This window comes from Acidovorax sp. Q11 (assembly GCF_054950075.1).
Genome location: NZ_JBUDZG010000022.1, coordinates 1 through 57,094, shown reverse-complemented (window position 1 = coordinate 57,094; position 57,094 = coordinate 1). Strand labels below are relative to the sequence as shown.

The window sequence follows — 57,094 nt, the reverse complement described above, 5'->3', positions numbered from 1 at the left end:
ATGCTGGGCTGGTGCGTGTTCACCGCCGCGCTGTGGGGCGGTGGCCTGGCCTGGTGGCGCCAGCGCATTGCGCGCCAGCGGGCCGAGGAGCTGCTGCGCCTGGGCCAGGTGGCGCGGCTGAACACGCTGGGCGAGCTGGCGGCGGGCATGGCGCACGAGCTGAACCAGCCGCTCACCGCACTGCTGTCAAGCACGCAGGCCGCCCAGCGCCTGCTGGCCGACGACCCGCCCGATCTCGACACCGCCCAGACCGCCATTGCCCGCGCGGTGGAGCAGGCACGCCGCGCATCCACCGTGGTGGGCCGCCTGCGCCGCCTGGTGGAGCGCCCTGAACTGGCGGGCCAGGCCCAGCCACTGGCGCTGGCCACCGCCGTGCAGGATGTGCTGCACCTGCTGGAGCCCGAGATGGCGCAGCGCGGCGTGGCGCCCACGGTCTCCATCGCACCCGACCTGCCCGCCGTGCTGGCCGAGCCCGTGGCCCTGCAGCAGATCGTGCACAACCTGCTGATGAACGCGCTGCAGGCGCTGGACCAGGTGCCTCAGGCCGAGCGCCAGCTGGCGCTGCGCCTGTGGATGCCGGACGCCGCGCATGTGGCCCTGTCGGTGCGCGACCACGGCCCCGGCGTGCCGCCCGAGGCGCGCGCACACCTGTTCGAGCCGTTCTACACCACGCGCACAGGTGGGCTGGGGCTGGGCCTCACGCTGTGCGAGAGCCTGGCCCAGGCCATGGGCGCCAGCCTGGCGCTCGCGCCCGCCGACCCCGCCGTGCGGGGCGCGGAATTCCTGCTCGTGCTGCCTGCGGCGCCCGACACGCCCGCGCCTTCCACCATGCCATGACCGACGCCGCCCACTCCCTCTCCCCCTTGATCCACCTGGTGGACGACGATGCCGCCGTGCGCGAGGGGCTGTCCCTGCTCATCAGCACCGTGGGCCTGCGCGTGCAGGCCTGGGCTGAGCCGCAGGCTTTCATGGCGGGCTTCGACCGCGCCAGCATCGGCGCCATCGTGCTCGATGTGCGCATGCCGGGCATCAGCGGCCTGACGGTGCTGGAGCAGCTGCTGGCACAGGGCGTGGACCAGCCCGTGATATTGCTCACCGGCCACGGCACGGTGGAGATGTGCCGCCGCGCGTTCAAGACCGGCGCGGCCGAGTTTCTGGAGAAGCCGGTGGACGACGAAGTGCTGATCGAAGCCCTGCAGAATGCCGTGCGCCAGCATGTGCGCTCGCGCGAGCGCCACCAAGCCGACCAGCAGGCGCGCGAGCGTTTTGCGCAGCTCTCGGCCCGAGAGCGCGAGGTGCTGGGCCTGATCGTCGAAGGCCTGACCAACAAGGAGATCGGCCGGGCGCTGGAGCTGTCGCCACGCACGGTGGAAACCCACCGCGCCAACCTGTTCGCCAAGCTGGGGGCGGAATCGCTGGCGCAGCTAATACGGCGGTATGCGGCGCTGGTGGATGCGGCGTCCTGACGAAGTTTTCAAGGCCTTCCGTAGTTCTACGGAGGGCCGCGCGTAGCCGTCCGAATGGCTGAAAACGGCGGCAATTTTTACAGTTCTCCCACGGCGCCACAACGGGTGGCACCGACCCAGAAACACCGGAGAACACCATGCACAACCGCCTCGCCACCGTCGCCGCCCTCACCCTGTCCCTGATCGCCACCGCTGCCAGCGCCGAAGGCGTGCGCACCGAAAAGAACATGTCGCTGGACCTGGCCAACCAGATCGCCGCGCAAACCGTGGCCACCTGCACCGCCAACGGCTACAACGTGACCGCCACCGTGGTGGACCGTGCGGGCACCGTGCGCGCCGTGCAGCGTGCCGACAACGCCGGCCCCCACACGCTGGAAGCCAGCCGCCTGAAGGCCTACACCTCGGCATCGGCCAAGAACACCACGCTGGCCATCATGGAAGGCTCGCAAAAGAACCCCGCAGCCGCCAACCTGGGCCAGATCCCCGGCTACCTGCTGCTGGGCGGCGGTGTGCCAGTGAAGGTGGGCAACGAAGTCATCGGCGCTGTGGGCGTAGGCGGCGCACCTGGCGGTCACCTGGACGAGCAGTGCGCCGTGGCGGGCATCGCCAAGGTGCAGGATCTGCTGAAGTAAGCCCGCCGAGCCAAACGCAACGCAGCATTCACCGGAGGCACCCACCATGAAGCACTGGAACCTTGTCATCGCGCTGGCCGCCGCCCTGGCCTGCGCTACCCCTGCACAGGCCCAGGTGCCTCCCACGCCCAGCGAAGCCGCCGCCTACCAGGGCCTGCATGCTGCCGCCGCGCAAGGCGATGTGGCCGCGCTCAAGCAGCTGACCGCAGCGCGGGCCGATGTGAACGCCCGCGATGCCTACGGCCGCACGCCGCTGCATGTGGCCACCTTTGCACGCCAGCACGCGGCGATCCGCCTGCTGGCGCAGGCCGGGGCTGACCTGAACATGCTGGAGAGCGACCGCTACGACGCGGTGACGATTGCCGCCGTGGCCGACGATGAGGCCACGCTGCGCCTGCTGCTGCAGCTGGGCGCCAGCGCCAAGCAGGTGACCAGCCGCTACGACGGCACGGCCCTGATCGCCGCCGCCCACCTGGGGCACGACGGGGTAGTGCGCCAGCTGATTGCCGCCGGGGCGCCGCTGGACCATGTGAACAACCTGCACTGGACGGCGCTCATCGAGTCCATCGTGCTGGGCAACGGCGGCCCGCGCCACCAGGCCACGCTGCAGGCCCTGCTGCAGGCAGGCGCCAGCCACGCGCTGACCGACCGGCAGGGCAACACGCCCCTGCAGCTGGCACGCCAGCGGGGCTACGGCGCGATGGTGCAGATGCTGCAGGCGGCGGGCGCGGTCAAGTGAGGGTGCGGGCTTGGCGAGGGCGTCGGGCCAGCCCGCAGCGGGTAACCCGACATGCCCCACGGGCCCACGGCCTGTGCACACCCCGTGACCGGCCGGGCCGCGCCGCACCACGCTGCCAAAGCAGTATCAAATCAATAGCTGCTCAGGCTTACTGGACGCGCGGTAACGGCCAATTTCATTCAAAATTTTCGTTGCCCAGCACCAGGCGCGCCTTCACGCTCTTGCCCTTGACGCGCCCGCTATTGAGCCGCTGCACGGCCTGCGCGCCAATCGCACGGTCTACGGCCACATAGGTCGAGAAGTCGTTCACGTTGATCTTGCCCACCTGCTCGCGGGTGTAGCCCATGTCACCGGTCAGCGCACCCAGCACATCGCCAGCGCGGATCTTCTCCTTGCGGCCCCCGATGATCTGGAGGGTGACCATGGGCGGCACCAGCGGACCGCTGCCCGTGGGCACGAGGTCCGCCAGCGGGAACCAGCGCGACTCGCGGCCCTGCAGTTGCTCGATCTTGCCCACGCTGCCCATCTCGTCCAGGCTGGCCAGGTTCAGCGCCAGGCCCTCGGCATCGCCCCGGCCGGTGCGGCCGATGCGGTGGATGTGCACCTCGGAGTCGGGCGTCACGTCCACGTTGATCACGGCAGCCAGGTTGGCAATATCGAGCCCGCGCGCCGCCACGTCGGTGGCCACGAGCACCGAGCAGCTCCTGTTGGCAAACTGCACCAGCACCTGGTCGCGCTCGCGCTGCTCCAGCTCGCCAAACAGCGCCAGCGCGCTGAAACCCTGCGCCTGCAGCACGCCCACCAGGTCACGGCACTGCTGCTTGGTGTTGCAGAACGCAATGGACGAATCCGGCCGGAAGTGGTTGAGCAGCTGCGACACGGCGTGCAGGCGCTCGCTGTTCTTCACCTCGTACCAGCGTTGCTCGATCTTGCCTTCGGCATGCTGCGCCTGCACAGTGATCTGCTGCGGGTTCTTCATGAACTGCGCGCTGAGCTTGGCAATGCCTTCGGGGTAGGTGGCCGAGAACAGCAGGGTCTGGCGCTCCTTCGGGCACTGCTTGGCCACCACGACGATGTCGTCGAAGAAGCCCATGTCGAGCATGCGGTCGGCTTCGTCCAGCACCAGGGTGTTCAGCGCCTCCAGCGTCAGGTGCTGGCGCTCCAGGTGGTCCATCACGCGGCCGGGGGTGCCCACCACGATGTGCGCGCCATGCTCCAGGCTCAGCATCTGGCCGCGCAGCGGCACGCCGCCGCACAGGGTCACGACCTTGATGTTCTCTTCGGCCCGCGCCAGGCGGCGGATTTCGGTGGTCACCTGGTCGGCCAGCTCGCGCGTGGGGCACAGCACCAGGGACTGCACCGCAAAGCGGCGGGGGTTGAGGTTGGCCAGCAGCGCCAGCGCAAACGCGGCCGTCTTGCCACTGCCGGTGCTGGCCTGGGCGATCAGGTCCTTGCCGAGCAGCGCGGGCGGCAGGCTGGCGGCCTGGATGGGGGTCATGGTGGTGTAGCCCAGCTGCTGCAGGTTGGCCTGCGTGGCGGGGCTCAGGGCCAGCGTGCTGAAATCGGTGCTGGCGGGTGTTTCTTTGGAGGTCATGGCCCGATTATCCGGCCCGGGGTATCCGGGCAACTACCTTACGCCCCCGTCAGGGGTATCGGCTATAACCATCAGACACGTACCGAGTGGGACATGCCAGATTCATCCAACGCAGCCAACGCCCCGGGCCAGGGAGGCTCCAGCGACTCGCTGCTGCGCCTGATTGCCGACTCGGTGCCAGCGCTGATGGCCTATTTCGACCTGCCCGGCCTGCGCTGCCAGTTTGCCAACCAGGGCTACGCCGCCTACAACGGCCACAGCACCGAATCCATCCTGGGCCTCACCGTGCAGCAGGCCATTGGCGACAAGGCCTGGCAGGCCATCCGGCCGCATGTAGAGCGCTGCACGCAGGGCGAGCGCGTGAAATACACCCGCGAACAGACCCTGCCCAACGGAGAGACCCGGATGATCGAGGTCAACCTGATCCCGCATTTTGGCGACACGGGGCAGCAGCTGGGCTCCTTTGTGCTCATCACCGACATCACCGAGCGCTGGCGCGCCGAGCGCGAGGTGCGCCAGAGCGAAGAGCGCATGCGCAAGTTCACCGAGGCCACGGACGAAGCCATCGTGTTCCATCGCGACGGCCTCATCACCGACGGCAACGAGGCGCTGTACCGGCTCACCGGCTATGCCCTGCACGAGGTGCTGGGCCTGTCGATCTTCAGCTTCATCAGCCCCGAATGGCGCGCTACGGCACTCGAATACACCCGCAGCGGCCGGGAGGACCCCTACGAAGTCACCATCTGCCACAAGGACGGGCACGCCATTCCCGTCGAAGTGGTGGGCAAAACCATGCCGCTGCACCACGCCGACTACCGCATCGTGGTGGTGCGCGACATCACCGCACGCAAGCAGGCGCAGGAGCGCGAAGCCTTCATCGCGCTGCACGACACCCTCACGCAGCTGCCCAACCGTCACTTCCTCATGGAGCAGCTGTCGCAGGTGCTGTCGCTGGCGCGCAGGCGCCATGGCCGTGCGGCCGTGCTGTTTGTGAACCTGGACCACTTCAAGACCGTGAACGACTCGCTGGGCCACCACGCGGGCGACCAGCTGCTGCGCAACGTGGCCGAGCGCCTGCGCCAGGGCGTGCGCGATGCCGACGTGGTGGCGCGGCTGGGCGGCGACGAGTTTGTGGTGGTGCTGACCGACGTACAAAACCAGGACGACGTGGCCATGGTGGCCGACAAGCTGCTGGCCTCGATGCACGGCGTGTTCACGGTGGACCAGCTGCCGCTCACCATCTCGCCCTCCATCGGCATCAGCCTGTTCCCGGACCATGGCGGCAGCGCCGATGTGCTGCTGCGCTGCGCCGATGCGGCCATGCACCACGCCAAGGAAAGCGGGCGCGGCAACCGCCAGTTCTATGTCTCCAGCATGGACGCCAGCGCGCTGGACGTTCTGCAGCAAGAGCGCCAGCTGCGCGAGGCCATCGCCCACAACCACTTTGTTCTGCACTACCAGCCCCAGATCTGCCTGGCCGACGGCTCGCTGCAGGGCATTGAGGCGCTGGTGCGCTGGCGCCACCCCGAACGGGGACTGGTGGGCCCGGACGAATTCATCACCTTCTCGGAATCGCGCGGCCTCATCACCCCCATCGGCCGCTGGGTGATGCGCGAGGCCTGCCGCCAGCTCAAGGCCTGGCAGAACCAGGGCTTGGCCCTGGTGCCCATGGCTGTGAACTTCTCGGCCCTCGAATTCCGCCAGCGCGACGTGGCCGCTGAAATCGCCGCCGTCCTGCTCGAAACCGGCCTCGCCCCGCAGTACCTGGAGATCGAGCTGACAGAGTCCGTGCTCATGCACCAGACCGGCCAGGTGCTGGGCACCCTCAACGCCCTCAAAGCGCTGGGCGTGGGCATCTCCATCGACGATTTCGGCACGGGATATTCGTCGCTGGCCTACCTCAAGCGGTACCCCATCGACAAACTCAAGATCGACCGCTCCTTCGTGGCCGACACCCCCGGCAACTCCGACGACGTGGCCATCGTCACAGCCATCATCCAGATGGGCCGCAGCCTGCAGCTCAAAACCGTGGCCGAAGGGGTGGAGACTCAGGCACAGATCGATCTGCTGGCGGGGCTGGGGTGTGATTTGATCCAGGGGTTTGTGGTGTCCGCCCCCCTGGACGCCGAGGCCACGGAGCGCTGGTTGCGCCGGTAAACGCCCTTTTCGCCCGTTTTGTCTTCTGGCTTGTGGACAATAGGGGAATGCCCCTTATCCCCGACTTCATCGCCCCCACCCGCCACACCGACCCCGCCGACGCCCTGGCCCAGGTGCAGCGCATCTACCAGCAACAGATTGGCCACCTGCGCGAGGCCATGCAGCGTTTTGTGGCGGGCGAAACGCCCGAAGGCGCGGTGCGCGCCTTCTACCCGTTTGTGCGGGTGCACACCACCACCGTGGCACGGGCCGACACCAAGCTGGCCTATGGGTTTGTGGAAGGCCCCGGTCGTTATGAGACCACCCTGACCCGGCCCGACCTGTTTGCCAATTACTACGCCGAGCAGTTCCGCCTGCTGCGCGCCAGCCACAACGTGGAGCTGGAGGTGGGCACCAGCACGCACCCGATTCCCATCCATTTCTCGTTTGCCGAACACGACCACATCGAGGGCACGCTGACCCCGGCGCGCCGCATGCTGATGCGCGACGTGTTCGACCTGCCCGACCTGGCCGCCATGGACGACGGCATTGCCAACGGCACCTGGCAGGCCGCACCGGGCGAAGCGCAGCCCCTGTCACTGTTCACGGCGCCGCGTGTGGACTACTCGCTGCACCGCCTGCGCCACTACACGGGCACGGCGCCCGAGTGGTTCCAGAACTTCGTGCTGTTCACCAACTACCAGTTCTACATCGACGAATTCGTGCGCCTGGGCCACGCCGAGATGGCCAAGCCCGACAGCGAATACATCGCCTTCATCGAACCCGGCAACGTGGTCACGCGCCGTGTGGGCCTGAGCGCCGAGGCTGGCGACGACCTGGGCGCCGCGCCGCCCCGCCTGCCGCAGATGCCCGCCTACCACCTGGTGCGCAAGGATGCGAGCGGCATCACCATGGTCAACATCGGCGTGGGCCCGGCCAACGCCAAGACCATCACCGACCACATCGCCGTGCTGCGCCCCCATGCCTGGATGATGCTGGGCCACTGCGCGGGCCTGCGCAACAGCCAGCAGCTGGGCGACTATGTGCTGGCCCATGCCTATGTGCGCGAGGACCATGTGCTAGACGAAGACCTGCCGCTGTGGGTGCCCATCCCGGCGCTGGCCGAGATCCAGCTCGCGCTGCAGCAGGCCGTGGCCGATGTCACGCAGATCGGCGGCGCCGACCTGAAGCGCGTGATGCGCACGGGCACTGTGGCCAGCACCGACAACCGCAACTGGGAGCTGCTGCCCGACAACACGCCGCAACGCCGCTTCAGCCAGAGCCGCGCCGTGGCGCTGGACATGGAAAGCGCCACCATCGCCGCCAATGGCTTCCGCTTCCGCGTGCCCTATGGCACCCTGCTGTGCGTGAGCGACAAGCCCCTGCACGGCGAGATCAAGCTGCCCGGCATGGCCAACCACTTCTACCGCGAGCGCGTGGACCAGCACCTGCGCATCGGCATGCGCGCCATCGAGATCCTGCGCAACGGCGGCGTGGACCGCCTGCACAGCCGCAAGCTGCGCAGCTTTGCTGAAGTGGCCTTCCAGTAAAGAGAAAACGCCACGGACACCGGGCCACACCGACCCATGCCACTGGACTTCCTCACCCTGATGGCCGTCATGGCCACCAACCTGGTCATGATCTCGGCCGCCCTGCCGCTGATCATGGGCCGGGGCGTGAGCCGTGCGGCGCGCCATGTGCAGGCCAGCCTGCTGCTGCAGGCCGTGGCCTGGGCGGCCATCATTGCCTCGTCCTCGTTGTGGGACCAGGCCCTATCCACCCTGTCGATCGCCTGCAATGCGGCGGCGCAGTGGATGCTGTACCGCGCGCTGGAGGAGTGGCTGGGCCCGCGCCCGTTGTCCCGCATGCTGCTGGTGCTGGTGATTGCCGCCCCGCTGGGCTACACGCTGGGCTTTGGTCACTACGCCTGGCGTGTGGGCTGGGCCAACTTCTTGATGGCCGCCATCCTGTGCATCGTGGCACGCGCCACCCTGGCGCCCGTGGTCGAGTCCAGCCTGCGCTGGCGCAGCCTGCTGCTGGGCTGCCTGCCCACTTCTGCGGCCTTCACACTGGCGCGCGGCATGCTGGGCGCGTTTACCGACCAGTACCCCAGCTTTCGCACGCCCCACCCGGTGAACCTGGCTGCGGCCGTGGCCACCAACGTGAGCCTGGTGCTGGGCACCGTGGCCCTGCTGGTGGCCTGGCGCGCAGAGGCCGAGCAGAAACTGCACACCCTGGCCATGACCGATGGCCTCACGGGCCTACTCAACCAGCGCAGCTTCGCTCAGCAGGGCACCAGCCTGCTGGCCCACGCCGCCCGCCACCAGCTGCCCGTGACGGCCTTGATGCTGGACGTGGACCACTTCAAGCAGATCAACGACACCCGGGGCCACGAGGCGGGCGACCGCGCACTGCAGCTGTTCGCGCGGCTGCTGGGCGACACCTGCCGCAGCGGCGACCTGATCGGGCGGCTGGGCGGTGAGGAGTTTGGCGTGCTGCTGCTGCACAACAGCGCCGGCCGGCATGGCATTTGACCGGCGGCTGCGGCGGCGGCTGCATGCCGCGAGCGTGGCCGAACTGGGCTTTGCGCTGGACTACAGCGCCGGGCTGGCAACACCAGCGCCTGGTGAAACCGACCTGGCTGCGCTGATGGCGCGGGCCGACCGTGCACTGTACGAAGCCAAGGCGGCGGGCCGGGGGCGGCTGGTGGCTGCCAGCTGAACGCGCCGCGCCTCACACACAATCAAACCATGACCGCACTTTTTGAAGCCCTCCACCTGCGCAAACGCTATGGCGAGACCACGGTGGTGGATGACGTGTCGTTTGCCATTGCCCCCGGCGAATGCCTGGGCGTCATCGGCCCCAACGGCGCGGGCAAGACCACCACCATCCGCATGTGCCTGGGCCTTACGGCGCCCGATGGCGGGGCCGTGCATTTCACGCCCACCCCTGGCGCGGCACCCTTGCACATGCCACGCGATGCGCTGGCCATCAAGGCGCAGCTGGGGGTGGTCACGCAGTTCGACACGCTGGACCCGGACTTCACCTGCGCCGAGAACCTGCGCGTGTTTGGCCGCTACTTCGGGCTCAAGGGCGCGGTGATGGACGAGCGCGTGCCGCAGCTGCTGGAGTTTGGGGCGCTGTCCCACAAGGCCGATGCCAAGCCTGGAGAGCTGTCGGGCGGCATGAAGCGGCGCCTGTCGCTGGCGCGGGCCCTCGTCAACAACCCGCGCCTGCTGCTGCTGGACGAGCCCACCACAGGCCTGGACCCACAGGCCCGCCACCTGATGTGGGAGCGGCTGCAACTGCTGCTGCAGCAAGGCAAGTCGATTTTGCTGACCACCCACTTCATGGACGAGGCCGAGCGCCTGTGTTCACGCCTGCTGGTGCTGGACCATGGCAAAAAAATCGCCGAAGGCCGCCCGCGCGAGCTGATTGCCCAGCACCTGGAGCCCGATGTGGTGGAGGTGTTTGGGGTGGGCGCGGTGGCGCTCACGGAAGACGCTGCACTGCGCGCGCTCGCGGCCCGGGTGGAAGTCAGCGGCGAGACGGTGTTTTTCTACACCCAGAACGCCCAGCCGCTGCTGCAGGCGCTGGGGCAGCACGGGCACCTGCGCACCTTGCACCGGCCCGCCAACCTGGAGGATCTGTTCCTCAAGCTCACGGGCCGCCAGATCCGCGAGGATGGCTGAGCGTTGGCAGCGGCTGGCGTGCCAGCCGATACTTACTATAAAAACAATAGCTATAAGCGCTTACCCATCGCGCGCAAACGGCCATTTTTTCTTGAAATTCAGGCTTTACGGGGCCTGACCTTGCCCGCCGCAAGCTTGGCGTTGTGGCGCGCAGTGTCCACATCCTCAGCCCGCGCCAGCGCCACGCCCATGCGGCGCTTGGTGAAGCTTTCGGGTTTGCCGAACAGGCGCAGGTCGGTGCCGGGCACGCGCAGCGCTTCGTCCACGCCGTCGAACACAATGCCCTGGGCTTCCACCCCGCCATAGATCACTGCGCTGGCGCCGGGGTTGCGCAGCGTGGTGTCCACCGGCAGGCCCAAGATGGCACGGGCGTGCAGCTCGAATTCGCTCTGGTGCTGGGTGCACAAAGTGACCAGGCCAGTGTCGTGCGGGCGGGGGCTGACTTCGCTGAACCACACATCCCCACCCTTCACAAACAGCTCCACGCCAAACAAGCCAAGCCCGGAGGGCTTTCCGTCAAAGCCCACGCCCAGGTTGTCGGTCACGGCCTTGGCGATCTGGCGCGACTTTTCCAGCGCGGCGGGGTGCATGGGGTGGGGCTGCCAGCTCTCCACGTAGTCGCCGCTCACCTGCACATGGCCGATGGGGTCGCAGAAATGGGTCTCGATCTGGCCGTCCGTGCCCACCGAACGCACAGTGAGCTGGGTGATTTCATAGTCAAAGTCGATAAAGCCCTCGACGATCACGCGGCCATGGCTCACGCGGCCACCGGCCATGGCGTAGTCCCAGGCTTTTTTGACATCGTCCGGGCCGTCGATCTTGCTCTGGCCCTTGCCGGAGCTGCTCATCACCGGCTTGACGATGCAGGGGTAACCAATTCCGCCATCAATCGCAACCTGCAGCTCTTCCAGCGAGTTGCAGAACTTGTACGGGCTGGTGGGCAGGCCCAGGGTTTCTGCGGCCAGCACGCGGATGCCTTCACGGTCCATGGTCAGGCGCGCGGCGCGGGCGGTGGGGATCACGCGCACGGTGCCCGCGGCTTCCAGCTCTTCGAGCATGGGGGTGGCGATGGCTTCGATCTCGGGCACGACCAGGTGGGGCCGTTCGGCTTCGATCAGCGCCTTGAGCTGGACCGGGTCGCTCATGGTGATGGTGCGCGCGTGGTGGGCCACCTGCTGGCCGGGAGCGTTGTCGTAGCGGTCCACGGCAATGGTTTCGACGCCCAGGCGCTGCAGCGCGATCAGCACCTCCTTGCCCAGCTCGCCGGAGCCCAGCAGCATGACTTTGGTGGCGTGGGGGGACAGAGGGGTTCCGAGGGTGGTCATGGGAGGTTTTCCAGAAAAAGAAGACGCAAACGCCACGAAGGACAGGGGGCCTGCCGCAGCAATGCGGCGACTTTAATGCATGGGTGGTGGCCCGGTGGGACCGGGCCGGCCAGTGCACCCGACAGAGGCGGTGCCAAAAATTTTGCATTGGCCACATCCAATCCGCGCCCAGGTGCGTACCCCCTGTTGCAGCAGTCCGTTCCTGCGGCGGCTGCACCCTCCAACCCATTCAAGATAAGGCAACCACCATGCACACCCAGCCCCTGCACACCCGTTTGGCCCCCTGGGCCCTCGCGCTTGCCACCGCCACCTTGCTGACGGCCTGCGGCGCCATGAAGCCCGCATCCAGCACCATGTACTCGCAGGACAGCCTGCCCGACACCATCAAGGTGCCAGCGGGCCACAAGGTCGCCATGGAAACCGTGGGCGTGGGCGAGATCACCTACGAATGCCGCGACAAGGCCAACATGCCCGGCCAGACCGAATGGGTGTTCGTGGGCCCCAAGGCGGTGCTGAACGACCGCAGCGGCAAACAAGTGGGCACCTACTACGGCCCCCCGGCCACCTGGGAGTCGAACGATGGCTCCAAGCTCACCGCCACCCAGCTGGCCGTGGCACCGTCGGGCGCAGGCAACCTGCCCTACCAGCTGGTCAAGGCCAACCCGGCCATGGGCAGTGGCGCCATGGTGGGCGTGACTTACATCCAGCGCGTGGCTTTGAAGGGTGGGGTTGCGCCCGCCACGGCCTGCGCGCCCGCCAACAAGGGCGAGCGCCAGATCGTCAAGTACCAGGCCGACTACATCTTCTGGAAGGCCGCCTGAAGGCGCACGAGGAGCGGGCCGAGCCCGCTCCCGTTCAATACTGCTTGTAGGGAAGGAACTTGCCCGACAGGACGACGTTCACGCGGTCACCTTTCGGGTCGGCCTCGCGGGTGATGTCCATGCTGAAGTCGATGGCGCTCATGATGCCGTCGCCGAATTCCTCGTGGATCAGTTCCTTGATGGTCGTGCCGTAGACGCTCACGATCTCGTACCAGCGGTAGATCAGCGGGTCGGTCGGCACGGGCGTGGGCAGCGAGCCCTTGTAGGGCACGACCTGCAACCACTTCTGCTCCTCGGCCGTCAGGCCAAAGATCTTGCCCAGCACCTTGGCCTGCTCGGGCGTGGCGGTCATCTGGCCCAGGCAGAGCGCCGTGGTCCATTCCTTGGACTGGCCGACCTTCTTGGCAATGGCGTGCCACTGCAAACCTTTGGCGACCTTGGTGCTGATGATTTTCTCGGTGACATCGGTGCGGTTCATGGGGGCTTCCTCGGGGGTTGAAAAGACATCAGGGGACACCCCCAGCCCCAAGCAATGCCTGTGCCTGCCAACCCACCCCGAGGCACACAAGTGCTGGCGGCGCCGAATCCGGCATCGCACAATAGGCACATGCAGACCGCCCCCTCCTCCCCCACCCCGGCCTTGGCCGACGTGCCCCCCCAGCCTTCCGCATGGCGCCCCCCCAGCCTCTCGGCGCGCTGGTGGCCCGTGTTCATGCGCAACCTGCTGGTCTGGCGCAAGCTGGCCATCCCCAGCCTGGTGGGCAACATTGCCGAGCCGCTGATGTGGCTGGTGGCGTTTGGCTACGGCATGGGGGCCTTGGTGGGTCAGGTGAATGTGGGCGGCGCGGCGGGCGACACCAAGGTGCCCTACATCCTGTTCCTGGCCAGCGGCTCGATCTGCATGAGCGCCATGAACGCGGCCAGCTTCGAGGCGCTGTACTCGGCCTTCTCGCGCATGCATGTGCAGAAGACCTGGGACGGCATCATGAACGCGCCGGTGAGCCTCGACGACGTGGTGCTGGCCGAAATGCTGTGGGCCGCGTTCAAGGCGCTGTTCACCGTCACCGCCATCCTGGGCGTCATGCTGGCCCTCTCCATCAGCCACAGCCCCAAGCTGCTGGTGGCCTGGCCGGTGCTGCTGTTCGTGGGGGTGATGTTCTCCAGCATCGCGCTCATCTTCAATGCGCTGGCCAAGGGGTATGACTTTTTCACCTACTACTTCACGCTGGTGCTCACGCCCATGATGTTTCTCTCGGGTGTGTTCTTCCCGCGCGAGCAGTTGCCCCCCATCGTGCGCACCATCTCCGACTGGCTGCCGCTGACCAACGCGGTCGAGCTGGTGCGCCCGCTGTTCATGGACCAGTGGCCCGCCCACCCGTGGCGCCACGGGCTGGTGCTGGTGGTGACCACCGTGGTGGCCTTCTGGGTGGCTCTGGCCCTGACCCGCAAGCGCTTCAAGGCATGACCGTGCTGCTCGGCCCCAGCCATATCGCCATGGTGGCCAAGGGCGTGTCGGCCATCGTGGCGTCACGCGATGCGGCCCTGCGGCCGAGCATCATGCGGGCCGTGGGCAGTCACATCAGCGGCGATGGGCAGGAGGTCACGGTGTACCTGCGGCGCAGCCAGTCTGAACAATTGCTGCAGGACATTGCGCACACCGGCGAGATTGCCGTGGTGTTCAGCGTGCCGTCCACCCACCAGACGCTGCAGCTCAAGGCCCGCCGGGCCAAGCAGCGCCCGGCCACTGACGGCGACCTGCCGGTGTTGCAGGCCTACCTGCAGTCCATGATGCAGGAGGTGGGCCAGGTCGGCTACGGGCCGCAGTATGTGGGCGCCATGCTGGCAGCGCCGCTGCAGGATGTGGTGGCCGTGAGCTTCACGCCCACCAGTGCTTTCGACCAGACACCGGGTCCGCGCGCAGGCGCGGAGTTGTGTGCGCCGCCCGCACCACCCACACCACCCGTACCGCAGCCATGAGCTCCGCAGCGCCCTCCCTGCACAGCATCCGCCCCTGCCTGGAGGGGGCGATTCCCGCCATCATGGCGACCTGCGACCCTGACGGCACACCCAACGTGGCCTACATCTCGCAGGTGGTCTATGTGGATGCGGCACATGTGGCGCTGTCGTTCCAGTTCTTCAACAAGACCCGCCAGAACATCCTGCGCAACCCGCGCGCGTCGGTGCTGGTGCTGGACCCGCTCACCGCGCACTTCTACCGCCTGCACCTGCTGTACGAACGCACCGAGGACAGTGGTCCGGTGTTCGAGAGCATGCGCGCGCAGCTGGCGGGCATTGCGTCGCACGCGGGCATGGCCGAGGTGTTTGAACTCAAAGGGGCCGACATCTACGCTGTGGAGCGCATCGAATCGGTGGCGGGCGAAGGCCTGCCGGCACCGGCGCCACGTTCTGGCTTGCTGCACACGCTGCGCCTGTGCAGCGAGAGCATCGCGCGCTGCTCGGGGCTGGACGAATTGCTGCAAGGCGCGCTGCAGGGCCTGCAGGACAAGCTGGGCATCCAGCACGCCATGGTGCTGATGCTGGATGCCAGCGCCCAGCAGCTCTACACGGTGGCCAGCTGCGGCTATGCCACATCGGGCGTGGGTTCAGAAATCCGGCTGGGGCAGGGAGTGATCGGCATGGCTGCGCGCGAGCGCACGCCGGTGCGCATCAGCCACATGACGCACGCCGGTGCGCATCAGCCACATGACGCACGCTGCCCTGTACAGCCATGCCATCCGCGAAAGCATGGACGCGCATGCCACACCCGATGCGCCCCCGTTGCGCGGCCTGGACATCCCCTACCCCGGCCTGCCCGAGCCGCACAGCCAGGTGGCGGTGCCATTGCTGTCGGCCGGACGCCTGCTGGGCGTACTGTTTGCCGAGAGCCCCGAGGACATGCGCTTTGGCTTTGAGGACGAAGACCTGCTGGTGGCGATTGCGGGCCAGCTGGCCGCCGCCATCGACCTGCTGCAGGCCGCGCCCGATGCGCCCGAGCCACTGCCTACTCCTACGACGGCACCGCCGGTGAGCGGCAGCGCGCTGCGGGTGCGCCACTTCGCGGCCAACGACAGCGTGTTCATCAACGACGACTATTTGATCAAGGGCGTGGCGGGCGCCATTGTCTGGAAGCTGCTGCGCGACCACCAGCACACCGGGCGCGTGGACTTCACCAACCGCGAACTGCGGCTGGACCCCGCCCTGCGCCTGCCCGATGTGGCCGACAACCTGGAGGCCCGCCTGCTGTTGCTGCAGCGCCGCCTGCAGGAGAACTGCCCGCACATCCACATCAAAAAAACAGGGCGCGGGCGCTTTCGGCTGTGCGTACTGCGCCCCGTGGTGCTGGAAGACGCTTGACGCCTTCACGCCACTGATTTCTCAAAGTCAGTGCACCAGACCCGGCACCACCGGCAGGCCCAGGCTGCGCATCAGCTTGGTCCACTCAGGCTGCGTGAGGTGCGGCTGCACTTGCGCCAGCACCGCTGCCAGCACAGGGGCAGGCGCATGTTGTTTCATGTCCGACAGCATGGCCGTGCGCTCGGCGGGTGACATGTAGGGCACCATCCAGCGGGCCACCACCATCATTTCGTGTGGCGGGATCGAGGCCACCAGCGCATCGTGCACGCCCGCCAGTTCTGCGTCGGTGTAGCACTGCCAGAGCACGCGGTTGTGCGCAGTCTCTTCCTCGTGCATGTGCTCAAAGTTGTGCGCCACAAACAGCGCCAGCTGGCGGTACAGGGCCTGGGTGGCTGCTGGGCGTGCGGGCTTGGCACAGGCCATCAGGTGGTTTACACCGTCCGCCAAAGCGACGATGGCCTGTTCGTGCTCCACATGTTCACCGGCAATGCTCTGGCTGGATCCGGGCTGGCGCGCCTCCATGGCGGCGTGCACGAACTGGTTCTCATGGTGCAGGTGCGCGCGGCACAGGTTCAGCAGCTGCATCACGCGGTCGCAGGTGTGGGAAAACTCCAGGTCGTCGTCCACATCCATGCGGCCCAGGCCCAGCAGCGTGTCGGCCATGAAAGCGCGCAGCGCCTTGTGGATGCTGGCATACATGTCCATGCGGGGGGCGGCGGGCTGGGCTTGGGTCAGTGCAGCAATTTCGCGGGAATCAATCTTCATGAGCTTCTTTCATGGCCTCGTGGGGCCTCTCAACACCCTGCTTTGGGGGTGCCGGGCCGGGTGCACCATGCACCCGCTTCCATGAAAAGAAGTCTAGGAACGCGCGGCAGTTTTGCCTGTTAAAAACTCCTTAAGCAGACCTTCTGCGAACCTTAAATAACGCCTTCAGCGCCGCAAATGTGAATTCCTTCACACCCGCGCACGCAGCAGGTCCACCGCCTTCTCCGCAATCATCACCGTCGGCGCATTGGTGTTGCCGCTCACGATGCGCGGCATGATGGACGCGTCCACCACGCGCAGGCCCACGAGGCCATGCACACGCAGTTCGGCATCCACCACATCCAGCGGCCCCGGCCCCATGCGGCAGGTGCCCACGGGGTGGTAGATGGTGTCGGCGTACTGGCGGATGAACTGCTCGATCTCGGCATCGGTGCGCGCACTGGTCGAGGCCGCCAGCTCCTTGGCGCCGAACTTCGCGAGCGCCGGTTGCATGAGGATCTCCCGCGTGCGTTTGAAGCCACGCACCATGCGCGCCATGTCATCAGGATCGGCCAGGAAGTTCGGGTCCACCAAAGGCAAGGCCATGGGGTCGCGGCTGGCCAGCGTGACCGCGCCGCGGCTCTTGGGCTGCAGCAGGCACACGTGGGCCGAGTAGCCATGACCGAACACGGTCTTGCGCCCGTGGTCCACCAGCTTGCCGATCACAAAGTGCAGCTGCAGGTCGGGCGCGGGCTCGGACGGGTCGCTCTTGATGAAGCCCCCCGCCTCGGCAAAGTTCGTGGTCAACATGCCCGTGCGGTGCTTGCGCCATTCGGCAATGCCGCGCAGCGTCTGCGCCATGCCCGACAGTGACAGGCCGAACAGGTCCTTGAGCTCGGGGGCGTCCAGCACCTGCACTACGTCGGGATGGTCGTGCAGATGCTGGCCCACGCCCGGCAGGTCGTGCAGCACCGGGATGCCGTGCTGCTGCAAATGGGCGGCCGGCCCCACACCCGACAGCATGAGCAGCTGCGGCGACAGCAGTGCCCCCGCACTCAGCAGCACTTCGCGCCCCGCACGCACCTGCTTCAAGGCACCGCCCTGGCGGTATTCGACGCCCACGGCGCGCGTGCCCTCGAACAGGATGCGCGTGGCGTGGGCACCGGTGATGACCTGCAGGTTGGAGCGCGCAAGGTGGGGCGTGAGGTAGCCCTTGGCCGCGCTGTGGCGTTCGCCGTTCTTGTGCGTGACCTGGTACAGGCCCACGCCCTCTTGGCTGGCCCCGTTGAAGTCGGTGTTGTGCGGGTACCCGGCCTGCACACCCGCTTCAGTGAAGTGGTGGCTGAAGCGGTTGGTCGAGCGCAAGTCGGCCACGTTGAAAGGCCCGCCCTGGCCGTGCCAGGCATCGGCGCCGCGCTCGTTGTGCTCGGCGCGCAGGAAATAGGGCTTCACATCCTCCCAGCCCCAGCCCGGGTTGCCCTGCGCAGCCCAGTGGTCGTAGTCGGCATGCTGGCCCCGGATGTAGACCATGGCGTTGATGGAGCTGGAGCCCCCCAGCACCTTGCCGCGTGGCTGGTAGCCGCGCCGGTTGTTCAGCGCGGTCTGCGGCGTTGTGTTGAAGCCCCAGCCGTTCAGCTCGAACTTGGCCATCACGGCCAGCCCGGCGGGGCAGTGGATGAGCACGCTCTTGTCGGCGGGGCCCGCCTCCAGCAGGCAGACGCGCACGGAGGGGTCTTCGGTCAGGCGGCCAGCCAGCGCGGAGCCCGCCGAGCCGCCGCCGATCACGATGTAGTCGAACATGTTGTTGTGTCTCCTCCGCCATGCTGCGCAGCGGCTTGTTGGTTCAGGTTTGACGCACGATAACCGAACGGTCGTGCGATTCCCCTTACCATTCCGGCCATCCGTTTCACTTTGAAGAGGGCTCTCTATATGACGATTCAGACCGTAGGCATCATCGGCGCAGGCACCATGGGCAACGGCATTGCACAGGCCTGTGCGGTGTCGGGCATCAACGTGGTGATGGTTGATATCTCCGATGCTGCAGTGCAAAAAGGCCTGGCCACCGTGGCCGGCAGCCTGGACCGCCTGATCAAGAAGGAAAAGATCAGCGAAGCCGACAAGGCCGCCGCGCTGGGCCGCATCAAGACCTCCACCAGCTACGACGACCTCAAAGCCGCGCAATTGGTGATTGAGGCCGCCACCGAAAACTACGAGCTCAAGCTCAAGATCCTGAAGCAGGTGGACGCCATCGTGGCGCCCGAGGTGCTGATCGCATCGAACACTTCTTCGATCTCCATCACCAAGCTGGCCGCCGCCACCAGCCGCGCCGACAAGTTCATCGGCATGCACTTCTTCAACCCCGTGCCCATGATGGCGCTGGTGGAGATCATCCGTGGCCTGCAGACCAGCGACGCCACGCACGACGCCGTGAAGGCCCTGGCCGAGGCCCTGGGCAAGAGCCCCATCACCGTGAAGAACGCGCCCGGCTTTGTGGTGAACCGCATCCTGGTGCCCATGATCAACGAGGCCTTCTTCGTGCTGGCCGAAGGTCTGGCCACCCCCGAGGACATCGACGCGGGCATGAAACTGGGCTGCAACCAGCCCATCGGCCCGCTGGCGCTGGCGGACATGATCGGCCTGGATGTGTGCCTGGCGGTGATGGATGTGTACCTGACCGAGTTTGGCGACAGCAAGTACCGCCCCTGCCCGCTGCTCAAGGAAATGGTGGCGGCGGGCCGCCTGGGCCGCAAAACGGGCCAGGGCGTGTATAGCTACTAACCCCCCTGAGGCGCTTCGCGCCTTCCCCCCAGAGGGGGACGCACCCGGCGCACGGAGTGAAGACGACATTCACATGTCGTGGCGGCCCTTGCGCGGGCGCACTCGCATGGGCCGCGCCAGTTTTTGAGGCCACTTACGCTTGTCATTCGCACTGTCTCGGCTGAGACGGCGCCCAGCGCGCTAAGCGTTTTCAATCAGGGGCCAGGAGACCCGCGCCCATGACAAACATCACCCCCACCACGCCCCCGCCCGAGGGCAACATCGACACCCAGGTCATCGGCCATGTGCTGCTGATCGGCATCAACCGGCCCGCCAAGCGCAATGGCTGGACGCCGCCGATGTTCCGCCAGCTGGCCGAGGCCTACACCCGCCTCGATGACGACCCGCAGCTGCGCGTGGGCGTGCTGCACGCGTTTGGCGACCACTTCACCGCCGGGCTCGATCTGCCTGCCGTGAGCGCCTACATGCAGCGCGGCGAAAAAGCCATCCCCGAAGGCCTGGTCGAGCCGCACGACTACGGCCTGCCCGGCTACAGGCGCCGCACCAAGCCCATGGTGGCGGCGGTCAAGGGCATCTGCTTCACCGTGGGCATCGAGCTGATGCTGGGCGCCGACATCGTGGTGGCGGCCGACAACTGCCGCTTCTCGCAGATGGAGGTGCAGCGCGGCATCATGGCCACGGGCGGTGCCACGCTGCGCATGGCCGAACGCGCGGGCACGGGCAATGCGTTGCTGCACCTGCTGACCGCCGACGAGTTCGGCAGCGCGGAGGCGTACCGCCTGAACTTCGTGCAGAAGGTGGTACCGGCTGCGCAGGTGCTGGAGGAAGCCATCACCATCGCGCAGCGCATCGCGGCCCAGGCGCCGCTGGCCGTGGTGGCCACGCGGCTCAATGTGCTCAAGGCCATTGAGCAGGGGCAGGCGGCGGCGGTGGCCGAGTTCATCCCGGTGCAAAAGCAGCTGGCCAACAGCGAGGATGCGGCCGAGGGCGTGCGCGCCTTTGTGGAGCGGCGGCCCGCGCAGTTCAGCGGGCGCTGAGCGCGGGCGCAGGCGGCTGCGGGCCCGCCGAGCTGCGCCCGCCCCTCCACGCCGACAGCGTCCTTTCGGGCAGGGTTGGCAGGAATCACGCGTGTGGGCGCGGCAAAGCTCAAGCAAAAATGGCCGTTACCGCGCGTCCATCACACCCATGCAGCTATTAAAAATATAGCAATTAGGTTTGGAGTGCGCCTTGTTCGGGCGCGCGTCTACCACCGGACGATTTTCCGCACTCCCGCATCCAACCCGTCCTCGTCCGCAACAAGGTTTTACAAAATTCAATTTCACACAATTTAATAACCCGCCACAATTCACCCCATGCCCAGCCCCAGCACCCCCTCCACCCCCAGCCCCGCCATCCTGCGGCTGGACAACCAGGTCTGCTTTGCGCTGTATTCCGCCTCGCTGGCGATGACCAAGCTCTACAAGCCCCTGCTCGACCACATCGGCCTGACCTACCCGCAGTACCTCGTGATGCTGGTGCTGTGGGAGCAGGATGGCGTGACGGTGTCCGAGCTGGGCGAGCGCCTGTTCCTCGACTCCGGCACGCTCACGCCGCTGCTCAAGCGCCTGGAGGCACAGGGCCACATTGCCCGCCTGCGCGATGTGCAGGACGAGCGCCGTGTGCGCATCACCCTCACGTCGCAAGGCCGCGCACTGTGCAACCAGGCCGAAGCCATTCCACCGTACGTGCTGCAAAGCAGCCAGTGCTCGATTGCCGAGCTGACCACCTTGACCACCGAACTCAAGCAGCTGCGAGACCGGCTCAGCGAGCAACGCTGACGGCCTTCAGACAACGCAAGAACCGATTCCCTCCACCGCCCGCCAGTGGGCAAAAACCGCAAGGAAGACACCATGACCAAGCTCGAAAAAGTCCTGTACACCGCCAAGTCGCACGTGACCGGTGGCCGCGATGGCGCCGCCAAGACCGATGACGGCCGCCTGGAAGTCAAGCTGTCCTCGCCCGGCACGGCCGGCACCGGCACCAACCCCGAGCAGCTGTTTGCCTCCGGCTACGCAGCCTGCTTCATCGGCGCGATGAAGGCCGTCGGCGGCAAGATCGGCATCCCCGTGCCCCAGGACGTGACCATCGACGCCGAAGTGGACCTGGGCCCCATCTCGAACGCCTACGGCATCGCCGCCCGCCTGGCCATCAGCCTGCCCGGCCTGGACAAGGAAACCGCCCAGAAGCTGGTGGACGCAGCCCACCAGGTCTGCCCCTACTCCAACGCCACGCGCGGCAACATCGACGTGACCATCACGATCGTCTAAGCGATGGGCCGCCGGTTGCTTCCCCGCATCTCGGTGGCCCTGGTGGCCATCGAGCATGTGTACATCCTCGTGCTCGAAATGTTCTTCTGGAACAAGCCCCTGGGCAAAAGAGTCTGCTGACGGCCTCCCTGGGGTCCCCAGAGAGGCCGTCAGCAGACTCTGCGACCTTCAACCTGACCCAGGAGCTGGCCGACGCCACCACCACGCTGGCGGCCAACCAGGGGCTGTACAACGGTTTTCTGGCGGCGGGCCTGTTCTGGGGGCTGTTCACCGGCAACCGGGTGTTCAAGATCTTCTTCCTGGCCTGCGTGATCGTGGCCGGGGTGTTTGGCGCCGCCACCGCAGCGCCCAAGATCTTCTTCAGCCAGGCGCTGCCCGCGATCATTGCGCTGGGCCTGGTGCTGGCGCTGGACAAAAAACCCGCCGTACAGCGCAGCCTCTGAGCTATCAAATCAATAGCTGCCACCACCCTATAGACGGGCGGTGGCAGCTATTTTTGCTTTGAATCAGGGAAAGCACGGCGGCCTGCAAGCTGCCATTCAGCCATGCGCGCGATGATGGGGTTGGAGACAACACCATGAAAATCGCCCTGCTGTCCGACATCCACGCCAACCGCCAGGCCCTGGACACCTGCCTGCAACACGCCCGCGCCCAGGGCGCCGAGCAGTTTGCGCTGCTGGGCGACCTGGTGGGCTACGGTGGCGAGCCCGTGGCGGTGGTGGAGCAGGTGCGCGACCTGGCCCAGCAGGGCGCCCTGTGTGTGCTGGGCAACCACGACGCCATGGCCCTGGCGCCGCCCGCCAACCCCCGCAACCGCAGCGAGCTGGGCGCGCAGTGGACACACGACCAGCTGGGCAACAGCCACATCGCGTTTCTGCAATCGCTGCCGCTCACCGCCCGGCTGGGCACCAGCGCACTGCTGGTGCACGCCAGCGCCGACATGCCCGCCCAGTGGCGCTATGTGGAAGACTCCAACGCCGCCGAGCGCAGCATGACGGCGGCCCAGGCCCTCGACCCCGCCATCCGCTATGTGTTCAGCGGCCATGTGCACGAACAGGTGCTGTACTTCCTCACGCCCACCGCCAAGCTCATGCGTTTTGCCCCCGAGCCCGGCGTGCCTGTGCCCGTGCCGCCACACCGCCAGTGGCTCGCCATCGTGGGTTCGGTGGGCCAGCCGCGCGATGGCGATGCGCGCGCCATGTATGCCGTGTTCGACGACACCGCCAAACAGATCACCTTCTACCGCGTGCCCTACGACCACCTGGCCGCCGCCGCCGCCATCCGTGCGGCATGCCTGCCGGGCTTCTACGCGGACCGCCTGGAGCACGGCCAATGAAGCTGCTCGAACCCGGCACCGAGATCGACGGCTTCCGCGTGGTGGACTGCATCCACGCGGGCGGCATGGCGCACATCTATGCGGTGGACTACGCACAGGAAGGCCGCAGCCCCGGCTTTGCCATGGCGATGAAGATCCCGCGCATGACGGCGGGCGATGGCGCCGAGAACATCGTGAGCTTCGAGGTGGAGCTGCAGATCCTGCCCGTGCTCAGCGGCCCGCATGCGCCGCGTTTTGTGGCGGCAGGCGACCTGGTGCGGCTGCCCTACCTGGTCATGGAATACATCCCCGGCCAGACGCTGCAGCACTGGTTGGATGCGCCCGGGCGCTGCGACATCGCAACCATAGCCCGCCTGGGTGCGGCCACGGCGCGCGCCGCGCACAGCCTGCACCAGCAGAACGTGTGCCACCTCGACCTCAAACCGGCTAACGTGCTCATCAAAGAAGATGGCACGGCCGTGCTGCTGGACTTTGGCCTGTCGTGCCACGCGCACTACCCCGACCTGCTGGCCGAGGAAATGCGCCAGGCCGTGGGCTCGCCCGCGTGGATCGCCCCCGAGCAGGTGGTGGGCGTGCGCGGCGACCCGCGCAGCGACATCTTTGCCATCGGCGTGATGCTGTACGAGCTGGCCACGGGCGAGCTGCCCTTTGGCGCCCCCACCACCAGCGGCGGCATGCGCCAGCGCCTGTGGATGACGCCCGCGCCACCGCGCAAGCACCGCGCCGACATCCCGCCCTGGCTGCAGGAGGTCATCCTGCGCTGCCTGGAGCCTGAGGCCTCCCACCGCTACCCCTCGGCCGCCCACCTGGCGTTCGACCTGTCCCACCCCGAGCAGGTGCGCATCACCGAACGCGGCGAACGCACCGAGCGCACGCCGCTCTCCACCCATTTCAAGCGCTGGCTGCGTGCGGCGGGCATGCACTACACCCCCAGCCCGCTGCCGTCGGCGCAGATTGAAGACACGCCCATCCTCATGGTCGCCGTGCCCCATGCCGATGTGAGCGATGCCACGCTGTACTCGCTGCGCCAGGCTGTGGCCCGCTCACTGGGCATCCGCCCCGGCGCGCGGCTGGCCTGCGTGACGGTGATCTCGCCCGGCGCCAGCAGCACCAGCGACAGCAACCGCAGCGAAACCACGCTGCACCGCCAGCACATGGCCCGCCTGCGCCAGTGGGCCCAGGGGCTGGACCTGACCGGGCACACCGTGAGCTACCACGTGCTCGAAGCGGGCGACGTGGCCCTGGCGCTGGTGCGCTACGCGGCCAGCAACCACGTGAGCATGATGATCCTGGGGGCCGCCACCCACGGGCTGCAGATGCAGCGCTTCATCGACACCGTGCCCATCCGCGTCGCGCGTGATGCGCCCTGCACCGTCATCCTGGTCAAGCAGGCGCTGCCGTTCGAGCAGCTGGGCCAGACGTTCCCGGGCTAAGCGCCTGTTCAAGAAGTGGGCCCCGCTGTCGCCGAGGTGGCGCGGCCCGCTTGAGCCGCGCCGGGCTTTCGTTTAGCGTGGCGGCATGAGCACCACCACCCTCCTCGTGCGCCAGGACAACCTGGCCAGCACCCGCCTGTTGACCGCCGACGACACCCCGCTGGAAGGCGGCCAGGTCCGCGTGCGGGTCGAGTCGTTCGCCCTCACGGCCAACAACATCACTTACGCCGCGCTGGGCGACATGCTGAACTACTGGCAGTTCTTCCCCACCGGCGAAGCGGGCTGGGGCATCGTGCCCGTGTGGGGTTTTGGCACGGTGACCGAGTCCTTGCACCCCGACGTAGCGGCGGGCGAGCGCCTCTATGGCTACTGGCCCATGTCCAACCAGGCCGTGCTTTCGCCCGAGCGCGTGAACGCCGCAGGCTTCAGCGACGGCGCTGCCCACCGGGCAGGCCTGCACGCGGTCTACAACCACTACCTGCGCACCGGCACCGACGGGCTGTACCGCGCCGACAACGAGGACGTGCAGGCGCTGCTGCGGCCGCTGTTCATCACCTCCTGGCTCATCGACGACTTTCTGGAAGACCAGCAGTTCTTTGGTGCCAAGCGCATGCTGCTGTCCAGCGCATCGAGCAAGACGGCCTACGGCACCGCGTTCCAGCTCGCGCAGCGCGAAGGCATCGAGGTCATCGGCCTCACCTCGCCGGGCAATGTGGCGTTCTGCGAAAGCCTGGGCTGCTACGACCGCGTGATCCCCTATGACGCGCTGGACCAGCTGGACGGCGCTGTGCCCAGCGTGTACATCGACTTTGCAGGCAGCGTGGGCCTGCGCCAGCGCGTCCATGCCCACTTCACCGGCCTGGCCTACAGCTGCTCGGTGGGCGCCAGCCACGTGCAGGACCTGGGCGGCGCAGGCCAGTTGCCCGGCCCACGCCCGGTGATGTTCTTCGCCCCCGCCCAGGTCAAGAAGCGCCACGCCGACTGGGGCGCCCAGGGCCTGAACGACCGCCTGGTGGCGGCCTGGAACCAGTTCAGCACCGCCGTCTCGTCGGGGCCACAGCCCTGGCTGGTGGTGCAGCACCATGCAGGTCCCCAGGCCACGCAGGCGCTGTTTGCGAGCGTGCTGGCGGGCAGCGGCGACGCGCGCGCCGGGCATATCGCGACAATGCTGCCTGGCTGAAACACTATGCCCGGCCGTCAAGGGCATGGCGGCGACAATGGGGCATGACCCCATTGCCCCCCGATACCGCTGCCAACGCCTCGAACGACCAACACCCCTACGCACGCCTCACCCCCGACCAGGTGCTGGACGCGCTGGCCAGCGTGGGCCTGTATGGCGACGGCCGCCTCATGGCCCTGTCGTCGTACGAAAACCGGGTGTACCAGGCCACGCTGGAAGACGGCGAGCGCGTGGTGACCAAGTTCTACCGCCCAGGCCGCTGGTCTGAGGACCAGATCCTCGAAGAACACGCCTTTGCCGCCGAGCTGATGGCCGCCGAAGTGCCCGCCGTGGGCCCGCTGGTGCTGAACGGCACCACCCTGCACCAGCACGATGGCTTTGGGTTCTCGGTCAGCCCCTGGCGCGGCGGGCGCCAGCCCGAGCTGGATGACTTCGAAGTGCTGGAATGGATCGGCCGCTTTCTGGCGCGCATCCACACCGTGGGCGCGGCCCAGCCGTTTGTGCACCGGCCGGTGCTGGACCTGCAGACCTTCGGCCAGGCCTCGCGCGACTGGCTGCTGGGCAACGACATCATCCCGCTCGACGTGGCCGCCGCGTGGAAAACGCAGTGCGACATCGCTCTTGAACTGATAGCAAAAAACATCCACCAGGAGCGCGGAGAAGGCCATTTTTCCTTGAAAGATGCCACCCCCATCCGCCTGCATGGGGACTGCCACCCCGGCAACATCCTGTGGACGCCACTGGACGAGTGGGGCCGGGGCGGCCCGCACTTTGTGGACCTGGACGACGCCCGCATGGGCCCGGCCGTGCAGGACCTGTGGATGCTGCTCTCGGGCGACCGGCGCCAGCGCACCCACCAGCTCGGCGCGCTGATCGACGGCTACGAGCAGTTCCGCAGCTTCGACCGCCGCGAGCTGGCGCTCATCGAGCCGCTGCGCACCCTGCGCCTCATCCACTACAGCGCCTGGCTCGCACGCCGTTGGCAGGACCCCATCTTCCCCGCCAACTTCCCCTGGTTCGGCAGCAGCGACTACTGGCGCGGGCAGGTGGACATGCTCATCGAGCAGAACGAGGCGATGCAGGAAGACCCGCTGGTGGCCTGACGGGATGTGACCGCGCGGGGCAGCCTGGCCAGCGCAGGCCCGGGCCATTGCAAACGATTGTCAACCCCTGCGCACAGAAGCCCGATGTGGGGCACCATCGAGGCACTCCCTTCCACGGGGGTGTTTTGTAGTTGATTTTCACGGCCCTCCGGCCCCGAGCCCACCACCATGCGCATCGCAGTCCTTGACGACGACCTTCTCCTGCTGGAGCAGATCAAGGGCACCTTGGAATGCCACCACCATGTGTGCCACACCTACACCGACGGCAGCAGCCTGCTCAATGCCCTGCGGCACGACACCTTCGACCTGCTGATCGTGGACTGGCACCTGCCCGACATGGAGGGCACCGAGGTCGTGCAGACAGTGCGCGACATGGGCGGCATGCAGCTGCCCATCCTGTTCATCACCCGCCGCAACGACGAGCGCGACGTGATCGAGGCATTCTCGCGCGGTGCCGACGATTTCATGAGCAAACCCTTGCGCATGGGCGAACTGGTGGCCCGCACCACTGCCCTGCTGCGCCGCGCTTACCCTGAAAGCATGGGCGCTCGCATGGCCTTCGGCGCTTACCGCTTCGACGCCGACAAGCGCTCCCTGAGCGTGCACGGCCAGCCCATCGAACTCAAGAACCGCGAGTACGAACTGGCCCTGTTCATGTTCCGCAACGCTGGCCGCCTGCTGTCCCGCACCCACCTGCGCGAGGCCGTCTGGGGCGACGGCGCCGAAACCCCCTCGCGCTCGCTCGACACCCACATGTCGCGCCTGCGCACCAAGCTGGAGCTGACCGAGGACAACGGCTACACGATCTCGGCGATTTATGGGATGGGGTACCGGCTGGATCCTGTGGGCGCACCGGCCCTCCACCGCGCCCCTGCGCAGCAACGCGCAGCGGCCACCGAAACACTTTCAGGGTAGTGGCCGGCTGTGTCCGCAGGCCGGGCTCAAGGCGAAGACGCAGCCGGCGGCAGTGACTCGCGCCAGCTGCGGATCAGCACATCGTTCACGAACTTGCGGTCCATCCACAGCCAGAGCAGGATAGGCACCAGCGTAGGCAGCACCAGAGAGCCCAGCTGGTAGCCATACACAATGGTCTCCATTTGCCACTGGGACACCCTCAGCAGGCGGATGTCGGCCTGGGCGGCCAGCACCATTTGCATCAGGGCGCTCATCGTCAGGCTGAATGCCTGGAACGGTAGCAACAGGGCATAGCCTGCGGCCACACGGCCCAGGCGCCCCCGGCCACGGGCCGCCAGCACCAGCGCAATGAAAATCGGCAGCCCATAGGCATAGCGCGCTGTGCTGACATCAATGGTGATCTCCCCACGTCGCCCACCTGCGTCAGGAACGGAGATCGCCGTATCCACCTCCATGTTGCCCGGCGACAAATGCACTTGCCGCACCCACATGGGCGCACTCTGCTCCAGCGCCATGTGCGAAAGCACCCCCACAGGGTAGGAAGTCCAGGCGGCCACCTGCGACCACAGTGCCGTCAGGGCCACGATCCACCCGAAGGCGGACAGCATGAAGATCGTCAATGGAGAGAGTCGGCGCATGGGCAGTCCGTTGCTTCGCTGTCGGCTCATCGCACTGGCGGCGTCAGGTCCAAAGACGCACTCACCAGCGGGCCGGCAGGCTGTGGCGAGGCGGCGGAGTACGCCGGGGGCGCAGGTGGATCTTCAGGCGGCGATGGAGGGCCGGACGACTTCTGGGACTTGCTGCCTGCACGCACCCACAGCAGCCAGACCACCAGCACATCCAGCATGATGAGTGCCTGCCACAGGTACTCGTGCGCAAAGTTGAACACTTGCGTATTCCACTGCCCCAGGTAGAAGAGGCTGATCACCCGCACCACGTTGAGCCCTTGCACCGCCACAAAACCGGCCAACAGACCGACCAGCTTGTGGCGCCAGGACGAGGGGAAAGCCAGCACGGCGGCAAACAGCACGATGCAGGCTTCGATACCGTTGCATCCGGGCTCGATCGAAACACCAAACCCGGTCGCAGTGTTCCACAACACCTTGCCAGCCGCCGCAGCCGTTTCGTCAAACAGCATGACCAACGCCACACAGGCACGCGCCAGCAATTCCGTCCATGGCAGAACCACATGCTGCTGCACCACGCCCAGCATGTTGATGCCAAAAAGGGAGAGCTGAAGCAGCACAAAGGTGAGAAAAAAACGCAGCATGGGATTCTTGAAGGACAAAGCTGCCTGCAGAAAATGCAGGCGAAGCTCGCATTATCTGCAAACAAAAAAATGGCCAGCACGCCATGGTGCGTGCTGGCCAGCCCCTCCCCGAGCGCTTCGCAGGTGTGCGAAGCACGGAGGGGGACTACAAAAAAGCGGTCAGCGACGCCGCCCCCGCGCCGCCTGCCCCCAAGCCATCAGGCCCAGCAGGGTGGACAGGATGATCAGCCCCCATTCCGACAAGGTTGGAATGCTGCTGGCCCCGCTGGGTGGCACCGACACCGTGGTGGTGGCGGTGCTGGAGTTGTTGCCGGGATTGGTGTCACCCGGAGCATCCAGCGTGGCTGTGTTGACCAGCGGACGTGCGCCGGTATAGGGCGATGCCAACGCCGTCACCAGCGTGAAGGTCCGCGAAGCCCCCACTGCCAGGGGCCCGATCGCGCACCGCACTGTGCCTGCCGCGTTCACGCAGCCAACGGCCGAGACAAAGCTCCCCCCCGCTGGCAGCACATCCACCACCTGTGCGCCATCGCTGGCCAGGGGGCCGTTGTTGGTGACCGTCAGGGTGTAGTTGAGCGACGCGCCGGGCGCCAATGGGCCCGCAGGTGCCGACTTGACCAGCGCCAAGTCGGTTGCCACGGTAAAGCGGCGTGCGGTGGTGTCATGTGTGACCACGTTGTTGGCCAGGGTGGTTTCCGTTTCGTCCACGGTCACGCTGGCCTGGTTGAAGGCCGTACCGCTGGTCGCACCCGCCACCGTGAGCGTTTCCGCACGCATGACGTAAGTCACCGTTGCCGTCTGGCCACTGTTCAGGCCCGGGAAAACGCAGCGCAGCGTGCCACCGGTAGCGCCCACGGTCGGCTCGGTGCACACGCCCCCCGCATTCACAGTCAATGCACCCTGGTAGCTGAAGGTCGCGGTCGGCGCCGAGCCCGGGGCCGGGAAGATGTCCGTCATCACCACATTGGTCCCATAGGAGGGACCGCTGTTGTTGATGGTGATGGTGTAGGTGGTTGGTTGCCCCAGGTCCACCGGGTCGGCGCTGTCCACCTTGTTCACCAGGATGTCGAGTTGCGCGGCCGTGACGGGTGTCGTGGTCGTTGCGCTGTTGTTGCTCGTGTTGGACTCGGCAGTGGCCGTGGTTGCGGCAATGCTGTTGACAACGTTGCTGCCTGCAGCGTTGCCCAGGGGCCGCATGCGGTAGGTTGCCGTCTGCTGCGAGCCCGCCGTGATGCTCGTCCAGGTGCAGGTGAGGGTTCCTCCGACGGTGCCCGCCGTGATCGGCGAGCAGGTTCCACCCCCGCTGACGGTGACCAGCTCGATGAAGGCGGCGTTGGAGGGCAAGGTGTCCACCATCTGCACCGTTTGCGCGGTGGACGGCCCGGTGTTTCCGATCGTCGCCACGAAGGTGATCGGTGCTCCGGCTGCCACGGAGGCGGGGGTCGCGGTCTTGGCGGCCGTGACATCCACCAGGGCCGTGACCTGGCTGGTCACGCTGCCGCTGTTGTTGGATTGATCAGGGTCTCCCACATCGGTGGACCGCACGGTGGCCGTGTTCATGCGATTGCCGGTAGCTGCGATATTGGGACGTACCACCAGGGTCACAGTCGCTTGTGCGCCCGCTGTCAGAGCGCCCAGGGAACAGCTCAGACTCTGCGAAGTCCCGTTGGTCACCCCGTTGGGCGTGCAAGAGCCCTGCGAGGCTATGGCCGACTGAAAGCCCCCCGTATTGACCAGGCTGGCCAAGGTATCCGACACCACCACATTGGTGGCAGTTGCTGGGCCCAGGTTCTCCACGGTGATGACGTAGGTCAGGTTCTCGCCAGCCACCACGGTGGTGGGCGACGCCGTTTTGGACACCACGCGTAGATCGGCCTGCGTGCCCGTCGATGTGACGCTGACCCCCGCACAGTTGTTGGCGGCATTGCTGTCCACACGCAGGCCCGCCCCCAGGGCCACGCAGGCGTTGTTGGTGGCCGTACCGGTGCCGGTCAGCATGGCAGAGACAGTGACCACAGGCGCGTCGGTGTTGGCCGCCAGCGCGGTGGAGCGAGAGCAGTTCCATGCACCAGGGCCAGCAAACGGCAAGGCATCGCAGGTCCATCCGGTTGCGCTGACGAGGGTGTTGAGGGTCGCCCCCGCCGGAACCTGGTCGGTGATGGTGATGGTCTGGCCCGCAGGGATGGCCAAGGGGCCGGTGTTGCGTGCTGTCAGGGTGTAGTTGAACGGCTGGTTGGGCACTACCGGGTTGATGCTGGCCGTTTTGGTCAACCGCATGTCGGCGTCGTTGCTGGACGTGACATTGGCCGTGGCGCTGTTGTTGCCGGGCACGGGATCCGGCAGCGCGGTGCTGACCCCCGCCGTGTTGGCCAACACCCCTGTGTTGTCCGCCGTGGCGGTCACGGTAATGGCGGGCATGTTGCTGAAGTTGGCGCCCATGTACTCTGACCGGGTGCAGGTGATGGTGGCATCACATGTCCATCCGGAGCCCGTGGCCGAGACAAAGGTCAACCCGGCCCCCAAGGTATCGGTCACCGTAACGACCTGCCCCACCAGCGACACACCACCATTGAGACGGGGCGTGAGCGTGTACACCACATTGCCACCCTGCGCCACGTTGGAGCTGGCGGCCGTTTTGGTGATCGACACATCCACCCCGGAGTTGGAGGCCACGTCCACGGTGACCGTGTTGTTGGTCAGGTCCCCATCCGGCATGGTCGCGCTGTCTGGCTTGCGGCCCGCCACGGCGAACGCAGCTGTCACGGTGCCGTTCGCGTTGGACACGGCAGGCACTGTCAACACCGATGTGGTGGCGCCATTCGCCAAGGTGCCAGAACGGGTACAGCTCACGTTGCCGCTGCTCAGCGGGTAGCCGCTGGATGGCGTGCACGACCAGCCACCGCCCGAGGGCGCTGCGGTGATCGACGCGCCCGCAGGGACGGTGAAGGTGATGCTCTGGCTGCCATCTGCCGCATCCGGTCCATGGTTGGTGGCCTGCAATGCGTAGCTGTAGGCCTGGCCCGCGTTCACGCTGGCAACAGACGGAACGGCCGACAGCGAGAGATCCGCCGCTTGCGTGGCCGTTGTGGCCTGGATGCTGTTGACGTTGTTGCTGGTGTTGGGATCGGTGGTGGTGCTGCCCGCCGTGGCGGTGTTGGTCCACACCCCGGCCGAGGGCAAGCGCACGCGCACCGTCACCGTTTGATTGGCATTGAACGGAATGTCGCCCAAGACGCAATTGACCGTGCCGCCAGCCTGGTTGCAGGTGCCCGCCGTGGTGTTGACATCAATGAAGACGGAACCTGTGGGCAAGGTGTCTGTCAGCGTGACACCTACCGCCCCATTGGGTCCGTTGTTGTCGATGCGCAGCGTGTACGTGAAGATGCCGCCGGCTGGCCCCGGGTCCGGAGAGTCTGCGTGGTTCACCACCAGGTCCGCAGACTGCGCCAAGGCAGCCCCCGCGACCAATCCATTCGCCAGCAGCAGCCAACAAAACCGGCGCAAGGCGCGTGATACCTGACGGAACATCTCCGCCCAGCGCTGATGGAGCATGCCCTGCCCGGGAAGTTTGGTACCGTCAAATTCCTGTGTATGTCTACTGGGTGGATGCGCGCCCACAAAGAGGCGCGACAACGGATTGAACATAGATAGTCCTGAAGTGATGAACAGCTCAAGTTTTTGGCCACGCCGCAACCTCACCAGCCCCTTTTCGGGTTTGTAAAAATCGGTGTGAGGGGAGACCGCGAAGACGCCCAGCCTTGGTGGCTGAAGCAGCGCTCGAATCTATCCACGAAACAGGCGCATTGCTGCGGGGCAACAATCGTTAACCATTGCCGGATGCCATGCGTGTCGTTCGCACCACGCTGGTGCATTGCAGCGTTGTTCGACTCGGCGGGCGACAGTGCAGCGCTTGGTTTCCTTGCCCGATGCAAGCCATCAAGGCTTCAGCGATTCAAGCGGTGGATCGCAGGACATTGCGCGCAGGCCAAAGCGGTGATTTGCGCTGCGAACAGCGGCACCGTGCAGTGCCATGCGGGCCCATGAGGCTTGAGCAAAACCAGCACAGTGGGCTATGCTGCACCAGCTCAACATTCCCCACAGCCCGCCCATGAAGGACTGGATACGCAACGTTTTGTCGATTCGACAGGCACGCCGCCCTGCACCGGTGGGGCAGGTGCCCGTGGTGGGCTCGGACATCCAGCGGGGAGCGCTGAAGATGGCGGTCACGCATCGGATCTCGGGGGAGTTGTGGGACTGGCTGGTGCTCTCCGGCTGGCGCAATCTGCCGGTGGCGACCGACCGGCGCCGGGGCATGCGCCTGCCCGACGAGGCCCTCAAGACCTTGATGGATGCGGACCCGCAAGAGCGCAACCAGGTGTATGCGCGGCTGCTGGAGCAGGCACAGCCGCAGGAGTAAAACAGGCGCTGCACCGACCTGCCGTTTTCCCAGCTTCCAAAGAAAAACCCCGGGCGCTGCTCAGCACCCGGGGTTTCAATTTTTGATAGCAGCCAAGCGCCTATGCATGCGCGGTGACGGCAGATTGCGCCCCAAGGGCGCACCCGCCAGCCCCCCGCTCGCCCGACCTCAGGCCAGCAGCGCGTTCACGCGCTTGACATACGCAGCCGGGTCTTCGGGCAAACCGCCTTCGGCCAGCAGGGCCTGGTCGAACAGGATGTGGGCCAGGTCGTGGAAGTGCACGCTGCCGTCGAGCTTCTTCACCAGCGCGTGTTCGGCATTCACCTCCAGCACGGGCTTGGACTCGGGGGCCTGCTGGCCGGCCTGCTTGAGCATGCGGGCCAGCTGCGTGCTCATGCCGTCGTCCTGCACCACCAGGCAGGCGGGCGAGTCCACCAGGCGGGTGGTCACGCGCACGTCTTTGGCCTTGTCCTTGAGCGCTTCTTTCAGCTTGGCCAGCACGGGCTTGAAGGCTTCAGCGGCTTCTTCGGCGGCCTTCTTCTCGGCTTCGTCCTGCAGCTTGCCCAGGTCCACCGCGCCCTTGGCCACGCTTTGCAGCGGCGTGCCGTCAAACTCGTGCAGGTAGTTCAGCGCCCACTCGTCCACGCGGTCGGTCATCAAGAGCACTTCGATGCCCTTCTTTTTAAAGACTTCGAGCTGTGGGCTGTTCTTGGCGGCGGCCAGGGTGTCGGCGGTGATGTAGTAAATCGCCTCCTGACCTTCCTTCATGCGGGCCTTGTAGTCGGCAAAGCCCACCGTCACGGCGTCGCTGGTGGTGGAGGCAAAACGCAGCAGCTTGGCCAGGCGCTCGCGGTTGCCAAAGTCTTCGCCCAGGCCTTCCTTCAGCACGGCGCCAAACTCGCTGTAGAACGCGGTGTACTTGCCTTCCTTGGCCTTGTCGTCAGCGTCCACCACATCGGTCACGCCGTCGGCATTGGCGGCGGTGTCGTGCTTGTCGTGTTTGGCCAGGTCTTCCAGCATGCTCAGCACACGCTTGGTGCTGCCTTCGCGGATCGCGCGCACGTCGCGGCTTTCCTGCAGCAGCTCGCGGCTCACGTTCAGCGGCAGGTCGGCCGAGTCGATCACGCCCTTCACAAAGCGCAGGTAGGTGGGCATCAGCGCCTCGGCGTCGTCCATGATGAAGACGCGCTTCACGTACAGCTTCACGCCCGCCTTCTTGTCGCGGTTCCACAGGTCGAACGGCGCCTTGGCAGGGATGTACAGCAGCTGCGTGTACTCGGTGTTGCCTTCCACGCGGTTGTGCGCCCAGGTGAGCGGGGCCTCGTGGTCGTGGCTGATGGTTTTGTAGAACTCGGCGTACTGCTCTTCGGTGATGTCTTTCTTGGGGCGCGTCCACAGGGCGCTGGCCTTGTTGATGGTTTCCCACTCGCCGGTCTTGACCATGCCACCGGGCTGGCGGCCGCCGTTTTCGTCCGATGGATTGATGAGTTCGCCGTCTTTCCACTCTTCCTTTTCCATCAGGATGGGCAGGCTGATGTGGTCGGAGTATTTGGCGATGACCTGCTTGAGCTTCCAGGCGTTGAGGTATTCCTCGGCATCGTCACGCAGGTGCAGGATGATGCTGGTGCCGCGCTGGGCGCGGGTGATGGTTTCCACCTCGAAGTCGCCCGTGCCGCCGCTGATCCAGCGCACACCTTCGTCGGCCTGGAGGCCCGCACGGCGCGATTCCACGGTGATCTTGTCGGCCACGATGAAGCCGGAGTAAAAGCCCACGCCGAACTGGCCGATGAGCTGGGCATCCTGCTTCTGGTCGCCCGAGAGCTTGCCCATGAAGTCCTTGGTGCCGCTCTTGGCAATCGTGCCCAGGTGGTCAATGGCCTCCTGCTGGCTCATGCCGATGCCGTTGTCGGTGATGGTCAGCGTCTTGGCATCTTTGTCGAAGCTCACGCGCACTTCGAGGTTGGGCGCGTCCTCGAACAATGCGGAGTTGTTCAGGCCCTCAAAGCGCAGCTTGTCGCAGGCATCGGACGCGTTGGAGATCAGCTCGCGCAGGAAGATTTCCTGGTTGGAGTACAGCGAGTGGGTGACCAGGTGCAGCAACTGGGCCACTTCGGCCTGGAAAGACAGGGTTTGTTTGGTGCTCATGGTGTCTTGGTCTTGGAATGGGCTACTTCATACGATCTTGAGAAATGCCTTTGGTGCACCTGCGGTGCAAAAGACATTCGCGCGTGTTCACCTCAGGGCGGATGGCGCGATTTCAAGACCGGCGGAGCTTTGGCGGCGACTGAGAGTGCATGGACAGCAGTCCCGCCATCTGGCGCGGTTTTGACGCGCCAGACGCACTCGCAGCGATCGCAAGAGCATTGTTGACAATTTGCGCGCAATTAACGCTTGTTCAGCATATTTTACCCTCCTAAGATGCCGCATTTGCTGCAGGCCGGTGCCAGCAGCTGCCCATCTGCTTTTTTGGACAAGCCCATGCCCACCTCTTTGCAAAAATGGTCTGCCGAGTTCCTCGGCACGTTCTGGCTCACCTTCGGCGGCTGTGGCAGTGCCGTGCTGGCGGCCGCTTTTCCGCAGCTGGGCATCGGGTTTCTGGGCGTGTCCCTGGCTTTTGGCCTGACGGTGCTGACCGGGGCCTACGCGCTGGGGCCCATCTCGGGCGGGCATTTCAACCCGGCGGTGTCCGTGGGCCTTGCACTGGGCGGGCGGTTCAAGGCGTCTGAACTGCCCGGCTACGTGGTGGCACAGGTGCTGGGCGCGATTGTGGCCGCCGGGGTGCTTTACCTCATCGCCACAGGCAAGCCCGGCGCGGACATTGGCGGGTTTGCCACCAACGGCTATGGCGAGCATTCCCCCGGTGGCTACGGGCTGATGGCGGCTGTGGTGGCCGAGGTCGTGCTCACGGCGGTGTTTCTGATCGTAATCCTGGGCGTGACTTCGCGGCACGCAGCGGAAGGCGTGGGCGGCATGGCCATTGGCCTGTGCCTCACGCTGATCCACCTGATCTCCATCCCGGTGACCAACACCTCGGTCAACCCGGCGCGCAGCACCGGCCCCGCACTGTTTGGGCCGAGCTATGCGCTGTCGGAGCTGTGGGTGTTCTGGGCCGCGCCCATTGCGGGCGCCTTGCTGGGCGCCGCCATTTACCGGGGGCTGTTCGGCGAAGATTGAGCGATAGACCGCTCAGTTTTCGAGTGTGATGCGCTGCACCAAGGTCTGCAGGATGGTGTCGGCCTTGTCGTTGGACACCTGGCAGGTGCCTGCAGCCGCATGGCCCCCACCGCCAAACTCCAGCATGAGGTTGCCGATGTGCACATGGCTGCTGCGGTCCAGGATGGACTTGCCCGTGGCAAACACCGTGTTCTGCTTCTGCAGCCCCCACATCACATGGATGGAGATGTTGCACTCCGGGAACAGCGCATAGATCATGAAGCGGTTGGTGGCCCAGATGGTCTCTTCCTCGCGCAGGTCCAGCACCACCAGCTTGCCGATGCGGATGGCGCAGCGCTGCAGCTGCTCCTTGGCCTTGGCCGCGTGCTCGCGGTAAAGCTGCACCCGCTCCTGCACGTCGGGCAGGGCCAGGATGTCGTCGATGGTGTGGTCGCGGCAATACTGGATGAGGTCCATCATCAGCGCGTAGTTGCTGATGCGGAACTCCCGGAAGCGGCCCAGCCCGGTGCGTGAATCCATCATGTAGTTCAGCAGCACCCAGCCCTGGGGGTCGAGAATGTCTTCGCGCGAATACTGGGCCGAATCGGCCTGGTCCACCGCCGCCATCATGTCGTCGGTGATGCGCGGGAAGGCCGCCTTGCCGCCGTAGTGGTTGTAGACCACGCGCGCGGCCGAGGGCGCATGCGCCTCGATGATGTGGTTCTCGGACCGGCGGCCCGAGTTGCGCACCGTTTCGGACTCGTGGTGGTCAAACACCAGGTGCGCCCCGGGCACATAGGGCAGGTTGGTGGTGATGTCGCGGCTGGTGATGGCGATCTTGCCATCCTGCATGTCTTTCGGATGGACAAAGGTGATTTCGTCAATCAGGTCCAGCTCGTTGAGCAGCACGGCGCAGACCAGGCCGTCAAAGTCGCTGCGGGTCACCAGGCGGTATTTCACATCACTCACAAGTTTCTCCTTGTTGTCTATTGCTGCATGAACACATCGTAGCCGCACCCCGGCACCGGGCCAACGTCATGTGGGCGCCGCCATCCACTGCTCCAGCTGCCGGGCCACGCCAGCATCGCCCAGCAGCGCCAGATGGCCCAGGCGGTAGAACACCGCCTGCTGGTCCTTGGCAAACCCGAGCCCCCGCACAGCATCATCGTGGATGCCCAGGGCGCTGCGCAAGGGCACCAACCCGTCCCCCACCAGCCGCTCAGCCACCGGGCTGCGCCGGGCGGCCAACGTGGCGGCCACCGCGTAGCAGGCTACCCCAGCGGGCAGGGGCACGGGGGTGCGCTGGTCGGGTCGGGTGCGAAAGCGGTCTCGCCCCTGCCAGTCGACATCGAGCACATGGCCGTACCGCAAATCGGTGATGCCTGCGCTGCGCAGCTGCGCCAGCCGGGCAAACGGCCGCGAATAGGGGGTGCTGCCCAGCAGCACGTCCACCCAGTTCCCGGCCCGCTCCAGCGGCGCGCCATGGTGGGGCGCACCCAGAAAAACCACCTGGCGCAGCCGGGGCAACCAGCCGCTGGGGGCCGCCGCCTGGGTGGCCGCGTGGTGGCAGGCGCTGCGCACCACCAGCCCGCCCATGCTGTGGGCCAGCACGGCCAGCTCCGTCACAGGCACGGGCCAGGTGGCCACCAGCGATTCGAGCAGGGCCGACAGCTCGGCGCCGTTGGTCGAGATGTGCTGGCCGGTGTTGTAGCGCAGGTACACCGGCGTGTAGCCCAGCGCCTGGGCCAGGTGGGCGCCATGGTCGTGGCCGCCGTGCTGCCATTGCAGGTCGTTCATGCACAGCCCATGCACCAGCACCAGCAATTTGCCGGTGGCCGTGCCCGCAGCGCCCAGGGCGCGCGCATCAAGCGGCAGGCCCTGCTGGTACCAACCCATGTGGGTGCACAGCGGGTTGTTGTCCTGCTGCAGGCGGTCGCCCATCACACCGTTGAGGGCGGCGAGGACCGCCTCGCGCTCCCACAGCACCTCGGTGCCGGGCGCGTTCGCCGAGAAAAAGGGTTCCAGCCGCGTGAGCCCCGCCTGCAGGCCCGCGTCCACCAGCTTCGCGACCCCCCGGATGCTCTGGTAGACCAAACCGGTCAGCCCCCCGGTGCGGCCCGGCTGGGCCCCGCCGGGCAGCCCCAAGGTGCCGCGCACCGACTGGTGCACGCCCTCGGCCACACGGCTGATGCCGGTGGTGGCCTGCGTGGCCAGGCGGGCCACGCCGCGCAGGTCCGAGGCGCGCAGCTGCCGCAGGGGGTTGGTTCCAGAAGCCGGGACGCCGTTGGGCGTGCGCGGTGGCCGCGAAGAAGGCATGAGAAAGGCTCCGATCCAGAAAAATAGGGGGGGGGTTGTCGGAGCCCGGCAGCTTTCAGAAGCGCTCGTTGGGCGACAGATAGCGCCACTGCCCCACGGGCAGGTTGCCCAGGGTCACGCGGCCGATGCGGATGCGCTTGAGGCCCACCACCTTGAGCCCTACCAGCTCGCACATGCGGCGGATCTGGCGCTTTTTGCCCTCGGTGAGCACAAACCGCAGTTGCTCGGGGTTTTGCCAATCAACCTTGGCGGGCTTGAGCGCCTCGCCGTCCAGGCTCAGGCCATGGCGCAGGCGCTCCAGCAACTCTTTGGGGAACACTGCCTGCACATTGGTGCTGACAGGATCACGCTCGTCAATTTCCTGCAGCGGCGCGGAGCGCTCACCGGGGTGGCGTGGCACCGCCTGACCGGGTGCCTGGTAGACCACGCGCACCAAGTACTCCTTTTCCATCACGGAGTCCTCGCCAATGATCTGCCGGGCCACGCGGCCGTCCTGGGTCAGCACCAGGAGGCCCACCGAGTCGATATCGAGCCGCCCGCAGGGCGCCAGGCCCCGCAGCTGCGGCGGGGAGAAGCGGTTGCGGCTGGGGTCGTCGCGCCAGTGGGTGCGGGGGTTGATCAGCGCCACGGCGGGCGTGTGGCCGTCCTCGGCCTGGCCGCTCACATAGCCAATGGGTTTGTTCAGCAGGATGGTGACGCGCTGCTCCTGGAAACCCTGGGCAATCTTGTCCACCTCAATGCGGTCGGCCGCCGTGACCTGCTGGCCCATGGTGGCCACCACACCGTTGACCTTGACCCAGCCCTGCTCCACCCAGTCGTCGGCCTCGCGGCGCGAGCACAGGCCCAGCTCGGCCATGCGCTTGTTCAGGCGCGAGGTGGGCAGGCCGCCCACGGTGCTGGTGGCGGGCGCAGGCACCTGGCGAACGGGCGCCACAAATGCGCCCGACGCGACGCGGTAGGTGGACGGTGCGGGCGCCCGGGCGGGCCGGGGGGCCCGGGGCGGTGGCGCAGGCCGCGCGGGCGCGGGTTTGGCCGCCAGGGTGGGGCGGCGCAGCACGGGGCGCGGCGTGGCTGGCGAAGAAGGGCCACCGGCATCGGCGGCCGGGGCGGCGGGGCCCGCAGGCGGGCGAGGAGCAGAAGAAGACATTGCGCGTATTTTCGCCTGCGGGCCGGTCGGCGCCCAAATGAATTTCAGCCGCCCCTGATCTGAAGCCCCCGGCGACCGAAAAACCGGTGCAGCCTACCCCTGTCGCGCCTGCCAGGCCAGGAAATCCTCGACCGGCAGGGGCCGGGTGATGTGGTAGCCCTGGGCTTCATCGCAGGCCAGGGTGCGCAGGCGCTCCAGGATGGCAGCTGTCTCCACCCCCTCGGCCACCACCGTGAGCCCCAGGTTGTGCGCCAGGTCGATGGTAGAGCGCACGATCATCGCGTCGTCCTCGCCCGTTTCCATGCCCATCACGAAGGACTTGTCGATCTTGAGCTCATCCACCGGCAGGCGCTTGAGGTAGGCCAGCGACGAGTAGCCGGTGCCAAAATCGTCAATCGACAGCTTGAAGCCCTGTTCGGACAGCCGGTTGAGCATGGCCTCGGCACGCTGCGGGTCGTCCATGATCGCGCTTTCGGTGATCTCCAGGCAGAAGGCGCTGGCGGCCACCCCATGGCGCGCCAGGATGTCGGCCAGCCGGTTGCTCAAGTCCGGGTCGAGCAGGTCGCGGGTCGAGAGGTTGACCGACACCCTGAGCGGCAGCCCCCTGGTGCGCGGGTCGGCCAGCAGCTTCGCCACCTCCTCAAAAATCCACAGCGTGAGCTGGCGCACAAAGCCAGTCTGCTCGGCAAACGGGATGAACTGCATGGGCGGCACCAGCCCGCGCTGCGGGTGCTGCCAGCGCACCAGCGCCTCGGCCGCCAGGCCTGCCTGCCCATGCAGCGGCACCTTGGGCTGCAGGTACAGGCGCAGCTCGTGGTGCTCCACCGCGTGGCGCAGCTCGGTCAGCAGCGACAGGGTCTGCGCGCTGGCCGAGTCGAACGCGGCGTCATACTGCAGCGCCCCGCTGAGCTTGCGTTTGGCCGCATACATGGCGATCTCCGAGCGGCTGAGCAGGGTGTCGGCATCGTCCGCATCGCCCGGCCAGCAGGCAAAACCGATGCCCGCGCTCAGGTCCACCGTCTGGTCCTCGAACGCCAGCGGCTCCTCGAACGACTGGTTGATGCGCTGGGCGATGTCGTGCGCGGCGGCGGCGTCTGCATTCAGCAGCAGGATGGCGAACTCGTTGCCGCCCAGGCGCGCCACTATGTCCTCGGGTGAACGCACCTGCAGGCTCAGGCGACCGGCCACGGCCTGCAGCAGGCGGTCGCCAAAGGCATAGCCCAGCACGTCGTTCACGTGCTTGAAGCGGTCCAGGTCGAGGGTGAGCACCGCCACCGGCTGGGGCACAGCAGCGGGGGCCGTTCGACCCGGGTGTTCGGGATGGCCGGCCAGGGCCCGCACCACGGCCTCGCGAAAGCGCTCCCGGTTGGGCAGGCCGGTCAGGCGGTCCCAATAGGCCAGACGGCGGATTTCGGTTTGCTGCGCGGCGATGTCCACGCGCATGTGGTCGAACGAGCGCGCCAGGTTGCCGATTTCGTCCGTTCGGTCGGTGTGCTCCAGCGGCGTGTCGTATTCGCCGCGTGACAGGCGCTGCGTAGCGACCAGCAGCGAACGCAGGGGCGTGGTCAGCCGCTGTGCCACCAGCCCGGTGCCCACAGCAAACAGCAGCACACCCGCCACGGTGATGATGGCCAGCAGCACCTGCAGCTGGCGGTAGGGGGCCGCCACCTCGTCCACCGATCGCAGCAGCAGCGAGCGCACCTCGCCGCCCACACTGTCGATCGGTCTGGAGCGCGCCAGCAAGGTGCCCTCGGCAGTCTGTAGCTCGCCCGCCGCGCCGCCGCTGCCCATCAGCAAGGCCTGCGCATCCGCAGGCAAGGTGCTGACCGGCAGGGTCATCACCCCACCGGGGGCCTTGACCATCAGGGCCACATGCACCGACAGGAGCTGCCGCATCTCGTCGGCACGCGACTGGTCGATGCGAAAACCCATCAGGACCCAGCCAATGACCACTGGCGCCCGCATAGGCACCATCACAAACTGGTAAGGCACGCCGTCCATCACCGCAATCTGGCTGCCCTGCGGCTGCTGCGCGAGGCGGGGCACCACCTGCTCCAACGTGGCGGGAAACTGTTCCATGCCATCGGTCAGGCTGACGGAGCGCAGGGCCAGGTCGGTGCCCAGCAGGGCCGTCACGGCCGCGCCGATGCGGCTGCCGTGGTTCTCCAGCACCGACTGGATGGTGTCCTCGTCCCCGGAATTGACCGCCGAGCGGAAGCCGTAGTCGGCCGCCAGCAGCGCCGAGCCCTGGCGCAAGCGCTCGGCGTTCTGCTCCAGCAGGCGGCGCCAGATGTTCTCGTCCAGGTCCAGCGCCCGCGCGATCTGGGCGCGCGCATTGCGGTCGATGGAGGCGCGCACCACGGCAAAACCAGCCGCCTGCACGATAAGCAGCAACAGCAGCGACAACCCCACCAGCCGCAGGATCAGGCTGCGCCGGGCCAGGCGCAGCCGCGTCAAGGCTGCAACCCCGTCAGGCGCACCGAGGCCGTGGCGGTACCAGTGGCGGGCACCGTCAGCGCCTGCTCCTGAGTGGGGGCGCCCACGGGCAGCCGGGTGTGCCAGGTGCGCAGCGTGTAGGTGCCGGGGGGCACGTTGTCGAGCAGCACCCGGCCGGTGGCGGCTGCACTGCGTGCGTAGTAGGGGGTGTCAAGCACCAGTATCCAGCCCACCATCTGGTCGTGGATGTTGCAGCCCAGCGCGACCACGCCGGTCCTGTCGAACAGCACGGGGTTGGTCGGCGTGCCGGTATAGAGCTTGAGTTCGAACTTCTTGGCGGGCGAGAACGAATACACATGGTGCCGCACCGTGTCACGGTTGGGGAACAGCACCTCGGTGCCGGTGGTCACCACCAGCACGCCGGGCACAAACTGCCGCTTCTCCTGCGCCATCTCCACGCCCGCCAGCGGCCGGGCCAGCTTGCGCGCGTCGGCCGAGTCCAGAAACACCACGGCGTCGGCCTGCGGCTTGCCCGCCGCATCGGCCACATCCACCTGCACCGTGCCCGCCAGCGCGGCCAGCGCCCCGCCCGCCAGCGCCCCCACGCACAGCAGCGCGCGACCGGTGCGGCCAAGGCTGCCAAAGCGGCGGCAGGGGCGCAGGGGGTGGGCGCCGCCAGAGGTCATGGCTCGATCGCCATGCCCACCAGCGGTGTGCCCTCGCCCACCAGGCCCAGGGGCCGGGTGGCGCCGGTGGCCAGGTCCACCTGGTGCAGGCGGGTCTGATTGTCGGCCGCCGTGCGCACCGCAATCAGGGCGGTGTTGCCCACGTCGGCAATGTCAAACGCCACATCGGTCAGCGGCCCCAGGCCCAGCGACCCCACGGTGCGCAGCTGCCCGGTGTTGGGCGAGACCACGGGCGTGGTGCCCTCGCGCGAGCCCTGGGTGACCAGCACGCCCACCGCACGGTCGATGGCGTAGTTGGTGGTGATCTTGCTGTCGTTGGGGTTGTAGGTGTAGGCAGCCCCCGCGATGTCGGGCTTGCGGCGGGCGTTCACATCGGCCCAGGCATAGCGCAGGGAGGGGTCGGGCTGCACACCCTCCACGGCCGGGTCGCCGTCCACGGCGGCCCCGGTGTCGGGGTGCAGGCGCAGGTTCTGGCCGGTGTTGGACACCACGCGGATGCGGTCGGCCGCCGGGTTGAAGTCAAAGCCGAACACGCTGCCGACGAGAGGCAGCACTGCGGGCGCGGCCCCCACCGGGCGCAGCGTCCCCGTGGGGATGTCGAGCGTGTACAGGCGCCCGGACTGCGACAGCGCATAGAGCACGCCCTTGGCCACGCGGAAGTCGATGCCCACCAGCCGGTCGCCTGCGGGCAGGCCGGTGACCGGGCGCCGCTCCAGGATGCGGCCGGGCTGGCCCGCATGGAAGGTGATGAGTTCGTGGGCGCTGGTCACCGCCACCACCGCTTCGCGCAGGCCAGTGTCGGGCGCGGGCGTGGCCGCACACCCCGCGAGCAGCGCCACCGCCACGGCCGCCGGAACGGCGCGCAGCGCCGAAGAACAAAAAGTGGGATGCATCAAAGACCTCGCAACTGTTACAGGTTTATACCTGATCGCCCTCCGGCCGTCGCCCCCCGGGGCAAACCCGAAGGGGTTTGGATTGACATCAAAAATAATAGCAACAAAGGCATATTCATCGCGCGGTAACGGCAATTTTTATGCAGGTTCTTCGCCCACTGCCTGTTGCACTTTGGTGCTGCCGAGTCGCCACAACGAGTCCACTCATTTGTAACAAACCCAGCCATGCAATTCGGGCATGCCCCCATCCGTAACGCTCATGACACATTTCGAGATTTCTGCCTACACTGCGTCGAACGTGCAAGGGCCCGGCCTGCCCCTGTGGGCATCGATATTGCTTCGGCCCATGGGCACCGGTTGGTTCGTGCCGACCTGAATCCCCCGATCCCCTGACGCCCACCGAGACACAAGGACTTCCATGCCCGCCGCCGCTTCTCTCAAATCCTTGTCGATCTCCAGCCGGCTCAGCCTGGGCTTTGGTTGCATGCTGGTGCTCATCATCGCGGTGGCGGCCCTGGGCCAGTTGTCGGTGAGCCAGGTCAACAACCAGATGCGCCAGATCACCGGCACCGGAGCCAACAAGGCCAAGCTGGTCAACGGCATGCTGGAGAGCGTGAGCGCCATCGGCATCCAGAGCCGCTCGGCCGCGATGCTCAACGACATCGACCCCAAACAGGCGCGCGCGCAGATCGAAACCGTGGGCAAGACCCTCAAGGACTACACCGCCCAGGAGACCGCCCTGGCCGCGCTGCTCACGCCCGACAGCGCCACCCCGGCCGAGATCAAGCTGCTGGCCGATGTGCAGGAGCTGGGCCGCAAGACACGGCCCGAACTGGACAATGCCATCAAGGCCGCCGACGACGGCGACACCGTGAGCGCGACGCTGGCACTGATGACCCGCGTGGCGCCCAGCGAAACCGCATGGCGCACCAAGCTGGGCGAACTCATCGACCTGCAGAACAGCCTGAACGCCGAAGCCACGGCCTCCAGCGAGCAGACCCAGGGCAACGCCCGCCTGGTGGGCGGCCTGCTGGTGGCGCTGGCCATTGGCCTGGGCGCGCTGATTGCGTGGCGCATCACCACCAGCATCACCGCGCCCATCGGCCGTGCCGTGGTGGTGGCCGAGCGCATTGCGCGTGGCGACCTCACTTCGCAGGTCGAGGTGCGCATTCAGGACGAAACCGGGCGCCTGCTCGAAGCCATTGCCGCGATGCAGGAGCGCCTGCGCACCCTGGTGGGCGAGATCGGCCAGACGGCCGACTCCATCCTGGTGGCCAGCTCCGAGGTGGCCTCGGGCAACCTGGACCTGAGCCAGCGCACCGAACAGACCTCGCACAACCTGCAAAGCGCCGCTAGCTCGCTGGTAGAGCTGACCGGCACCGTGTCGCAAAGCGCCGACTCGGCCCGCCAGGCCAACCAGCTCGCGTCCACCGCATCCGATGCCGCCACACGCGGCGGCGAGGTGGTGGGCCAGGTGGTGCGCACCATGGATACCATCAGTGCCAGCTCGCGCAAGATCGCCGACATCATCAGCGTGATCGACGGCATCGCCTTCCAGACCAACATCCTCGCGCTGAACGCCGCCGTGGAAGCCGCCCGCGCGGGCGAGCAGGGCCGGGGCTTTGCGGTGGTGGCGGGCGAGGTGCGCAACCTGGCCGGCCGCTCGGCCAACGCTGCGCGCGAGATCAAGGCGCTGATCGGCACCAGCGTCGATCAGGTGCAGGAAGGCAGCACCCTGGTGAACCACGCGGGCAAGACCATCGAGGAACTGGTGCTGTCGGTGCGCCGCGTGTCCGACATCATGGGCGAGATCACCGCCGCCACGCAGGAGCAAAGCCAGCGCATTGGCCATGTGAGCCAGTCGGTGGGCGCACTGGAAGAAATGACGCAGCAGAACGCCGCCCTGGTGGAAGAAGGCGCGGCTGCGGCCGACAGCCTCAAGGACCAGGCCGGGCGCCTCACGCAGATGGTGGGCACCTTCCGCCTGTCGCGCAACGATGGCGGTGGCGAGGACAGCTGGGGCACGGGCAACGTCACAGCCGCCCCGCTGGCCGCCCCGGCCCCTGTGCCGGCACCCGCACTGCGCAGCGCCAGCCCGCGCGCACCGGCGCTGAAGCCGCGCGGCAAGCTGCCGTCGCTGCCGCGCTGAGCGCCGGGGGCGGCTTAAAGCAGGCTCTTAGCTCCCCTTGAACTGGAAGATGCTCGACCGCAGCGCCGCCAGGTCCAGCACCCGCAGGCCGCCGTATTCGATGCGGATCGCGCCCTGCGCTTCCAGCGCGGCCAATGCCTCGTTCACACGCTGGCGCGACAGCCCCACCAGGTAGGCCAGCTCCTGCTGCGTGATGCGCAGCACCTCGCCCACGCCCGGGTACAGCACGGGGTTGAACAGCGACGCCAGGCTGCGCGCCACGCGCACGTCGGGGTTGTTCAGCCGGTCGATCTCGCGTGCGGCGATGAACTGGCCCAGGCGCTCATTGAGCTGGTTCATCACAAAACGGTTGAAGCCGATGGAGTGGTCCAGCAGCCAGTGGAAGGTGTCGATGGGCAGGCCCGCCACGATGCTTTTGCGCAGCGCCTGGATGTTGTAGCGGTAGGGCTCGCGCTTGATGGTGGTGCCTTCGCCAAACCAGCCACCCGGCGGCAGACCTGCATAGGTCATGGTCTGGCCCTGTGCGTCGTCGCTGCTCATCTTGAGCAGGCCCTCGACCACCCCAAACCAGTAGGTCACCGGGCGGCCGACCCGGCACACGTAGTCGCCCGGCTGGGCATCGCCCACCAGCAGCGAGGCCACCGCGCGTTCGCGCTCGGCGGGCTGAAGCTGGTCCAGCCACGGGATGCCGCGCAGTTCGTCGGCGGTGGGGGGGCGCCGCCGCTGGTGCAGCGACAGGTCCTGGTTGATGCGGGAGTCCATGGGCGCGGTCCGGTCGATGGGGTCGGTGGATACGGGAAATCCTGATCCGAATTGTCGTCAGAAAGACAAAAAAATGCCAATCTCCACCGGATGATGGCGCCTCCCCCGGTCCTGGAACCAGTGCAAGGTCTTTGCGAGGCCGGGGCTACCGAGGAGACAACACCATGAACCAACACCGATCCACCGCGCCGGACACCGCAGCGCCCGCCCATGCCGCACAACGCCGTGGCCTGGGACGGCGCCAGGCCCTGGCCGCCGTGGCCGCCCTGCCCTGGGTGGGTATGGCGGGCCTGCCCGGCCGCGCCCGTGCGCAAGAGGGCGCGATCAAGATTGCGCAGTCCGCCGCCCTCACCGGCCCGCTGGGCGACCTGGGCTCGGCCATGCACCAGGGCGCCAAGGCGGCGTTTGCGGCCCTCAATGCGCGCGGCGGCGTGCATGGCAAGGCGATTGAACTGACCACGCTGGACGACACCTACGACGTGCCCAAGGCGCTGGCCAACGTGGAGCAGTTCCTGGCCGACCCGGCCACCTTCGCGCTGTTCAATTGCATGGGCACGCCCATGATCGACGCCATGCTGCCCAAGGTGGTCGAGAGCGGCATCCCGTTTTTTGCGCCCTTCACCGGCGCGCAGCTCAGCCGCACCAAGGCGCGCAGCGTGTTCAACATCCGCGCCAGCTATGCCGACGAGGCCGAAAAGCTGGTGCAGCACCTGTCCACCATCGGCATCCAGCGCATCGGCATCGTCTACCAGAACAATGCGTTCGGCAAAGAGGTGTTCAGCGCGGCCAAGCAGTCCATGGACCGGCTCAAGCTGCCCGAGGCCCTGACCGTGACGGTGGAGAGCAATGCCTCGGACGCGGGCAGCGCCGCCGCCAAGCTGGCGGGCGGCAACCTGGAGGCCATCGTGATTGGCCTGGCGGGCAAACCCACGCTGGAGTTTGTGAAAGCGTTCCGGGCGCTCAAACGCGGCGTAACGCTGTATGCGCTGTCGGTGATGGGCACGCCCGCCACCGTCAAGGCACTGGGCGCCGACGCCACGGGCATGGCGATCTCGCAGGTGGTGCCCCTGCCCTCCAACGTGGTGATGCCGGTGGTGCGCGAGTTCCAGGCCGCCTGGAAGGCCTCGGGCGCCACGGCCGAGCCCTCGCACCTGGCGCTGGAGGGCTACATCAACGCCCGCGTGTTTGCCGAAGCCCTGCAGCGCGCCGGCCGCAACCCCACGCGCGCGGCCTTCATCGACGCGACCTGGAACCTCAAGAAATGGGACCTGGGCGGTTTCGAGATCAGCGCCAGCGCGCCCGAGCGCAACGCCTGGGAACGCAGAACATATTTTAGAAATTCTGTCACAGGTAGAGGACAAGAAATCTACAGAAATTTGAGCACGCAGATTTTTAAAAAAAATAAATCTGGTCAGAATTTTCGCGTCGACATGGGGAACATATTTTTAAAACCCGTTGATTTTTAAAATCTTCCGGGGGGCCCATTGCATCATATCTTCGAAGTTGATGAAAGACGCCACAGGAAGTAGTTGAGCAGCCGACTCCTTACCTGTTCATGAGCCTATATCTGCTTTACGATGGCTGGTCACCGACCATCTTGATCGTGTTCTAGGCGGCAAATGACTCCACTATTCCCTTCAGATGCAACACTAGCATCAATACTCCAGGCATTTGTATACGCCGGCAAGTTCTCATCTCCGCTCCGATACGCCCCGTTCCCCACGAAGGGGCGAATTAGTAGCGATTTTGGCGAAGCGACAAAATCATTCTCAGAAAATGTGCTTGATGGTGCGGTGACTCCCGAGGACCTGCTTGAAAAACACACGATGTTTCCTTTGATGGCCTGCCTGCTAGATGCCAACGCTGCAAAGCAATGGAAATCCGCACTGATTGAAGGCAGACGATATGCCCACAAGGGAATTTTTCCGAACTTCCTAGCTACATTTCTACCATCGCGGGCATCACGCTGCTGTCCGAAATGCATTCAAGAAGATCTAAAAAATTACGGCCTAGCTCATTGGCGCATCCCTCATCAAATTCCAGGTATAAAACACTGCATTTATCATGGCAATCTACTTTGCGATACATGCGAGAGCTTTGGATGCAATGCGAAGTTTAAAAATCTGATGGGGCCATTTCAGCTCCCAAGTGATCCATGCTGGTCGTGCGGCGCTATCGATATTGGCATTATTAGAACAAGAAACATCTTAAGCCCTGGCTATCAAGCATATTCTGAGCTCGCAAATCGTGCCTTGCAAGGAGAGGCATGGGAATTAACTCCACATACAAGAGAAGTAGTACGTAGCCATCTTCGAAGCAAAACTCTCGAACACAAGCGCAATCTAATATCAGCCTGGGTCTCATCTTGGAAGGAGCATAGTTTTCCTACACTTCTAAAATCGTTGGAAAGCACTGAAGCAGAAAGCTCATCCTCAACAGCCTTACTTACTAATAGACAAGCAGATCCGATTCTTACAATCGCAATCCAGTCCTTCGCGTGGAATCATTTTGGAAATGAATTCGCCGAATTGCGGCCTTAACCACGAATCCAAAGTAGATTTTGTGAACACCCGCTGCGGCTCATTGAAAAATGGTCCTAAGCCGGAAAAACATATCCCACCCATATCGCCCGCGGATAACATCTTGCGCCAAACGTCGACGGCTCTTTTCATCCGCAGACGCCATTGACACTCCTTCGATATTCCAGAGCGCGTGCTCAAGATATTCTGCAGCATCAACAAATGTCCCCACTTGGAACGTTGCCCTCAAACGACTACTGGAACTTCTGGGTGAATAGATCTGATCTACAAAGTCAAATATAGGTTGAGCAATGCCTCTCTGCTTCAAGTGGTAACTATGTACTAAGAGCGCATCCATCAATTCACTTCGCCACGCTTCAGCGGCACCCATAGCCTGGAAAGCAACTGCGCGCTCCAACGCGAGAGAGATGCCTGCGAGCGCCTCCAAAAAATCCAACTTTTTTAAGGCACGTCCGGTACTCCGGATGTGTTTATCAACCTCAGCCCCGCGTCCCTGCAGTATTAACTGGGTCTTGGGGTGCAGCTGTTGTCGATAGGTCCGGATGTTCTTCTCTGGCTGCCCCGGCTTGGCTAGAAGCCTCCACAGAGGGTGCTGAATCTCTGCCGCAGATCCAGCGTGCAGGCTATCCACACGCCCCCTAAGCTCCGAGCCCGGCACATGTGCTCCACGTGCGTACCCGGCCCACTTGTTGTGGTGGAAGAGCGTGCTACCGTCATCACGCCGTTTGTATGAATTGGGATCTAGCTTTTTCCCGAGGCTATAGGGTGTCGTTGCGCCGGTCGCGTTGCGAACACCGCAGTACCAATACACCGTCCTAAGCGCATCAATCACTTGCCGTGGCGATGCGTTTTCGATACTTTCACGGCGGCTGTGAAAGTAAAACTCACGGATGGAAAGCCTATTCAAATCAATCACTTAGCGACTTCGCACAAGAAAAAATAGAGTAATGTAGAGGTCAAATCGTATCCCGTAGACGAGGCAAATACTCATAGATACCATCACGCCAATTGATCGTTGACTACTAGTCATCAAGTCTTTGGCAGATGAAGGTCCAGAACATTCTTAGGTTCCCCGCCGCTCTTCACAAAGCCCGCCTATCACGCGGGCTGGCTCAGAAAGCTGCGGCCCTCTCCCTTGGGTTGGATCAAGGGCAGTTTTGCGCTGTGGAAAAGGGTCGGCGTCCTCCGTTCGCCAGGACACAGATAGAAGAGCTGTCTGCCGCCTGGCACCTTTCTCCAGATCTTCAGGATGAATTGGAATGGTCTTCTGCGCACGACCGATACATACGGTTGGCCCATCGGTCGACGAATTCCGACGACGACATCTTGCTGCTCAGCCAAACATTGAGAACTGCTCGTCAACTTGACGCAGACCAGAAAGCGGGTCTCCTCGACTACCTAAAGATGACCGAGCAGGGAGCGTCCCAAGTCAGGTCTCTGTGCGCCTCCATGCGCGAGAGGGGCACCACATGACTTAGAAAAAAGAACGGCGAGCACAAGGGCTCGCCGGGGAAGAGTCTTGGAAATTCCAAAACCTTAAGCAAGTTAATTCTCCCTCCAGCTCCCCCTGGCGTCAAGGCGCGCGATCGCGCACTCTCAGCCTACGGATGAATGTTGACCGAGCACGGTCCATTCTTGTCCGTTACCACGCTCAGACGAACGAGTCCTCGTCGGAGTGCTGGCTTTGTGCCACATCCCCAATGCCCCCTGCAGTTCTTCCTCCGATCCTGAGTGGTTGAGGGGCTGCGTCGACTTTAAAAAATCTGGCATCAGGCCCGAGGCACAGTCATGTCCGCACAGTCAGTAAAAACGGAACTTACGCGCACACATTTGGCAGACGCAGGTTATTGCGCCCCTTATCTCTATCTGCTTGAAGAGGAAAAACTCTCGCAAGAACAAAGCGCTCTCACGCCCCACACCATGCGGAAACTTAGCCAGGTGCATCGTGCACTTCGCGAAGGGTGCGGCCAAGGACGTGGCGACAGCTACCGGCCCTGGATTCGAATACGAAGGAACTTCTCATCGCCGACCAGCCATCAAATTTTCGACAGCGTCGGCATAAACAGGCGAAATCACCATTTTCTCAGCCGTCTGGAATTTGAGACAGCTCTGCAGGTCGCGTACCTTGGTCCAGTTGAGTTGCGGGAGTGCTTGCCAGCGTGGCCAATTGAGCATCCACACCCAGACTCAGGCCTAGATGAATATGTCGACGCCCGGCGTGACTTAGTCCCAGGCCTCATCGATCTTGCACGGCAAGCAGGGATCGATCATGGGTGCTTCGTCGGCACCACAGTTCCCTACGTCGGATCGGTGGACTTGGTCTTTCGTATCGCACGCGGCCCAAACTGGGGGCTCGTGGGAATAAGTTGCAAGCCGAAATCCATTGCGGACGCTAGCGAGAGGGCAGCTGAGCGTATCGAATTGGATCGGCTGTACTGCCAGGCCGCAGGAGCGCACCACGTTCATGAGGACGGCACAGCCATGAATCAATTATTGGTAAAACAACTGCGGGCAATCAGGCCCCTGATGAGCGAACTAGATACTCACAGGACGACCCAGCGACTCTCCGACTTCGTGGGCAACTTTGAGGGCTATTCAACAGAGCGATCAATTCTCGAATCCACATTGGCTGCCGGCAGACGCACGAAGCTCAGCGAAGAGGATGCCTTCCTGTTCTTCCGCCTTGGCGCTTGGCTCCGAAAAATTGACATCGATCTGTCTGCTCCCCTCCTCATGAAATCGCAGATCCAGCGAGGTGCTACAGGAACTGCCTCCTCGCTAGCGAAGCGCTACTTCGGAGTGTCAGGTGAGTGAGTTCGAGATTACCCACGGCAGTGCGATACGCACTCACACCGCAACGAACACTCCTGTGCTGTATGGGCGCGTCGTCCATGTCGACAAGAACGATGATTTGGTCGTCGTCATTCGCGTACCCGAGCGCAATGACAGGGGACACAAGCGGAACTACGTTAAAGCCCCGATCTTTCTCAGACTGTCATCCTTTCTGAAACAGCTGGAGCGGCGAGAGTACTCCGTGTGCAGGTTCGACACACCAAGCCACTGGCTCCTTACTAACAAACAACTACAAGAAAACTCGACCGCCGGACTGGATCGCAACTCACGACGCAATTTGAGCTCTTGGTTGAAGCATCGTGATGCGGCATACGAGCTCATCAGGCCATTTGTCGAAGGTCGTACGGTCGATCAGATCGTAATGGACCCGGAACTCAAAGGATGGCCTGCAAAACGGGCTACATCGTTGAATCGCAAAGCCACGTCACGTATCCAAAGCACGCTGAACGCATACCTGCTGGCACTGGGAGAGGTTAACGGACTTCTGCCTTGGTACTCTGAATCTGGGGCCCCTGGAAAGAAAAAAATAGGAGAAAGAAAAACAGGACGACCACGAGAGTTTTCCGACCTGGAAGCACCAAATCTCGTCGGACTGAATTGTGATGAGAATGTTCGCAAGATCTTTGCTCTGGGCTGGAAAAAGTTCAAGAAGCCTGGAATTTCTGTCAAAACCGCATTTGATAAAACTCTATCGGAGTGGTTCTGCAAATCAATCCGCTGGAACGGCACAACAGCGACAGTGAAGCTTAGGCCAGAAGCATTCCAATACTCACAACAGCAGTTTGAGTACTGGGGGACAAAAGATGCAGACGCACTCTCTGCTCAACAAATTGAAAGAGGCGAAACGCCAGCGCGGCGCGCATATGAGCGTCGTCAAGGGCGAATCAAAGACCGTCATTTCACTATCAACGGCGAGGGCTTTCTGGATAGCACCAGCAGCGATCAGACCCTCGTTTCTTGCGCTTCAAGACTGAAGGTTTTGGGCTCGCCATGGCGCACAGATGTAATGGGCGCAAATGTAGATTACATCTTTGGCCACCATGTAGGCTTCGAAAATGTAAGCGGCATGACAGCGTTGCTGGCGGTCCTGCATGCAGCGGAAGACAAGGTTGAGTACTGCGACAAGTACGGCATAAAGATCAAGCCGCGCGACTGGCTTGCCACGAGTTTTCGAACTCTCATCATGGACAACGGTGAGGGCAAAGGGTCGCTAGTCATGACGACGCTCGACGAAATGGAGATAGGGGCGGCTTTCGGCTCCGCCTACGACTCAATCAACAAAGCGCCCGTCGAGTCTGGGCACAGGCGAATGCAAAAGAGCGTGGACCATCTGATGCCTGGGGCCACGATGGGTCGCCGAGCTCGCCGTGGCGAACCCGCAAGAGCACTTCTTGCTCGGCAAAACTTGTTTGAGTACATGCCATCTGTCATCCAACGAGTGCTGTATCACAACAATACAGAGGTAATTGACATACCTACGCTAGAAATGCGACGTGATGGAATCGAACCAACACGACGCGGCGTAGTTGAATGGATGCGCGCATCAGGCTATGTGACATCAACTGCCATAGATCTGCCCACGTTGCGCATCAAATGTCTGCCGCGCTTAAAAGCATTCTTGAGCGCAGAGGGACTGCATCTTTACGACCCCCTTTACTCAGGCAAACGTGTCATAAAAAAACTCGTTTACACGAGCGAATGGCTCAAACAGTCGGCACTTCTATCCAAAGCACATGCGCACCGCTGGGCTCTCGATGCTCACATGGATCCCAGCGACATTTCTCAGGTGTGGTGCAATTTGAATGGATTGCAACGAATGCAGCTTAAGACAAGTGACCCGGAAATGACGCAACTTTCATTGCTCGATTGGCTATCTATTTGCTCCAGTGACAGATATGTTGGATTTCTATCAAGGGTCGACGAAGTGCAAGAGGGAGTTAGCCGCGTGAAAAGTATCTCCCTGAGAACGAAACATGCAGATTCAGAGCGGAAAAAGGAAATTCGACTACGTGGAAGAGCGCCTACCAAATCGGAGATGAAAAGGAACATTCGGATCAACACTGCGGAGGAGCGATCGGCGCTTTCGGGGGTTCCACGCTTGCCTAAGAAAAAAGAAAACCCGCTGACGGATGAGCTGATAGCGCGCCACGATTCTCAAACTACCCAAAGCGGTGCTGTAGTTCCAGAGATCGAAGACGTAATGCGCGCACTGCGTGGCACCTGAAAAGCATAAATATGAGTCTCCCGCCAAAAAATCCACTTCTCCGTACCCTCAGCCTGCAAAATTCAAACCCGTTACTGAAGGGAATGCCTCCCAGACGGACGATGCTTGAGCTTGCGATGGACTTTAGGTATGCACCGGTCACTCAAGAAAATGTCTCCGAGGTGCCTCGTCAGGACCGACTTGCGCTTTTGGACGAATTCAAAAAAATCATCGTACCCACGTCAGCGACATTACCAGTTGTCTTCTCCCTCCAAGAGATGGTTTTCTCAGGGCTCATCGCGCGGGATCCTCGAAGCGCTTCCAATCGAATTTTGATCAATGAGCTGGGTCAGAAAAAGGGGCAAGAAATCGCCGACATCGGTTGGCAGCCCTCATTTGCCGCAGGGATGATCTTGGACGGTATCACGGGCACTGGCAAGTCTCAGCTGATCGATCGGTTTCTCTCCATGATGCCGCAGCTCCATGAGCACGGTCTCAACGAGGAGGCGGGATGGCAGGAACTTAAACAGCTCTTCTGGCTGAAGATCTACATGCCCTCCGATGGCACGCGAGGAGGCCTGCTGACTGGGGCTTTTCTTGAGCTAGACAAGGTGCTCGGGACCAACTACTCCGAGCAATATGCATCGACGCGATGGACTATCGAGAAGAAGCTTGTGGTGTTCCTGCATCTGCTTGCAGTGCATCGATGCGGACTCTTGGTGATCGAAGAGGCTCAAGAGAAGAACTTGGCATCCACCTCCTTCAGTCGTGAGTTTCTTACCTTCTTCCTGCGCATCCTCAATTGGGGCGTCCCCACTGTCTTGGTTGGAAATCCACTTGCATTTGTCAGGATCAAGGGCTTTTCTCAAGATGCAGACCGCTTCTCAGAAGCTGGATGGTTTCACATGGACCCTGTCATGGATCCGGCCACGCCTGAATGGACTGAGGACTGGATTCCAAACCTTTGGAGCCCAACGCTTCTTGACGAACCCGACGAACCCTACACCCCGTTCTCAGACGATCCGCTCGACGCAACTTTGGCTGGCTTCATCTGGAAGCGTACAGGCGGGATTCCGAGGCTTCTATGCCGACTGAGGCGCGAAGTCCAATCCCATGCACTGCGCAGCGGTGCACCCCGAGTTACCGCTGCGATGGTGGATCTCGTCTATAGAACCAGCGCAAAAATGCAGCCAGCTCACTTGAGAATCGAGGGATTCGCTAGCAAAAACTGGCGACTGCTCGTCAGCTTTACGGACATTCCTGCTGAAGAGTACCGAAAACGATGGGCACCTCTAGCGGCAGAAGCCCCCACCGACACATCCTCGCAAGCTGTCCAAGCCGTTGCAATTTCGAAGAGAGGGCGTGTAACGAAAGCAGACCCGACTGGCATAAAGAAAGGAACGCAACAAGCTCTTGCAGCCAAAGCGTTTCAAAACGAGATGTTTCAAGGCATCGTCAATGCGGCTGGGGTCAAACTCGATACGGTCGACTGACCATGGCCACCGCCCTCGCTTACCTACCTTCGTGGCGAGGCGATGAAACGCTTTACTCCTGGGCCGCCGGGTTTCATGCGGTGCTCGGGAATGGATCAGCCCGGGATACTGGCGCTTTGCTTTTTGATGCAGAGCACGCGTGCAGAGAGCATGACGCCCCATCAAATTTGCACCGTTTTGTAGAGCTGACAAACGGCAGTCTGGGCGACGTTCATACACTGCTCAGAACTCGATGCCCGCTAAGTCTCTACTTCCCATTTCTTTCGAAGGAGCGTCGCAAGCTGATGCACGACAAAGTGCTTGGCTCCGGCATTGCCAACTGGCGCGTTCATTTCGGGATGCCTGCAAGTAGTCTGGGGGCGGCCAACACTCTGAGATTCTGTGACGACTGCGTGCGTGAAGACTTAGCCACCTGGGGCTTACCGCGCTGGAGACTTCCACATCAGCTAGTCGGATCTTGGATGTGTACTCAGCACCATCGCATGCTGAGGGGCGTGCAGGCGATGTCTTCAAAATGGGCCATCCCAACCGACAGGTGCAGCACCGCACAACCGCAAGCGCCGGGAGATCTGTGCGCAGAATCGATATACCGACTTGCTCAATTCGTGGAGTGCGTCCGGCATGCCAGGGCACTGGACATTGACGCCATACGCCAAGCAACTCTTACAGGACTGCGAGAGCGGGGCATTGCCAGATGGACACACCCATTGGACAGGGAGCTCCTAGCAAGATGGTTCGTCGGAACTCCTCTTGCAAGTTGGCTCAAGATTCAGGGAGATTCACGCAACGCGCTGGCATCCGGTAACTGGATCTACGGCCTTCTGCGCAATCGCAGGGAAAATCACCCAATCAAATGGATGCTCCTCTGGTGCAGCTTGTTTTCCGAACAGGAGGGTGCAGCTCTTGCTCAACGCTTCCTTCAGCCACACACCACCCCTTGGTGGGAACCCAACGGACAAGGTTGTTTGTGGGAAGCATGTGGCTCTTCTGTACCGGTAGATATCCAACAATTAATCGAGCATTCGGATACGCTTGAGACTGCCGCGCACAGTCTTGGAGTTAGCGTTGTCTCTCTTCGGAAAAAGCTTGCAGCCTTAGCAGGCTGAAGAAATACTCCCCAGATTCCAAGCCCGTCCTGCCCCACAGCCGCAGGCTGGCTCGCTTTTTTCACATTCCGGGATTAGCGGGCCCAATTGGGCGTTTTATTGCACTTCGGAGGCCG

The 57,094-nt window shown here is 64.7% G+C and carries 48 protein-coding genes and 2 pseudogenes (1 of these 50 cut by a window edge); 33 read left to right on the top strand and 17 right to left on the bottom strand.

Features of this window, described 5'->3' with window-relative positions:
* The 4 genes from ACYZGB_RS16630 to ACYZGB_RS16615 all read left to right on the top strand — a co-directional run.
* Window positions 1-837 carry the 3' portion of a sensor histidine kinase gene (locus ACYZGB_RS16630; protein WP_462389866.1) on the top strand. Its footprint begins 717 nt before the window's first position, so the window shows 837 of its 1,554 coding nt (coding positions 718-1,554); its start codon lies off the left edge, out of view; its stop codon occupies window positions 835-837.
* Window positions 834-1,466, top strand: a complete 633-nt coding sequence (locus tag ACYZGB_RS16625; protein WP_462389865.1) for a response regulator transcription factor — start codon at window positions 834-836, stop codon at window positions 1,464-1,466. The genes ACYZGB_RS16630 and ACYZGB_RS16625 overlap by 4 nt, the downstream gene beginning before the upstream one ends.
* Before the next feature lie 137 nt (window positions 1,467-1,603).
* Window positions 1,604-2,098: a GlcG/HbpS family heme-binding protein gene (locus tag ACYZGB_RS16620; protein ID WP_462389864.1), complete on the top strand. Its 495-nt coding sequence runs from the start codon at window positions 1,604-1,606 to the stop codon at window positions 2,096-2,098.
* A 46-nt stretch (window positions 2,099-2,144) separates the two neighbouring features.
* Window positions 2,145-2,837, top strand: coding sequence for an ankyrin repeat domain-containing protein (locus ACYZGB_RS16615; protein ID WP_462389862.1), 693 nt, complete (start codon window positions 2,145-2,147; stop codon window positions 2,835-2,837).
* 175 nt (window positions 2,838-3,012) lie between these two features.
* Here ACYZGB_RS16615 and dbpA read toward each other — a convergent pair whose 3' ends face one another.
* A complete protein-coding gene (dbpA, locus tag ACYZGB_RS16610) occupies window positions 3,013-4,431 on the bottom strand; it encodes an ATP-dependent RNA helicase DbpA (RefSeq protein WP_462389861.1) in 1,419 nt (472 codons plus the stop codon).
* A 93-nt stretch (window positions 4,432-4,524) separates the two neighbouring features.
* Between dbpA and ACYZGB_RS16605 the strand changes: the two genes are divergently transcribed.
* The 5 genes from ACYZGB_RS16605 to ACYZGB_RS16585 are packed head-to-tail and all read left to right on the top strand — an operon-like array spanning window position 4,525 to window position 10,259.
* On the top strand, window positions 4,525-6,588 hold the full coding sequence (locus ACYZGB_RS16605; protein ID WP_462389859.1) for a putative bifunctional diguanylate cyclase/phosphodiesterase: 2,064 nt from the start codon (window positions 4,525-4,527) through the stop codon (window positions 6,586-6,588).
* Window positions 6,589-6,635: 47 nt separating this feature from the next.
* Window positions 6,636-8,117 (top strand): AMP nucleosidase, encoded by a 1,482-nt coding sequence (locus ACYZGB_RS16600; protein WP_462389858.1) that lies wholly within the window; start codon window positions 6,636-6,638, stop codon window positions 8,115-8,117.
* Between the two features lie 36 nt (window positions 8,118-8,153).
* Window positions 8,154-9,101, top strand: a complete 948-nt coding sequence (locus ACYZGB_RS16595) for a GGDEF domain-containing protein (protein ID WP_462389856.1) — start codon at window positions 8,154-8,156, stop codon at window positions 9,099-9,101.
* Entirely contained in the window at window positions 9,091-9,288 is a 198-nt protein-coding gene (locus ACYZGB_RS16590) for a diguanylate cyclase domain-containing protein (protein ID WP_462389855.1), read from the top strand. The genes ACYZGB_RS16595 and ACYZGB_RS16590 overlap by 11 nt, the downstream gene beginning before the upstream one ends.
* 29 nt (window positions 9,289-9,317) lie before the next feature.
* Entirely contained in the window at window positions 9,318-10,259 is a 942-nt protein-coding gene (locus ACYZGB_RS16585; protein ID WP_462389854.1) for an ATP-binding cassette domain-containing protein, read from the top strand.
* 98 nt (window positions 10,260-10,357) lie between these two features.
* On the opposite strand, the gene purT is transcribed toward ACYZGB_RS16585, so the two are convergent.
* Complete coding sequence (gene purT / locus ACYZGB_RS16580) at window positions 10,358-11,584, bottom strand: formate-dependent phosphoribosylglycinamide formyltransferase (protein WP_462389852.1); 1,227 nt, start codon at window positions 11,582-11,584, stop codon at window positions 10,358-10,360.
* Between the two features lie 248 nt (window positions 11,585-11,832).
* On the opposite strand from purT, the gene ACYZGB_RS16575 reads away from it, so the two are divergent.
* The gene (locus ACYZGB_RS16575) at window positions 11,833-12,405 is read left to right on the top strand and encodes a DUF3455 domain-containing protein (protein ID WP_462389851.1); all 573 of its coding nucleotides are present in this window, start codon (window positions 11,833-11,835) and stop codon (window positions 12,403-12,405) included.
* A gap of 34 nt (window positions 12,406-12,439) precedes the next feature.
* Here ACYZGB_RS16575 and cynS read toward each other — a convergent pair whose 3' ends face one another.
* Window positions 12,440-12,883, bottom strand: a complete 444-nt coding sequence (gene cynS, locus ACYZGB_RS16570) for a cyanase (protein ID WP_462389850.1) — start codon at window positions 12,881-12,883, stop codon at window positions 12,440-12,442.
* A gap of 129 nt (window positions 12,884-13,012) precedes the next feature.
* Between cynS and ACYZGB_RS16565 the strand changes: the two genes are divergently transcribed.
* From ACYZGB_RS16565 to ACYZGB_RS16550, 4 genes and pseudogenes are all read left to right on the top strand, one after another.
* Window positions 13,013-13,870, top strand: a complete 858-nt coding sequence (locus tag ACYZGB_RS16565; RefSeq protein WP_462389849.1) for an ABC transporter permease — start codon at window positions 13,013-13,015, stop codon at window positions 13,868-13,870.
* On the top strand, window positions 13,867-14,382 hold the full coding sequence (locus ACYZGB_RS16560; RefSeq protein ID WP_462389848.1) for a hypothetical protein: 516 nt from the start codon (window positions 13,867-13,869) through the stop codon (window positions 14,380-14,382). The genes ACYZGB_RS16565 and ACYZGB_RS16560 overlap by 4 nt, the downstream gene beginning before the upstream one ends.
* A pseudogene (locus tag ACYZGB_RS16555) lies at window positions 14,379-15,059 on the top strand (pyridoxamine 5'-phosphate oxidase family protein); the annotation flags it as partial. The gene ACYZGB_RS16560 and the pseudogene ACYZGB_RS16555, both read left to right, overlap by 4 nt.
* 49 nt (window positions 15,060-15,108) lie before the next feature.
* Window positions 15,109-15,759 carry a GAF domain-containing protein gene (locus ACYZGB_RS16550; RefSeq protein WP_462389846.1) on the top strand — a complete coding sequence of 217 codons (651 nt, stop codon included), beginning with the start codon at window positions 15,109-15,111 and terminating at the stop codon, window positions 15,757-15,759.
* A 27-nt stretch (window positions 15,760-15,786) separates the two neighbouring features.
* Here the strand turns inward: ACYZGB_RS16550 and ACYZGB_RS16545 are convergent, their stop codons facing one another.
* Window positions 15,787-16,524, bottom strand: a complete 738-nt coding sequence (locus tag ACYZGB_RS16545) for a hemerythrin domain-containing protein (protein WP_462389844.1) — start codon at window positions 16,522-16,524, stop codon at window positions 15,787-15,789.
* Between the two features lie 189 nt (window positions 16,525-16,713).
* Window positions 16,714-18,303, bottom strand: coding sequence for a GMC family oxidoreductase (locus ACYZGB_RS16540; RefSeq protein WP_462389843.1), 1,590 nt, complete (start codon window positions 18,301-18,303; stop codon window positions 16,714-16,716).
* Between the two features lie 129 nt (window positions 18,304-18,432).
* Between ACYZGB_RS16540 and ACYZGB_RS16535 the strand changes: the two genes are divergently transcribed.
* The 10 genes and pseudogenes from ACYZGB_RS16535 to ACYZGB_RS16490 all read left to right on the top strand — a co-directional run bounded on the left by ACYZGB_RS16535 (window position 18,433) and on the right by ACYZGB_RS16490 (window position 27,554).
* Window positions 18,433-19,281: a 3-hydroxybutyryl-CoA dehydrogenase gene (locus tag ACYZGB_RS16535; RefSeq protein ID WP_462389841.1), complete on the top strand. Its 849-nt coding sequence runs from the start codon at window positions 18,433-18,435 to the stop codon at window positions 19,279-19,281.
* 218 nt (window positions 19,282-19,499) lie between these two features.
* Window positions 19,500-20,318: a crotonase/enoyl-CoA hydratase family protein gene (locus tag ACYZGB_RS16530; protein ID WP_462389839.1), complete on the top strand. Its 819-nt coding sequence runs from the start codon at window positions 19,500-19,502 to the stop codon at window positions 20,316-20,318.
* Window positions 20,319-20,633: 315 nt separating this feature from the next.
* Window positions 20,634-21,098 (top strand): MarR family winged helix-turn-helix transcriptional regulator, encoded by a 465-nt coding sequence (locus ACYZGB_RS16525; RefSeq protein ID WP_462389838.1) that lies wholly within the window; start codon window positions 20,634-20,636, stop codon window positions 21,096-21,098.
* Window positions 21,099-21,170: 72 nt separating this feature from the next.
* Window positions 21,171-21,587 (top strand): organic hydroperoxide resistance protein, encoded by a 417-nt coding sequence (locus ACYZGB_RS16520; protein WP_462389836.1) that lies wholly within the window; start codon window positions 21,171-21,173, stop codon window positions 21,585-21,587.
* Between the two features lie 3 nt (window positions 21,588-21,590).
* Window positions 21,591-22,030, top strand: a pseudogene (locus ACYZGB_RS16515) (DUF1304 domain-containing protein).
* Window positions 22,031-22,164: 134 nt separating this feature from the next.
* Window positions 22,165-22,923 (top strand): metallophosphoesterase family protein, encoded by a 759-nt coding sequence (locus ACYZGB_RS16510; RefSeq protein WP_462389835.1) that lies wholly within the window; start codon window positions 22,165-22,167, stop codon window positions 22,921-22,923.
* Complete coding sequence (locus tag ACYZGB_RS16505; protein WP_462389833.1) at window positions 22,920-24,356, top strand: serine/threonine protein kinase; 1,437 nt, start codon at window positions 22,920-22,922, stop codon at window positions 24,354-24,356. The genes ACYZGB_RS16510 and ACYZGB_RS16505 overlap by 4 nt, the downstream gene beginning before the upstream one ends.
* Before the next feature lie 85 nt (window positions 24,357-24,441).
* A complete protein-coding gene (locus ACYZGB_RS16500) occupies window positions 24,442-25,536 on the top strand; it encodes a DUF2855 family protein (protein ID WP_462389832.1) in 1,095 nt (364 codons plus the stop codon).
* A gap of 44 nt (window positions 25,537-25,580) precedes the next feature.
* Window positions 25,581-26,639 (top strand): serine/threonine protein kinase, encoded by a 1,059-nt coding sequence (locus tag ACYZGB_RS16495; RefSeq protein ID WP_462389831.1) that lies wholly within the window; start codon window positions 25,581-25,583, stop codon window positions 26,637-26,639.
* Window positions 26,640-26,807: 168 nt separating this feature from the next.
* On the top strand, window positions 26,808-27,554 hold the full coding sequence (locus ACYZGB_RS16490; RefSeq protein WP_462389830.1) for a response regulator transcription factor: 747 nt from the start codon (window positions 26,808-26,810) through the stop codon (window positions 27,552-27,554).
* Window positions 27,555-27,580: 26 nt separating this feature from the next.
* Here the strand turns inward: ACYZGB_RS16490 and ACYZGB_RS16485 are convergent, their stop codons facing one another.
* From ACYZGB_RS16485 to ACYZGB_RS16475, 3 genes are all read right to left on the bottom strand, one after another.
* Window positions 27,581-28,192, bottom strand: coding sequence for an exosortase H-associated membrane protein (locus ACYZGB_RS16485; protein ID WP_462389829.1), 612 nt, complete (start codon window positions 28,190-28,192; stop codon window positions 27,581-27,583).
* A 26-nt stretch (window positions 28,193-28,218) separates the two neighbouring features.
* The gene (gene xrtH, locus ACYZGB_RS16480; RefSeq protein ID WP_462389828.1) at window positions 28,219-28,824 is read right to left on the bottom strand and encodes an exosortase H; all 606 of its coding nucleotides are present in this window, start codon (window positions 28,822-28,824) and stop codon (window positions 28,219-28,221) included.
* Window positions 28,825-28,983: 159 nt separating this feature from the next.
* Entirely contained in the window at window positions 28,984-32,250 is a 3,267-nt protein-coding gene (locus tag ACYZGB_RS16475; RefSeq protein ID WP_462389827.1) for an IPTL-CTERM sorting domain-containing protein, read from the bottom strand.
* Window positions 32,251-32,896: 646 nt separating this feature from the next.
* Here ACYZGB_RS16475 and ACYZGB_RS16470 point away from each other — a divergent pair.
* A complete protein-coding gene (locus tag ACYZGB_RS16470; protein WP_462389825.1) occupies window positions 32,897-33,241 on the top strand; it encodes a hypothetical protein in 345 nt (114 codons plus the stop codon).
* 168 nt (window positions 33,242-33,409) lie between these two features.
* Here ACYZGB_RS16470 and htpG read toward each other — a convergent pair whose 3' ends face one another.
* Entirely contained in the window at window positions 33,410-35,386 is a 1,977-nt protein-coding gene (gene htpG, locus ACYZGB_RS16465; RefSeq protein WP_462389823.1) for a molecular chaperone HtpG, read from the bottom strand.
* Between the two features lie 333 nt (window positions 35,387-35,719).
* On the opposite strand from htpG, the gene aqpZ reads away from it, so the two are divergent.
* Window positions 35,720-36,415 carry an aquaporin Z gene (gene aqpZ, locus ACYZGB_RS16460; protein WP_462389821.1) on the top strand — a complete coding sequence of 232 codons (696 nt, stop codon included), beginning with the start codon at window positions 35,720-35,722 and terminating at the stop codon, window positions 36,413-36,415.
* 12 nt (window positions 36,416-36,427) lie between these two features.
* Here aqpZ and ACYZGB_RS16455 read toward each other — a convergent pair whose 3' ends face one another.
* The 6 genes from ACYZGB_RS16455 to ACYZGB_RS16430 all read right to left on the bottom strand — a co-directional run bounded on the left by ACYZGB_RS16455 (window position 36,428) and on the right by ACYZGB_RS16430 (window position 43,872).
* Window positions 36,428-37,363: an exopolyphosphatase gene (locus tag ACYZGB_RS16455; protein WP_462389819.1), complete on the bottom strand. Its 936-nt coding sequence runs from the start codon at window positions 37,361-37,363 to the stop codon at window positions 36,428-36,430.
* 66 nt (window positions 37,364-37,429) lie between these two features.
* The gene (locus tag ACYZGB_RS16450; protein WP_462389817.1) at window positions 37,430-38,710 is read right to left on the bottom strand and encodes an esterase/lipase family protein; all 1,281 of its coding nucleotides are present in this window, start codon (window positions 38,708-38,710) and stop codon (window positions 37,430-37,432) included.
* 55 nt (window positions 38,711-38,765) lie between these two features.
* On the bottom strand, window positions 38,766-39,857 hold the full coding sequence (locus ACYZGB_RS16445; RefSeq protein ID WP_462389815.1) for a pseudouridine synthase: 1,092 nt from the start codon (window positions 39,855-39,857) through the stop codon (window positions 38,766-38,768).
* 93 nt (window positions 39,858-39,950) lie between these two features.
* Window positions 39,951-42,314: a putative bifunctional diguanylate cyclase/phosphodiesterase gene (locus ACYZGB_RS16440; protein ID WP_462389814.1), complete on the bottom strand. Its 2,364-nt coding sequence runs from the start codon at window positions 42,312-42,314 to the stop codon at window positions 39,951-39,953.
* Window positions 42,311-42,979: a methylamine utilization protein gene (locus ACYZGB_RS16435; RefSeq protein WP_462389812.1), complete on the bottom strand. Its 669-nt coding sequence runs from the start codon at window positions 42,977-42,979 to the stop codon at window positions 42,311-42,313. The genes ACYZGB_RS16440 and ACYZGB_RS16435 overlap by 4 nt, the downstream gene beginning before the upstream one ends.
* A complete protein-coding gene (locus tag ACYZGB_RS16430; RefSeq protein ID WP_462389810.1) occupies window positions 42,976-43,872 on the bottom strand; it encodes a DUF4394 domain-containing protein in 897 nt (298 codons plus the stop codon). Before ACYZGB_RS16430 ends, ACYZGB_RS16435 begins: the two co-directional genes overlap by 4 nt.
* A 418-nt stretch (window positions 43,873-44,290) precedes the next feature.
* On the opposite strand from ACYZGB_RS16430, the gene ACYZGB_RS16425 reads away from it, so the two are divergent.
* Window positions 44,291-46,021: a methyl-accepting chemotaxis protein gene (locus ACYZGB_RS16425; RefSeq protein WP_462389808.1), complete on the top strand. Its 1,731-nt coding sequence runs from the start codon at window positions 44,291-44,293 to the stop codon at window positions 46,019-46,021.
* 27 nt (window positions 46,022-46,048) lie between these two features.
* Here ACYZGB_RS16425 and ACYZGB_RS16420 read toward each other — a convergent pair whose 3' ends face one another.
* Window positions 46,049-46,783 (bottom strand): Crp/Fnr family transcriptional regulator, encoded by a 735-nt coding sequence (locus ACYZGB_RS16420; protein WP_462389806.1) that lies wholly within the window; start codon window positions 46,781-46,783, stop codon window positions 46,049-46,051.
* A 164-nt stretch (window positions 46,784-46,947) separates the two neighbouring features.
* Between ACYZGB_RS16420 and ACYZGB_RS16415 the strand changes: the two genes are divergently transcribed.
* A complete protein-coding gene (locus tag ACYZGB_RS16415) occupies window positions 46,948-48,249 on the top strand; it encodes an ABC transporter substrate-binding protein (RefSeq protein ID WP_462389805.1) in 1,302 nt (433 codons plus the stop codon).
* Window positions 48,250-48,402: 153 nt separating this feature from the next.
* Window positions 48,403-49,323, top strand: a complete 921-nt coding sequence (locus ACYZGB_RS16410; RefSeq protein WP_462389803.1) for a TniQ family protein — start codon at window positions 48,403-48,405, stop codon at window positions 49,321-49,323.
* 40 nt (window positions 49,324-49,363) lie between these two features.
* Here ACYZGB_RS16410 and ACYZGB_RS16405 read toward each other — a convergent pair whose 3' ends face one another.
* Window positions 49,364-50,239, bottom strand: a complete 876-nt coding sequence (locus ACYZGB_RS16405; protein WP_462389801.1) for a hypothetical protein — start codon at window positions 50,237-50,239, stop codon at window positions 49,364-49,366.
* Window positions 50,240-51,111: 872 nt separating this feature from the next.
* On the opposite strand from ACYZGB_RS16405, the gene ACYZGB_RS16400 reads away from it, so the two are divergent.
* The 4 genes from ACYZGB_RS16400 (at window position 51,112) to ACYZGB_RS16385 (ending at window position 56,978) form a co-directional block, all read left to right on the top strand.
* Complete coding sequence (locus ACYZGB_RS16400; protein ID WP_462389800.1) at window positions 51,112-52,137, top strand: hypothetical protein; 1,026 nt, start codon at window positions 51,112-51,114, stop codon at window positions 52,135-52,137.
* Window positions 52,130-54,400 carry a hypothetical protein gene (locus ACYZGB_RS16395; protein ID WP_462389799.1) on the top strand — a complete coding sequence of 757 codons (2,271 nt, stop codon included), beginning with the start codon at window positions 52,130-52,132 and terminating at the stop codon, window positions 54,398-54,400. The genes ACYZGB_RS16400 and ACYZGB_RS16395 overlap by 8 nt, the downstream gene beginning before the upstream one ends.
* A 101-nt stretch (window positions 54,401-54,501) precedes the next feature.
* Window positions 54,502-55,872: an ATP-binding protein gene (locus ACYZGB_RS16390; protein ID WP_462389798.1), complete on the top strand. Its 1,371-nt coding sequence runs from the start codon at window positions 54,502-54,504 to the stop codon at window positions 55,870-55,872.
* A 2-nt stretch (window positions 55,873-55,874) separates the two neighbouring features.
* Window positions 55,875-56,978, top strand: coding sequence for a TniQ family protein (locus ACYZGB_RS16385; RefSeq protein WP_462389797.1), 1,104 nt, complete (start codon window positions 55,875-55,877; stop codon window positions 56,976-56,978).
* Window positions 56,979-57,094 lie beyond the last annotated feature (116 nt).

Bases quoted from the DNA above. Each gene is read 5' to 3' on its own strand.
- ACYZGB_RS16390 (WP_462389798.1), top strand. From the start codon at position 54,502: ATGCTTGAGCTTGCGATGGACTTTAGGTATGCACCGGTCACTCAAGAA.
- htpG (WP_462389823.1), bottom strand. From the start codon at position 35,386: ATGAGCACCAAACAAACCCTGTCTTTCCAGGCCGAAGTGGCCCAGTTG.
- ACYZGB_RS16550 (WP_462389846.1), top strand. From the start codon at position 15,109: ATGACGCACGCTGCCCTGTACAGCCATGCCATCCGCGAAAGCATGGAC.
- ACYZGB_RS16500 (WP_462389832.1), top strand. From the start codon at position 24,442: ATGAGCACCACCACCCTCCTCGTGCGCCAGGACAACCTGGCCAGCACC.
- ACYZGB_RS16530 (WP_462389839.1), top strand. From the start codon at position 19,500: ATGACAAACATCACCCCCACCACGCCCCCGCCCGAGGGCAACATCGAC.
- ACYZGB_RS16430 (WP_462389810.1), bottom strand. From the start codon at position 43,872: ATGCATCCCACTTTTTGTTCTTCGGCGCTGCGCGCCGTTCCGGCGGCC.
- ACYZGB_RS16510 (WP_462389835.1), top strand. From the start codon at position 22,165: ATGAAAATCGCCCTGCTGTCCGACATCCACGCCAACCGCCAGGCCCTG.
- ACYZGB_RS16470 (WP_462389825.1), top strand. From the start codon at position 32,897: ATGCTGCACCAGCTCAACATTCCCCACAGCCCGCCCATGAAGGACTGG.
- purT (WP_462389852.1), bottom strand. From the start codon at position 11,584: ATGACCACCCTCGGAACCCCTCTGTCCCCCCACGCCACCAAAGTCATG.
- ACYZGB_RS16620 (WP_462389864.1), top strand. From the start codon at position 1,604: ATGCACAACCGCCTCGCCACCGTCGCCGCCCTCACCCTGTCCCTGATC.
- dbpA (WP_462389861.1), bottom strand. From the start codon at position 4,431: ATGACCTCCAAAGAAACACCCGCCAGCACCGATTTCAGCACGCTGGCC.
- ACYZGB_RS16435 (WP_462389812.1), bottom strand. From the start codon at position 42,979: ATGACCTCTGGCGGCGCCCACCCCCTGCGCCCCTGCCGCCGCTTTGGC.
- ACYZGB_RS16525 (WP_462389838.1), top strand. From the start codon at position 20,634: ATGCCCAGCCCCAGCACCCCCTCCACCCCCAGCCCCGCCATCCTGCGG.
- ACYZGB_RS16450 (WP_462389817.1), bottom strand. From the start codon at position 38,710: ATGCCTTCTTCGCGGCCACCGCGCACGCCCAACGGCGTCCCGGCTTCT.
- ACYZGB_RS16385 (WP_462389797.1), top strand. From the start codon at position 55,875: ATGGCCACCGCCCTCGCTTACCTACCTTCGTGGCGAGGCGATGAAACG.
- ACYZGB_RS16520 (WP_462389836.1), top strand. From the start codon at position 21,171: ATGACCAAGCTCGAAAAAGTCCTGTACACCGCCAAGTCGCACGTGACC.
- ACYZGB_RS16600 (WP_462389858.1), top strand. From the start codon at position 6,636: ATGCCCCTTATCCCCGACTTCATCGCCCCCACCCGCCACACCGACCCC.
- ACYZGB_RS16505 (WP_462389833.1), top strand. From the start codon at position 22,920: ATGAAGCTGCTCGAACCCGGCACCGAGATCGACGGCTTCCGCGTGGTG.
- ACYZGB_RS16535 (WP_462389841.1), top strand. From the start codon at position 18,433: ATGACGATTCAGACCGTAGGCATCATCGGCGCAGGCACCATGGGCAAC.
- ACYZGB_RS16490 (WP_462389830.1), top strand. From the start codon at position 26,808: ATGCGCATCGCAGTCCTTGACGACGACCTTCTCCTGCTGGAGCAGATC.
- ACYZGB_RS16445 (WP_462389815.1), bottom strand. From the start codon at position 39,857: ATGTCTTCTTCTGCTCCTCGCCCGCCTGCGGGCCCCGCCGCCCCGGCC.
- ACYZGB_RS16400 (WP_462389800.1), top strand. From the start codon at position 51,112: ATGTCCGCACAGTCAGTAAAAACGGAACTTACGCGCACACATTTGGCA.
- ACYZGB_RS16615 (WP_462389862.1), top strand. From the start codon at position 2,145: ATGAAGCACTGGAACCTTGTCATCGCGCTGGCCGCCGCCCTGGCCTGC.
- ACYZGB_RS16590 (WP_462389855.1), top strand. From the start codon at position 9,091: ATGGCATTTGACCGGCGGCTGCGGCGGCGGCTGCATGCCGCGAGCGTG.
- ACYZGB_RS16420 (WP_462389806.1), bottom strand. From the start codon at position 46,783: ATGGACTCCCGCATCAACCAGGACCTGTCGCTGCACCAGCGGCGGCGC.
- aqpZ (WP_462389821.1), top strand. From the start codon at position 35,720: ATGCCCACCTCTTTGCAAAAATGGTCTGCCGAGTTCCTCGGCACGTTC.
- ACYZGB_RS16415 (WP_462389805.1), top strand. From the start codon at position 46,948: ATGAACCAACACCGATCCACCGCGCCGGACACCGCAGCGCCCGCCCAT.
- ACYZGB_RS16425 (WP_462389808.1), top strand. From the start codon at position 44,291: ATGCCCGCCGCCGCTTCTCTCAAATCCTTGTCGATCTCCAGCCGGCTC.
- ACYZGB_RS16540 (WP_462389843.1), bottom strand. From the start codon at position 18,303: ATGTTCGACTACATCGTGATCGGCGGCGGCTCGGCGGGCTCCGCGCTG.
- ACYZGB_RS16565 (WP_462389849.1), top strand. From the start codon at position 13,013: ATGCAGACCGCCCCCTCCTCCCCCACCCCGGCCTTGGCCGACGTGCCC.
- ACYZGB_RS16605 (WP_462389859.1), top strand. From the start codon at position 4,525: ATGCCAGATTCATCCAACGCAGCCAACGCCCCGGGCCAGGGAGGCTCC.
- ACYZGB_RS16410 (WP_462389803.1), top strand. From the start codon at position 48,403: ATGACTCCACTATTCCCTTCAGATGCAACACTAGCATCAATACTCCAG.
- ACYZGB_RS16575 (WP_462389851.1), top strand. From the start codon at position 11,833: ATGCACACCCAGCCCCTGCACACCCGTTTGGCCCCCTGGGCCCTCGCG.
- ACYZGB_RS16560 (WP_462389848.1), top strand. From the start codon at position 13,867: ATGACCGTGCTGCTCGGCCCCAGCCATATCGCCATGGTGGCCAAGGGC.
- ACYZGB_RS16485 (WP_462389829.1), bottom strand. From the start codon at position 28,192: ATGCGCCGACTCTCTCCATTGACGATCTTCATGCTGTCCGCCTTCGGG.
- ACYZGB_RS16625 (WP_462389865.1), top strand. From the start codon at position 834: ATGACCGACGCCGCCCACTCCCTCTCCCCCTTGATCCACCTGGTGGAC.
- ACYZGB_RS16585 (WP_462389854.1), top strand. From the start codon at position 9,318: ATGACCGCACTTTTTGAAGCCCTCCACCTGCGCAAACGCTATGGCGAG.
- ACYZGB_RS16595 (WP_462389856.1), top strand. From the start codon at position 8,154: ATGCCACTGGACTTCCTCACCCTGATGGCCGTCATGGCCACCAACCTG.
- xrtH (WP_462389828.1), bottom strand. From the start codon at position 28,824: ATGCTGCGTTTTTTTCTCACCTTTGTGCTGCTTCAGCTCTCCCTTTTT.
- cynS (WP_462389850.1), bottom strand. From the start codon at position 12,883: ATGAACCGCACCGATGTCACCGAGAAAATCATCAGCACCAAGGTCGCC.
- ACYZGB_RS16495 (WP_462389831.1), top strand. From the start codon at position 25,581: ATGACCCCATTGCCCCCCGATACCGCTGCCAACGCCTCGAACGACCAA.
- ACYZGB_RS16545 (WP_462389844.1), bottom strand. From the start codon at position 16,524: ATGAAGATTGATTCCCGCGAAATTGCTGCACTGACCCAAGCCCAGCCC.